Raw genomic sequence first — 47,706 nt, forward strand, 5'->3', positions numbered from 1 at the left:
TGAGAGCGTCACCGAGGGCACGGTCACCCGCTGGCTCAAGAATGTCGGTGACCGCGTCGAGGTCGACGAGCCGCTGCTCGAGGTCTCGACCGACAAGGTCGACACCGAGATCCCGTCGCCCGTGGCCGGTGTGATCGAAGAGATCCTCGTGCCGGAAGACGAGACCGTCGAGGTCGGCACGGCACTCGTCCGCATCGGCGACGGCTCGTCCGACGCACCGGCCGAGGACGCCGGCGAGTCGAGCGACGACGCCGAGCAGTCCGACGAGCCCGAAGCCGCCGCCGAAGATGGCGACGACGCCGGGGACGCCGAGCTGCCCTCGTCCGCTGCTCCGGCACCCGGCGAGGAGGCCGAGGCTTCGGCCCCCGAGCCCGCTCCCGCCGTCGACCCGGCCCCGGCGGCTCCTCAGGCTGCGGCACCGCAGGCCGCTCCGGCCGTCCCCGCCGCAGCGCCGTCGGCTCCCGCCGCGCCGGCCGCAGCCGCGCCGGCCGCTGCTGCTCCCGCTGCCGCGGCACCCGCCGCCGCCCCGTCGTCGGACTCCGGTTCGACCGCGGGCTACGTCACGCCTCTGGTCCGCAAGCTCGCGAACGAGAAGGGCGTCGACCTGTCGTCCCTCTCGGGCAGCGGTGTCGGCGGGCGCATCCGCAAGGAGGACGTCCTCTCAGCCGCTGAGGCCGCGTCCGCGAAGACCGCCGAGTCGAGCACGGCGTCGACGAGCGCAGCGCCGGCGCCCCTCGAGATCTCGCCCCTCCGTGGAACGACCGTCCCGATGACGCGACTCCGCAAGGTCGTCGCCGAGCGCGCCGTGCAGTCGATGCAGGCCATGGCCCAGCTGACCAGCGTCGTCGAGGTCGACGTCACCAAGGTGGCGTCGTTCCGCGACGCGAACAAGGCCGCCTTCCTGGAGAAGACCGGCAACAAGCTGTCCTTCCTGCCGTTCTTCACCCTCGCGGCGGCGGAGGCCCTCCAGGCTCACCCGAAGCTCAACGCGACGGTGGACGGTGACTCGATCGTCTACCCCGACCACGAGAACATCAGCATGGCGGTCGACACCGAACGGGGTCTCCTGACTCCGGTCATCAAGAACGCCGCCGATCTCGACCTGGCCGGCATCGCCGCCCAGATCGCCGATCTCGCGCAGCGGACCCGCGACAACAAGCTGAAGCCCGACGAGCTGGCCGGTGGCACCTTCACCGTGACGAACACGGGTTCGCGGGGCGCGCTGTTCGACACGCCGGTGGTGTTCCTGCCTCAGGTCGCCATCCTCGGTACAGGCATCGTCGTCAAGCGCCCCGTGGTCGTCAAGACCGACGGTGGCGAGGCGATCGCCGTCCGCTCGATGGTGTACCTGGCCCTGTCGTACGACCACCGCATCGTCGACGGTGCCGACGCTGCGCGATTCCTGGTCGCCGTCAAGGACCGCCTCGAGGCCGGCGACTTCACCGCGAAGCTCGGCATCTGATCCGCAGCCCGTCACTGACGGGCGATGATCTCGCGAAGCCGCCAACCGGCCTCGGTCCTCACCACGAGGACCGAGGCCGGTTCGTCGTCCGCGGTGTGAGCTTCGAACAGCACGCTCTCGCCGAGACGCTGGGTCTCCGGGCCCAGGCGGGTCGGCAGGAGCGCCTGGGCGGTGGCGGCGGGGTCGTCGACCAGTGCCGAATCCGACCGGGCGAGGGGTGACCCGTGGTGGTCGAACGCGGCGATGCAGGAGGGGGTGGGGTCTCTCAGGCACTCGACCCGCGCCTCCAGCAGGACGGCCGTCGCGGCTGCTGCGTCGTCACCTCGCAGCACGGCCTCCTCGGCGGAGGGGGTGGTGACGGTCGGCGACATGCCCGGCGGCAGCCCTCCCGACGCATCCGCCCGCAGCGGGGACGTCGACGGGCGGGGAAGCCCGTCGGCATCCGTCGCGGCATCCTCCCTCGGAGAGAGGAGGGACGCCCCCACGAGAGACAGGACGAGCACGCCGGCCACGACCCAGAAGCGGGGACGGACGACTCGGAGTCGATCCCGCAGCGGAGCCCGCGGTCGATCGTGCCACCAGGCGAGGGCCCGGTCGATCAGGGCGCTCTCGGGCAGCACGGCCAGCCAGGCGGGTGTCTCGCGGGGCGCCGTCCGCAGGGTCGCCGTCGACTGCTCCCCCACGGCACCGACCGCTGGGGTGAGGAAGACCGTCGGCAACGGCCGGGGCTCGCCGAGGTCATGAGCCCACTCGAGCAGCTCGTCGGGGGTGGTCGGCGGCACGCCCCGGCACGACTCGTCGTCGAGGCGGTCGACGACCAGCGACCAGAGATCGACCACCCCGGGGTGGCCGGCGAGAGCCGCTGTCGAGAGCGTGCCGGAGAGGGCATCCGGCGGCGCGGTCGAGACCGCGACGTCGCCGGAGCTCAGACCGATGATGACCGGTGCACCGCGATCGTCGATCCCGATGCAGTGAGGCGGCAGCACCGCGGGGACCACGCCCCGAGCGGCCAGGTGCCCGAGTGCGGAGGCCAGGGGCACGACGAGGGTGACGGCCTCGCCGCGCGCGAGCGCCCCGCGGCCCGCGAGCCAGGCGTCGAGCCGGATCGACGGGACACCCCGGGTCACCACGACCGGTCGACCGTCGAAGTGGAAGACATCGAGCACCTCGACCACATGGGGGTGGTCGGCGCAGCACAGGGCCGCTGCCTCGACGAGGGCCTCACGGGTCGAGGAGGGGGAGGCGCGGAGCAGCACGGGCTCGCCCGACGACCGCGTCGAGGTCCACCACCGGAACGGCGGAGGCCCGTCGACGGGCTCGGCCTCGTAGGGCCCGACACGGGTGCTCGACATGACTCGAGTGTCGTGCACGCCGGCACGGGGACGGCGGAGCCGGCGGCCGTCTGGGGACGCGTTCGCGGACGGCGGTCTCGGGGAGGACTCGTGACGGCGGGCGAACCCGTATCCTGTGAGCATGGCACGTAAGTCTCCGGAGAACACGACCCCGAAACCGCCCAAGGAACCGGGCCGTTTCAAGCAGATGTGGCAGGTCTTCCAGATGACCCGCCGGATCGACAAGACGGCGCTGCCGCTGATGCTGGCGGTGCTGATCGTCCCGATCCTGCTCGGTGTGGCCGCGGGCATCCTGCTCTCCGAGGGGAACGTCCTCGCGCTCGTCCTCTACATCGTGGTCGGCGTCATGCTCGGCATCCTGCTGCTGCTGCTCGTGCTCGGTCGTCGTGCGGAGCGCGCGGCCTACTCGCAGATCGAGGGTCAGCCCGGCGCCGTGGGCGCGGTCATGAAGAGCGGCCTCCGCCGCGCCTGGCGTGCAAACGAGATGCCCGTCGCCGTCCAGGGCCGGAGCCAGGCCGCGGTCTACCGCGCGGTCGGCAAGCCGGGAGTCGTGCTCATCGCCGAGGGCGCGGCCGGCCAGACGAAGCGCCTGGTCGACGAGGAGCGTCGCAAGGTCGCCCGGGTCCTCCCCAACGTCCCGATCACGGTCCTCCACGTGGGCCCCGACTCGGACGCCGTGCCGCTGCACAAGCTGGCCGGTCGGATGAACAAGCTGAAGAAGGCCATCAACCGCAACGAGGTCCTGGCGGTGGGCAACCGCCTGCAGTCGCTCGGTCAGAACGGCCTGCCCATCCCCAAGGGCGTCGACCCGTTCAAGGCCCGCGCCGGTCGACCGCGCTGACCCGCGCCTCCTGCGATCACGAAGCCGCCGCCGCTCCCCCTCGGGAACGGCGGCGGCTTCGTCGTGACCGGACGGTCAGACGCGGACGAGCACGGTGCCGGCGATCCGGTCGTGGAGACCGCGCTGGTCGAGGTCGAAGACCACGGCGGGGATCACCAGGGCGACCAGCAGAGTCCGCACGACGGGGCGCCAGAGGCCGAGGTACCCGCCGGCCATCGGCACCACCCGCATCCGCAGGGCGAGATGACCGATCGTGCCGCCGAGCGTGATCAGGAAGACGATCTGCACGAGGACGAAGACGATCGTGATGGCGATGCCCTCGCCCCCGAAGAACGCGAAGGCCACGATGTAGGCGAGAGCCCAGTCGATCGCGATGGCGGCGACGCGGCGCCCGAGTCTCGCGATCGACCGCGGTCCGCTCTCGGGGAGACCGAGTCGACGACCGGGCCAGGCCTGTTGTCCGCCCGCCGCGCCTCCTGCCCTGTCGGGGCCGCCGGGCGGTGTTCGAGGGGTCTGAGGCATGCCCATGAGCCTACCGATCAGGGCAGCCGTAACATGCCGGAAACATCAGGGACACTGCGGCGAAACGGCCCCTCAATACCCTCGATACAGGCTGCAGCCGTGGCCGATCCGTTCCAGTCAAGCCCATTGGAGAGACATCTCGTATGTTCACTGATTCTTCCGAGGTGCTGAAGTTCATCAAGGACACCGACGTCAAGTTCCTTGACATCCGCTTCACCGATCTTCCCGGTGTCCAGCAGCACTTCAACATCCCCGCCTCCACGGTCGACGAGGAGTTCTTCTCCGTCGGGCAGCTCTTCGACGGATCGTCCATCCGTGGCTTCGCCTCCATCCACGAGTCGGACATGCAGCTCATCCCCGACGTCACGACCGGATACGTCGACCCGTTCCGTGCCGAGCGCACGCTCATCCTCGTCTTCGACATCTTCAACCCGCGCAACGGCGAGCTCTACAGCCGCGACCCGCGTCAGGTGGCCAAGAAGGCCGAGAAGTACCTTGCATCGACGGGCATCGCGGACACGGCGTTCTTCGCCCCCGAAGCCGAGTTCTACATCTTCGACGACGTCCGCTACGAGGTGAAGCAGAACGCCAGCTTCTACAGCGTCGACAGCGAAGAGGGCGCCTGGAACACCGGTCGCGTCGAAGAAGGCGGCAACCTCGCCAACAAGACGGCCTACAAGGGTGGGTACTTCCCGGTCAGCCCGGTCGACAAGACCGCCGACCTCCGCGACGACATCAGCCTGCGGCTGATCGACGCCGGCCTCGAGCTCGAGCGCGCGCACCACGAGGTGGGCACCGGCGGTCAGCAGGAGATCAACTACAAGTTCGACACGATGGTCCACGCGGCCGACGACATCCTGAAGTTCAAGTACATCGTCAAGAACACCGCCGAGATGTGGGGCAAGGTCGCGACCTTCATGCCCAAGCCCCTCTTCGGCGACAACGGCTCGGGCATGCACACGCACCAGTCGCTGTGGAGCGACGGCAAGCCCCTGTTCTACGACGAGAACGGCTACGGCGGTCTCTCCGACCTCGCCCGCTGGTACATCGGCGGCCTGCTCAAGCACGCCCCCGCCGTCCTGGCCTTCACGAACCCGTCGATCAACTCGTACCACCGTCTGATCCCCGGCTTTGAGGCCCCCGTCAACCTCGTGTACTCGGCGGGCAACCGCTCGGCCGCGATCCGCATCCCGATCACCGGCACGAACCCGAAGGCCAAGCGCATCGAGTTCCGCGTCCCCGACGCCGCCTCGAACCCGTACCTGGCGTTCGCCGCTCAGCTGATGGCCGGCCTCGACGGCATCCAGAACCGCATCGAGCCGCACGAGCCGGTCGACAAGGACCTCTACGAGCTGCCCCCGGAGGAGGCGAAGGGCATCCCCCAGGTGCCCGCGTCGCTCGACGGTGCGCTCGACGCGCTCGAGGCCGACCACGAGTTCCTCACCAAGGGCAACGTCTTCACGGAAGACCTCATCGAGACCTGGATCGCCTACAAGCGCGAGAAGGAGATCCTGCCCATGGCGCAGCGTCCCCACCCGTTCGAGTTCGAGCTGTACTTCGGCGTCTGACCTCCGAGCACCGCGCGAGGCCCGCTCCCCTACTCGGGGTGCGGGCCTCGTGCCGTTCCGGGCCGGTCGGAGGACGGCGCACTCGAGCGGGCTCGAGCGGGCTCGCGCAGGGCCGAGCGGGGCAGACAGCCGAGCGGGACTCAGCCGGTGGGCTCGGGAGTCTCGTCGAGACCGTAGAAGCCGCGTTCGAAGACGGCCCGCGACCGCCTGGTCGCCGCCAGGTAGTCCTCTTCGAGCCGGGTCGCGGAGCCCGGCGGGTACTCCATGAGCCGGGCGACCCCCTCGAGGAGGCGCCGGTCGGTCGGCAGGACGTCGGACGTCCGTGACGTCCACAGCACGACGGCGGAGCGAGCCCGGGAGGCGATGGTCCAGGCGTCCCGCAGCTTCTGAGCGTCGTCGCTCGACAGCAGACCCGCCTCGGCGGCCGCTGCCAGCGCTTCCAGCGTCGACGGCGACCGCAGACCCGGGGTGTCGTGCGCATGCTGCAGCTGGAGGAGCTGCACGTACCACTCGACGTCGCTGAGCGATCCGCGCCCGAGCTTGAGGTGACGGGACGGCTCGGCGCCCTTCGGGAGCCGCTCCGCCTCGACACGGGCCTTGATGCGCTTGACCTCGCGCACCTCCTGGTCGGATATGGCCTCCGGGTACCGGACACCGTCGGCGACGGCCATGAACTCGGCCGCCAGACCCTTGTCGCCGGCGACCGGGCGCGCACGCAGCAGCGACTGGGCCTCCCAGGTGAGCGACCAGCGCGCGTAGTAGGCGCGATACGACGACAACGAGCGCGCGACGGTGCCGTTCTTGCCCTCGGGGCGGAGCCCGGTGTCGAGGTCGAGCGGGACGAGGGCGTCGGAGGTCAGACGGTTCAGCTCGGCGACCACGGCCAGGGCACGCCGGTGCGCGGTGCCGTCGTCTCCCTCGGCCCGGTAGACGTAGAGGACATCGGCGTCCGAGCCGAAGCCCAGCTCTTCACCGCCGTAGCGACCCATCGCGATGACGGCGAACTCGAGGTCGCCGGCGTCGCGGCGAGCGAGGGCGAGCGTGCCCGAGATGGCGGCCGTCGTCACCGCCGAGAGTCCGCGAGCGAGCTCGTCGATGCTCAGCAGGCCGAGGATGCCGCCCATGGCGAGACGGAGGATCTCGCGCCGACGGGACTGCCGCAGCACGGCCGCCGCGGCGTCGACGGAGGAGTGCCGGGCGACGGTCGCCCGCGCCTCGTCGAGCAGGCTGGCGAGGGGTCGGGGCCGCAGCTCGTGGTCGTTCTCGAACCAGGCCGCCGCCTCGGGGATCCGGTCGAGCAGATCGGCGACGAAGCGGGAGCTCGAGAGCACGGTGGTGAGCCGGTGGGCCGCGCCGGAGGAGTCGCGGAGCATGCGGAGGAACCAGTACGACTCGCCCAGGCCGTCGCTCAACCGCCGGAAGGCCAGCAGACCGAGGTCGGGGTCGGTGCCGTCGGCGAACCACTGCAGCATCGCCGGCAGCAGGTGGCGCTGGATGCTCGCCCGTCGCGACACCCCCGCCGTCAGGGCGGCGATGTGTCCGAGCGCACCCCGGGGGTCGACGAAGCCGATCACCGCGAGCCGCGCCGCCGCCTGATCGCTGCTGAGCGCGAGCTCCTCTTCGGGACGCGCCGCGACGGCCGAGAGCAGCGGCCGGTAGAAGAGCCGCTCGTGCAGGGTGCGGACGCGACGACGCACATCGTGCCAGGTCGTCACCAGCTCCGCCGCCGTGGCGCCCAGCCTCGACGAGCGGGCGAGCACGCGCAGCGCCCCCTCGTCGACCGGCATGAGGTGGGTGCGCCGGAGACGGGACAGCTGGATGCGGTGCTCGAGGAGGCGCAGGAGGCGGTAGTCGCGGTCGAACTCGGCGGCCTCGGCGCGCCCGACGTACCCCCGGCGGGCCAGCGCCCCGAGCGCGTCGAGAGTCGCGCGCTGACGCACCCCGTCGTCGGCCTGACCGTGCACGAGCTGGAGGAGCTGGATGGTGAACTCGATGTCGCGGAGCCCCCCGGGGCCCAGCTTCAGCTGCCGGTCGACCTCGTCGGCGGGGATCAGGTCGGTCACGCGCTCGCGCATCCTCTGCACCGACTCGACGAAGTTCTCCCGCGACGCGGCGGCCCAGACGAAGGGCGCGACGCGTTCGACGTACCGGTCGCCCAGCTCGGTGTCGCCGGCGAGGGGCCGGGCCTTGAGCAGCGCCTGGAACTCCCACCCCTTCGCCCACCGCTCGTAGTAGGCGACGTGCGACTCGAGGGTGCGCACCAGGGCCCCGGCCTGGCCCTCCGGTCGGAGGTTCGCGTCGACCTCCCAGAGCTCGGTCTCGAGGGACAGCTCGGAGACGACACGGACGGTGTGCACGGCCAGGCGGGTGGCGATCTCGACCGCGCGGCCGTTCTCGAGGCCGTCGGCGCCTTCGGCCACGTAGACGACGTCCACGTCGCTCAGGTAGTTGAGCTCGCGCGCCCCCGCCTTGCCCATCCCGATGATGGCCAGTCGGGTGCGGTCGACGTCCTCCGCGGGGAACGCCACCTCGCGACGGGCGACGGCGAGACCCGCGTCGAGCGCCGCACCCGCGAGATCGGCGAGGGCGGTGGCGACGACCGGCAGGACCGCCAGCGGGTCGGGCGAGTCGAGGTCGAACGACGCGAGTCGCAGCAGGTGCCGTCGATAGCGGACCCTGAGGGCCACACGCGCCTCGTCGCCGACCCGCTCGCCGACGGACTCGAGCAGGTCGGCGGTGTACTCGCCCACCGACGGCGGCTGCACGAGCGGATCGCGGAGCGCCTCGAGCTCGGCGGGGCGACGCACGACGAAGTCGCCGAGCCCCGAGGAGGCGCCCAGCACGACGACGAGACGGGGCCCGTAGCCGTCGGTCAGCAGCGACTCGACCGCCGACCTGTCACGGTCGACCAGACGTTCGAGCTGCAGCAGGGCGGAGTCGGGGTCGGCGCTGCTCGCGAAGGCGGGCAGCAGCTCGGCCACCGCGGGGACCCGCGACGAGAGCTCGGCGAGGCGGTCACGCGCCTCGCCGAGCTCGGCGAAGCCCAGTCGGGCCAGCTCGGAGAGAGCTGCGGCGGGACGGGGCATCTGTCGTGGGCTCAGAGGATCTCGAGGTTCGAGCTGAGCTCGAACGGCGTCACCTGTGCCCGGTAGGCCTTCCACTCCTGACGCTTGTTGAGCAGGACGTAGTTGAAGACCTGCTCGCCCAGGGTCTCGGCGACGAGCTCGCTGTCCTCCATGATCGACAGCGCGTGGTCGAGGCTGGCGGGGAGCTGCTTGTAGCCGAGGGCGCGACGCTCGGCGTCGCTCATGCCCCAGACGTTGTCCTCCGCCTCGGCGGGCAGCTCGTAGCCCTCTTCGATGCCCTTGAGACCGGCGGCCAGCATGAGCGAGAAGGCGAGGTACGGATTCGCCGCCGAGTCGATCGCACGGTACTCGACCCGGCTCGAGTTGCCCTTGTTGGGCTTGTAGAGCGGGACGCGCACCAGAGCGGAGCGGTTGTTGTGCCCCCAGGTGACGAAGCTCGGGGCCTCGTCGCCACCCCAGAGACGCTTGTAGCTGTTGACGAACTGGTTCGTCACGGCCGTGATCTCGGGAGCGTGCTTGAGCAGACCGGCGATGAACTGACGCCCGATGGTCGAGAGCTGGTACTCGGCACCCGCCTCGTAGAAGGCGTTCGAGTCGCCCTCGAAGAGCGACATGTGGGTGTGCATTCCCGAACCGGGGTGCTGGCTGAAGGGCTTCGGCATGAACGTCGCGTAGACGCCCTGCTCGATGGCGACCTCTTTGATGACCGTGCGGAAGGTCATGATGTTGTCCGCCGTCGTCAGGGCGTCGGCGTAACGGAGGTCGATCTCGTTCTGACCGGGGCCCGCCTCGTGGTGGCTGAACTCGACCGAGATGCCGAGGTCTTCGAGCATGCGGACCGAGCGACGCCTGAAGTCGTGCGCCGTGCCCCCGGGGACGTTGTCGAAGTAGCCGGCCGAGTCGACGGGCTGCGGCCCCTGCTCGCCGATCTGGGCGCTCTTCAGGAGGTAGAACTCGACCTCGGGGTGCGTGTAGAACGTGAAGCCGCGGTCTCCTGCGCGGGCCAGCGTGCGCTTCAGGACGTTGCGGGGGTCGGCGACGGCGGGCTGGCCGTCGGGGGTCGTGATGTCGCAGAACATCCGCGCCGTGGGGTCGATCTCGCCCCGCCAGGGCAGGATCTGGAACGTGGTCGGATCGGGCTGCGCGAGCACGTCGGCCTCGTACGACCGGGTGAGACCCTCGATGGCGGAGCCGTCGAACCCGATGCCCTCGGCGAAGGCGCCCTCGACCTCTGCCGGGGCGATGGCCACCGACTTGAGGGTGCCGATCACGTCGGTGAACCAGAGGCGGATGAACTTGATGCCGCGCTCTTCGATCGTTCGAAGAACGAAGTCTCTCTGCTTGTCCATTCACGGCCTTTCTGCTCGGCGTCCAGGCTACTGGACGAGCCGGGTGTCGCGAGGGGCGCCGGGCCGACGGCGATCAGTCGTCTGCGGCCTCTTCGGCGTCGAGTCGGGCGTTGCGGGCCTTGATGGTCTCGATCGCCTTCGCCGCCTCCTCGCGGGTAGCGTAGGGGCCAGCGCGGTCGATCGCGGGCGAGACCTTGCCCTCTTCGACCTCGTGCGTCTTCGTGTTGAACCAGAACTCTGACATGCGTGGAGGCTACCGCCCGCCGACCGACCGCGGTCGGACCTGCGGCCGCGGCCCGGCCGCCGACCCCGCACGTCGGGCGAGGAGCGCCGAGACGACCGGCGACAGCAGCATCACGAGGATGCCGGCGATGATGACGAGTGAGCCCACGACCATGAGGGCGATGACGATGGCGACCATGCCGTCGATTCTCGCGCGTCGGGCGCGGCACGGCAAGGAGGCGCCCCGTCGTCGGACACTCCCCCTAAGCTTGACCCCATGCCCCGGGACAGCAACGGAACCCTGACTCCGGGCCGGGTCTTAGCGCAGCGTCCGGTCCCCGCATCCATCCCCCGCCCCGAGTACGTGGGCAAGAAGGGGCCGACCCCCTACACGGGCGGCGACGTCTACGACGCCGAGACGGTCGAGCTGATCCGCGCGAGCGGTCGCATCGCGTCGCAGGCCATCGACGCCGTCGAGGCGGCCCTCCGCCCCGGCGTCACCACCGACGAGCTCGACCGCATCGCGCACGAGTTCGTCGTCTCGCACGACGCCTACCCGTCGACGCTCGGCTACCGGGGGTTCCCCAAGTCGGTCTGCACCTCGGTGAACGAGGTCGTCTGCCACGGCATCCCCGACGACACCGAGCTGGTCGAGGGCGATCTGATCAACATCGACATCACCGCCTTCGCGAACGGGGTGCACGGCGATCTCAACCGCACGTTCATCGTCGGCGAGGGCGCACCCGAGACGGTCGACCTCGTCGAGCGCACCCGCGAGGCCCTCCGCCGGGGCATGAAGGCGGTGGCCCCCGGCCGCGAGGTCAATGTGATCGGCCGCGCCATCGAGTCGTACGCCAAGCGCTTCGGCTACGGCGTCGTCCGCGACTACACGGGGCACGGCGTCGGGCGCGCGTTCCACTCGGGCCTGATCATCCCCCACTACGACGCGCCCCAGTTCGACGACGTCATGGAGGTCGGCATGGTCTTCACGATCGAGCCGATGCTCACCCTCGGCGGCATCGAGGCCGACGTCTGGTCGGACGACTGGACGGTCACCACGCGCGACAAGAGCCTCACGGCCCAGTTCGAGCACACCCTGGTCGTCACCGAACGCGGTGCCGACATCCTCACCCTGAGCTGACGCTCACCTCTCGACCCCTCTAGGAAGGACCCACCCGTGGCACAGAAGGCAGTGGGCATCGACATCGGCGGCACCGGCATCAAGGGGGCGATCGTCGATCTCGAGTCGGGAGAGCTGCTCACCGACCGGATCAAGAAGCCGACCCCCGAGGGCGGCGAGCCCGACGACATCGTCGCGGTCGTCAAGCAGATCGTCGACGAGCTCGGGGTCGACGACGACTCGATGCCCGTCGGCGTGTGCTTCCCCGCCGCGATCATGGACGGCACGACCCTCTCGGCCGCGAACGTCTCGAAGAGGTGGATCGGCTTCGAGGCCGAGAAGCTCTTCGAGGAGACCCTCGGCCGCGACATCCACTTCGTCAACGACGCCGACGCCGCCGGCTACGCCGAGACGCGCTTCGGTGCGGCCCGCGACGTCAAGGGGCTGGTCATCATGACGACCCTCGGCACCGGCATCGGCACGGCGCTCATCAACGACGGCGTCCTGATCGTCAACGCCGAACTGGGCCACCTCGAGATCGGCGGCAAGGACTACGAGACGAAGGCCTCGTTCGCCGCCAAGGAGCGCGACGACCTCACCTGGAAGCACTGGGCGAAGCGCCTGCAGAAGTACTACTCGCACCTCGAGGCGCTGCTCTACCCGCGCCTGATCATCGTCGGCGGCGGCGTCTCGAAGCACCACGCCGAGTTCCTGCCGCTGCTCGACCTCCGCGCCGAGATCGTGCCGGCGACGCTCCGCAACAACGCGGGCATCATGGGCGCCGCGGCCCTCGCCGCGTCGTCCCACCCCGCGGCCTGAGCCGGGGCGCGCCTCGCGACCCGCGCCTCCCGGGGCGCGCCTTCCGCCCGGCGCCTCCCGACCCGCCCTCCCCGGGTGTGCAATTCGCGACCAGGGGAGGTCGGCACGCCGCTCACGTTCGCGTGCAGACGGCGTGTCGCGGGCCTCAGGTCGGGTTCGGCACACGGAGCACCGGCTGAGCGGTCGGGTTCGGCACACGAAGCACCGGCTGACCGGTCGCGATCTGCACACACGTCGGGTCGCGGCCAGCACCGACAGTCAGGGCGGTGCGGGCAGCCGGGCCGGACGCGACGATGCCCTGCTGCAGGAGGCGCGCCTCCTGAAGCAGGGCATGTCACGTGGTGCGAATGGGCCGGCTGCTACGCCGGGTTCTGTCTCGATGCTCTCGCACCGTGGACGGCCATCTCTCTCGGGACTACGTTGCCGCAGCCCTCCAGCGGTCTACCCGAGGACTCGGCGAGCAACCTCGACGCCCTCTGTCTGACCTTGCTCCGGGCGAGGTTTACCTAGCCGGTCGGTCACCCGAACCGCTGGTGGTCTCTTACACCACCGTTTCACCCTTACCCCGGTCGCGCCTTGCGGCGACGACCGTGGCGGTCTGCTCTCTGTTGCACTGTCTCGCGGGTCACCCCGGGTGGGTGTTACCCACCGCCCTGCTCTGTGGAGCCCGGACGTTCCTCGGCGGCACGGGCGGACCCGTGCCGACGCGACCGTCTTGCCGACCCATTCGCGCACCCAGCCTAGCGGCGACCGCGGCCGTCGTGGCCCTCGGGTCAGATGCCGGACTCCTGCGTGCGCACCAGCACGGCGTCGCTGTCGGGGCAGAGCAGCACGTCGTACGCCGACGCGGCCCGGACGGCGGCGAGGTCGCTGCCGGTGAGAGTGACCCCGCTGGCGCTCGACACGCCACCGCGCAGCAGCGACGCCCCGACGCCGTAGCGCTCGCGCTGGCGCTCGTAGAGGGCCAGGAGGTCGGCGGGCACGCGCGCGGCGATGGTGTCGCGGTCGGCGGCCACCTGAACGCGCTCGCGCTCGAGACCGGCCAGCGACTCGTCGCGCGACGTGGTCGCCTCGTCGCGCCGACCGTCGATCTGGTCGAGCTCGCTCTGGGTCAGTCGGGCGACGGCGCCGAGGCTCTCGACGCGCTCCATGACGTCCATCTGCAGGTCTTCGAGGTCGGAGGTCCGCTTCGAGAGCGCCGCCAGCTCGCCCTCGAGCGCCTGGACGTCTTTGACCGACGACGTCGACGCGAGACGCTGCTGGTCACGCGCGACCCGTGCCTGCACCACGGCGACGTCGGACTCGATGCGCTTCAGCTCGACTTCGGCGTCTTCGAGGGCGCCCTGCTCGGAGGCGAGTCGGCTGCGCAGTCGCGAGGCGTCGCCGTCGATCGTGGCGAGGACGGCGGTCTCGGGGAGGTTGCGCGCCCGGTGGGCGAGCTGCTGCAGGGTCGTGTCGAGCTTCTGGAGATCGAGCAGCAGGGCCTGGTCGTCGGGGCTGGCGGTCAACGGCATGCGTGGCCTTCTTCGTGTCGGTGCAGATGGTCTGGGATGGAGGTGCCGAGGAGGCGCGGTGCCGGCGGGCGGGTCGGCGTCACTGGACGACGGCGAAGTCCCACGGGTCGGTCCGCAGATCGCTCAGCGTGACCTCGACGTCGTCGAGGGCCTCACGGAGCTGGGCGGCGGCCGTGTCGAGCCACAGCCATTCGGCCGCCCAATGCGAGATGTCGACCAGCGCCGGGCCGCGACCGAGGAGCATGAGCTCGCGGGCGTCGGAGGTGGGGTGGTGCCGCAGATCGCTGGTGATGAAGACGTCGGCCCCGCGGACGGCCGGGTCGTCGAGCAGCGAATCGCCCGCACCGGCGCAGAGCGCGACGGTCTGGACGAGATGCTCGGCGTGACCGGCGACCCGGATGCCGGAGGCGGTCGGCGGCAGCACGTCGCGGAGTCGCGTCGCGAGGGCCACCAGCGGGATCGGCTCGGACAGCCGGCCGACGACGCCGAGCCCGGTCGTCTCGCTGCCGCCCGCCGTGATCGGCCGCTGGTCGAGGAGACCGATCTGGTGGGCGAGCACCCTCGAGGTGCCGGTCTCGACCACGTCGGCGTTCGTGTGGGCGGCGACCAGAGCGCAGTCGGCTCGGATCAGCCGAGCGATCACCGCGCCCTTCGTCGTGTCTTCGGACACCGTGCGCGCACCTCGGAAGAGCAGCGGGTGATGGACGAGCAGGAGGTCCGCGCCCAGGGCGATCGCCTCGTCGGCGGTGTCGAGCACGGCGTCGACGGCCAGGTGGATGTGCGTCACCGGCCGGTCGGGATCGCCGACGGCGAGACCCGGGGAGTCCCACGACTCGGCGCCGCTGAGGGGCCAGAGACGTTCGATGACGGCGGAGACGGACGCGAGGGTGGACACCCCGTCAGCCTAGTCGCGAGCGGAGCGGCGGACCCCGGTGAGCAGCACGGCGACCACGAGCGCCGACACTGCGGCGACGAGCAGCGCCAGCACCACGGCGACCCCGGCGGCGGGGCCGGATGCGCCGACGCCGGAGACGAGGTAGCCCTGCCAGCCGAGCGCGGCGGCCACGGGCGACAGGATGCCGAAGCCGAGCACCGCGGCGATCACGACGGCCGCGACGACGGCGATGGGGCCGCGGCGGTCGACGAGCCCGGCGTCGCCGGCGCGGCGCGAGACCGCGACGACTCCGACGAAGGCTGTGAGGGCGCCGATCAGCGGGACGGCCAGGGTGGCGACGACGGCCGTGCCGAGCGACTCCCCCGCGACCAGAGCGAGCACGAGGGTGAGCGCGATCACGACGACGACGGCACCGGCCGAGATCGTCAGCACGGGGTTGGCCCGGGTGATCGACGCCCGGAGGGTCGCCAGACGGCCTTCGCCCGCGGCGGACGGGGCGACGGCGGGGGTGTCGGAGGAGGGGGCTGTATCGGAGGTGGAGGCCACGGCACCAGTCGAGGCGACGGCGTCGGTCGAAGCGACGGCGCCGGTGGGGGCGACATCGGAGGAGGCGACGTCGGAGGTGCCGACGACGGGCGACGACGGCACGACGGCCGGAGCGGAGCCGGTCGAGGTGGTGGCAGCGGCAGCGGCCGCCGTCTCCCCCGTCGACCCGGCGGCCAGCCGCTCGCGCTCGGCGATGCGGGCGGTCTCCTGGCGGGCGGCCAGATCGGCCGCGACCTCCTCCGGGGTGACGATCGGGATCAGGTTGGTGTCGCTGTCGTCGAGATCGGGGGCGACCGGTGCGGCGGCACCCGGCGCACCTGCTGAACCCGCGCCTCCTCCGATGACGTCGATGACGCCGGTGAAACGCAGACGGGTGCGCTCGAGCACGAGTGCCGCCTCGTCCGTTCCGACTCGGCTGATCTCGTTCTCCCAGCGGGCGAAACGGGCAGCCTCGGCACGTCGCGCGAGCATCTGGGCCTGGACCACGGCCATCAGGTCGACGGTGGCGGTGTCGTCGAACCGCCTGGTGACCAGCCGGGCGAGCACGTCGTCGTCGAGCGTCACACGCTCGGGCGGCTGGGGCAGGTCGGGGCCGACGGGCACGGCGAAGACGGGGATGGTGATCGCCGAGGTGGCGACGGAGTGCCGGGGCGCGCTGGCCGGACGGGAGTCGGCCACGTCGTTCTCGACGACGGTCGGCGCGGGCACGTCGGCACGGTGGGTGGGGATCGAGGCGGGGCGCGGGGCGATGCTCTCGCGCGCCTCCGGGAGGACTGTCTGGGACACGGGGTGGAGCTCCTGCGGGGTCGGCGTCGTGAACGGCGCCGGGGTGGGGGTGGGCTCGACGAACGACGAGCGGAACCGATGCGGATCGCCCTCGGGAGGCGCGTCGGCGGCCGTCCACAGCAGGTTCGCATTCTCGGTCATGCGTGGATGGTACGTCCGCGGGGGCGTGATATCCGGGCGGCTCGCCGGGCCGACCGGGACAAAAGCGTTCCGCAGGAGGCGCGGCGCGGCCCCCGCGGGCGACGAAGCGGTCAGCGCCCGGCGATCGCCTCGGCGAGGTAGGGGGCGGTGCGGCTCTCCGACGAGGCGGCGACCTCCTCCGGGGTGCCGACCGCGACGACCCGGCCGCCGGCGTCGCCGCCCGCCGGACCCATGTCGACCACGTGGTCGGAGGCCGCCACGACGCCCATGTGATGCTCGACGACCACCACCGTGTTGCCCGCGTCGACCAGCCCCTGCAGCTGCGCCACGAGCAGTTCGACGTCGGCGGGGTGCAGACCCGTGGTCGGCTCGTCGAGCAGATACAGGGTGTGACCCGTGCGGGCGCGCTGCAGCTCGGTCGCCAGCTTGATGCGCTGCGCCTCGCCGCCGGAGAGCTCGGTCGCCGGCTGCCCGAGGCGCAGGTAGCCGAGCCCCACCTGCAGCAGGGTCTCGAGGGCGCGGGAGGCGGCCGGCACCTCGCCGAGGAACGCGGCGGCCTCCGTGACGGTCATCGCGAGGACGTCGGCGATGCTGCGACCGTTCCAGGTCACCTCGAGGGTCTCCGCGTTGTACCGGGCGCCGTGGCACTCGGGGCACGGCGCGTAGCTGCCGGGCAGGAAGAGCAGCTCGACCGAGACCGCCCCCTCGCCCTGGCAGACCTCGCACCGGCCGCCCACCACGTTGAACGAGAAGCGACCCGCCGTGTAGCCGCGGGCCCGCGCCTCGTCGGTCGCCGCGAAGACCGAGCGCACCGCGTCGAACAGCCCGGTGTACGTCGCCAGGTTCGAGCGCGGCGTGCGACCGATCGGACGCTGATCCACCTGCACCACGCGATCCACGCCCTCGTGGTCGACCGCCGTCTCGGCGAGGACGCCGCCGACCAGCGTCGACTTGCCGGAGCCGGACACGCCGGTCACCGCCGTGAGGACGCCGTGCGGCACGTCGACGTCGACGCCCTGCAGGTTGTGCCGCGACACGCCTCGCAGCGCCAGGACCCCGGTGGGCTCACGGCGCGGGCGCGCCCTGGACGCGGGATCGGGCGCCGGGTCGAGGAACCTCCGCGTCACCGAGCGGTCGACCCCGGCGAGGCCGGCGACCGGGCCGCTGTAGAGCACCGCGCCTCCTTCGCTGCCGGCACCCGGTCCGACGTCGACGACCCAGTCGGCGCGACGGACGATGCTCATGTCGTGCTCGACGACGAAGACCGAGTTGCCGCTCTCGCGCAGCTCCTCGAGCACGGCGACCAGCGGTTCGGCGTCGGCCGGATGCAGACCCGCGCTCGGCTCGTCGAGCACGTAGACCACGCCGAAGAGACCGGAGCGGAGCTGCGTGGCGATGCGCAGGCGCTGCATCTCGCCGGGCGAGAGCGTCGGAGTGGCGCGCCCGAGGCTGAGATAGCCGAGCCCCAGACCGTCGAGGACGGCCGTTCGGGCCAGGAGGTCGGCGGCCAGGGTCACCGCGACCTCGGTGACCTCGCCGGAGGACGCGTTCGACACGGCCGCCGTCGCCGACGTCAGGGTCGCGGTCGGGCGCAGCACCTCGCCCAGCTCGGCCAGGGGCAGCGCGTTCAGATCGGCGATCGTGCGACCGGCGAACGTGACGGCGAGAGCCGCGCGCGTGAGACCGCTGCCGCCGCAGAGCGTGCAGGGCCCGCTCTCGACGAAGCGCAGCACCTTGGTCCGCTGGGTCTCGCTCTGCGAGTCGGCGAGGGTGTGCAGCACGAACGCCCGTGCGCTCCAGAACCGGCCCTTGTAGGGCTTGGCGACGCGATCGCGCTGCGGGACGACCTCGACGACGGGCTGCTCGTCGGTGTAGAGCAGCCAGTCGCGGTCGGCCTGCGGCAGCTCGCGCCACGGGCGGTCGATGTCGTATCCGAGCCCGGCCGTCACGTCGCGGAGGTTCTTGCCCTGCCAGGCCCCCGGCCAGGCGGTGATGGCCCCGTCGCGGATGCTCAGACCGGGATCGTGCACCGCGGAGGCCTCGGTGACCTCGTGGGCGACGCCCAGCCCGTGGCAGCGCGGGCAGGCCCCGGCGGCCGTGTTGGGCGAGAACGAGTCCGACTCGAGGCGCGCCGCGCCCGCGGGGTAGGTGCCCGCCCGCGAGAACAGCATGCGCATCGAGTTCGAGAGGGTGGTGACGGTGCCGACGGTGGACCTCGAGCTCGGGGCCCCGCGGCGCTGCTGCAGGGCGACGGCCGGGGGCAGGCCGGTGATCTCGTCGACGTGGGGCGACCCGCCCTGCGCGATCAGTCGACGCGCATAAGGGGCGACGGACTCGAAGAACCTGCGCTGCGCCTCGGCGTAGATCGTGCCGAACGCGAGCGACGACTTGCCCGAGCCGGAGACGCCCGTGAAGGCCACGATGCTGTCGCGCGGCACGTCGACGTCGACCGCCCGCAGGTTGTTCTCGCGGGCGCCGCGGACCCTGACGAAGCCCCGCGCGTGCACGTCGATCTCGGAGCGGGGCAGGTCGGGAGGCGCGGTGTCGGGCATCCGGTCGATGGTAGAGGTGCACGGCGGCGGGGGGCCACCGGCGTGCCCTCGGATGTCGGTGGTCGCTTCTAGCGTGGCAGCGTGCCTGAGCCGATGGACAGCTGGTGGGCGCGACGGCGGACGTCGCGCGGGCTCGCCGTGCCCTACGCGGTGGGGGCGTACCGCGAGGCGTGGGCGTCGTTCCCGGTGCTCGTGCGGCAGTACCGACCCGAGCACAACGGCGGCATCGTGCTCAGTCAGATCCCGCCCGCCGCCGACGTGTACCTCTGCTGGCTGTGCGACGCCGGGCACCTGTTCGTGGCCACTCCCGACGAGCAGCGGAACCGACCGGGGCGCGAACGGCGCCGCTCGTCGTGGTGCCCCGACTGCAGCGAGCAGGCGAAGCCGCGGGCTCTGCCGATGCGACCGCCGATGGCACCGGCAGCCGCCGTACGGGAGCAGGCGGCGAGCCTGGGAGGCGCGGCGCCGGTGGTCGGGTCGCCTCGCGTCGCGCAGACGGCGGGGCCGCCGCCGGCCGAGCTCGCGCCCGTGCGCCCCGCTCCCCCCGTGCGTCCGGATCCGCCCGTGCGTTCGGATCCGCCGGTGCGCGCCGATCCGCCGGTGCGCCCGACCGCGGTTCGACGGGCGAAGCCCACCCGCGCCTCCCAGCCGATCTGCGACAAGACCCCCGCCGTGCCGACCGGCACCCCGTTCGTCAGCGTCTGCGCGCCGAGACCGGCCTCGGCGGTGGAGGCCGAGCTGCGGGCCGAGCTGACCGCCCGGCTCGAGTTCGAACCGGGACTGAACGCCGTGCGCGTGGGTCGGCCGTTCTTCGACCACGTCGAGGTGTGGCCCGACATCGTCCTCTCCGAGCTGCGGGTCGCGATCGAGTACGACTCCACCGGCCGGCACGGACTCGAGCACGTCGGCCGGCGCGAGGTCGCCGACCGCCGCAAGGACGCGGCGCTGCGGGCGGCGGGCTGGCAGGTCGTCCGGCTGAGGACGGGCAGGTTGCCGATGCTCGGCCCCCACGATCTGCAGCTGTCGGGGTTCACCCGCCAGACGGTGCCGAGACTGCTCGACGAGCTGCGGGTCATCCGCGGGTCGCTGTTCGTCGACGCCTACCTGAGGGGGTGACTCCTGCGCGCCTCAGCCCTGCGCGTCTCAGCCCTGCAGCGTCTCAGCCCTGCAGCGCGAGCGCCTCGCTCGTCCAGCGGGCGTGTCGACTCCACGGGTCGTCCGTGCCGGCGGCGAGGGTCGCCACGTGCACGTCGAGCACCTCGTTGACAGCGAACCACTCGGTGCGTCCGAACCGCCAGGCACCGAACTGCTCGTGGCGACGGCGCTCGACACCCCGGTCGCCGCGCTCGAACGCGAGGACCTCGTGATGCCAGAGGCGCCCGAGACGCTGCCGGGGGTTGGCCGTCGTGCCGATCTTGATCCGGTCGTCGAAGCGGATGTAGTAGACGACGTCGACCCGAGGAGGCGCGAGGTCGCGGTCGGGCACGTCACCCTGCCGCCACTCGCACACGGCGCAGAGCCACCCCGACGGCCAGTGCACGCCGAGCCGCGACCCGCAGGCCGCGCAGGGCGAGGGCAGGAGGTCGGTCGCGCCGTCGACGACGGCGGCGCGGGCAGCCGCCCACTCGGTCGCGACGACCAGATGGCATTCACAGAGGGCGACGGGGCTGCCGGCGACCACGGGGTGATCGCAGCGTGCTTCGGCGGGTCGACCCGCGCCTCCTCGGCAGGTGTCGACGGGTCCGAGCTCGGAGGTGTCCATGTCGGCACGATAGGCGGGGCCACCGACAGTCGGCCGCCGAGGCCGCGGGTCGATCGGGGTCGTGGTCGCGGTCGCGCTGCCGGTCGAGCTGCCGACCGAGCCGTCAGTCGAGCTGCCGGTCGAGCTCGCGGTCGAGCTGCCGGTCGAGCTCGCGGTCGAGCGGTCAGTCGAGCTCTCGGTCGACGCGGAGTCCGAGCGGGTGCGGCCCGAGCAGCAGCCAGACGGCCCCGGCGCCGATCGGGAACAGCACGACGGCGATGGTCCAGATGGTCTGCTCGAGCGCTGTCGTGTCGGCTCGTCGCCGGACGGCCCGCACGATGCTCAGCACGATCGCCGCGTAGACGGCCACGGCCACCACCGCGAGCACCACTGTGCCCCATTCGCCCCATCCGCTCATGCCGACAGACTACGGGTGCCGCCCGGTGGGCGTGCCGATCCGTGCACACCGCTCCGCGCACACCGCTCAGTGCGTGCCGCTCAGTGCACGCCGCTCAGTGCGTGCCGCTCAGCAACGCGAGCACATCGGCGTAGCGCCCCTCGGCCTCGGCATGACGGAGGAACCCGACCCGCTCGACGAGGATCTCGTGGGCGTCGGGCTGCGACTCGAGCAGCATCATCGTCTCGTCGAGGTACTCGTCGAGCGGCATGGCCGAGGGGTCGTCCTGCTGACCGAGCAGGGTGGTCTGCACCGCCGGTGGTACGAGCTCGACGATCTGCACGGACGTGTCGGCGAACTGGACGCGGATGCCCTCGCTCAGCGAGTGGATCGCCGCCTTGGTCGCGTTGTAGGTCGGCGTCATCGGCAGGGGCACGCTCGCGAGCCCCGACGACACCGTGACGAACGCCGCCGCGGGTCGCGCCTGCAGATGCTCGGTCCAGGCGGCGAGCAGTCGGATGGGCCCGAGCAGATTGGTCGTGACCGTCGCCTCGGCCGTCTCGACGAACGCGGCGGTCGTGACGTCCTCCGGCAGCATGATGCCGGCCATCGCGACGACGACGTTCGTCTCGGGCCAGCGCCGCTGCGCCTCGCGCGAGACCGCGACCACGGCCTCCGGGTCGGTGGTGTCGAGCACGATCGACTCGATGCCGGGGTGGTCGCGCACGATCTCGTCGAGCAGCGCGGCACGGCGGCCCGCCACGACGACGGTGTTGCCCGCCGCCTGCAGCCGGAGCGCCAGCCCCAGACCGATGCCCGACGTGCCGCCGGGGATGAACACGGTGTTGCCGCTGATCTTCATGAGGTGCTCCTACTCGTAATGGATGTGACACCACCCTCGCCCGAGGAGGCGCGGCGCGGCAGAGCGCGCCTGTCCAGGGATCGACGCTCCCTGGTCGGGCGCCACCGGGGCTGACAGCATGGCGGCATGGACCGTGCCGAGCTCGCCGACTTCCTGCGTCACCGACGCGAGTCGCTCCGCCCCTCCGACGTCGGTCTGCCCGACGGAGAGCGTCGGCGCACCGCCGGTCTCCGCCGGGAGGAGGTCGCCGCGCTGGTCGGCATGTCGACCGACTACTACGCCCGGTTGGAGCAGCAGCGCGGGCCCCAGCCCTCCGAGCAGATGCTGATCGCCCTGACCCGCGGACTGCGCCTCGGTCTGGACGAGCGCGACCACCTCTACCGGCTGACCGGGCACCATCCGCCGCGTCGCACCAGGGGCGGGGAGCACGTCAGCCCGGCCCTGCTGCGGGTGCTCGACCGGCTCGACGACACCCCGGCGCTCGTGCTGAGCGACCTCGCCGAGACGTTGGCGCAGAACCCGCTCGCGGTGGCCCTGCTCGGTGATCAGCGTCGGCACGAGGGGCTGGCCCGCAGCGCGTTCTACCGGTGGTTCACCGATCCGGCCGAGCGCGCCTCCTACCCCGCCGACGACCATGAGCACCAGCTCGCGCTGCAGGCGTCGGGTCTGCGTGCCGCCCTGAGCATGGCGGGCGGCGGCGGCCGACCCCGCGAGCTCGTGGAGGCGCTGCTGGACGCGAGCGACGAGTTCGCCGCGCTGTGGCGGCGGCACGAGGTGCACCAGCGCTTCGACGACCGCAAGACCCTCGTGCACCCCGAGCTCGGGCTCATCGAGGTCGACTGCCAGGCGCTCTTCACGGAGGATCAGTCGCAGACCCTGCTCGTGCTGACCGCCCGCCCCGGGTCGCCGGACGCCGAGAAGCTGCGACTGCTCGGGGTGATCGGCAGCCAGCGCTTCGTGGAGTGAGGAGGCGGGGCGTCCGCCGGCGACGGCGCGGGGCACGGCATGATGGGCGCACGACGACGTGAGCCCGAGGAGCAGCCATGCCCGCACCAGCATTCCCCACTGCGACGCACACGCCCCTTCGCGGGGGGCCGACTCTGCGCTGGGGGGTCATCGGCCCCGGCGAGATCGCCGGCGACTTCACCGACGCCCTGCATGCGCACACCGATCAGCGGGTGGTGGCCGTCGCGTCGCGCAGCCTCGAGCGGGCCGAGGCGTTCGCCCGAGCACACGGCGTCGGGTCCGCCTTCGACAGCGCGGAGGCGATGGCGGCCTCCCCCGACGTCGACGTCGTCTACGTCGCGACTCCTCACACCCGGCACCTGCCCGACGCGCTGATCGCCATCGCCGCCGGCAAGCACGTGCTGATCGAGAAGCCGCTCGCGACGACTCCGGCGGAGGCCGACCTCATCGGGGCCGCCGCGAGCGACGCCGGGGTGCTCGCCATGGAGGCGCTCTGGACGCGCTACCTGCCCCACACGACGGTGATGGCGCGCCTCCTCGCCGACGGCGCGATCGGCGACGTGCGTCTCGCGACGGCCGACGTCGCGTGGGCGAACGACCTCTCGGCGCCCGGCCGCATGACCGACCCCGCCCTCGGCGGCGGGGCGCTGCTCGACATCGGCGTGTACGCGTTCTGGTTCACCCAGTTCGCCACCGGCCACCCCGTCGAACGGCGGGCCTCGGGGTCGACCCGAGCCGACGGCGTCGACCTCGACGCGGCCGTCGTCACGCGCACGGCCGACGGGGTGCTCGCGACGGCGGCCACGAGCCTGCGGGCCACATCGCCGGGCATCGGAGCCGTGCTGGGGTCGGGCGGGTCGCTCCGCACCCTGCGGAACCTCGTCTTCCCGACCTCGTTCGAGCTCACCACGGCGAGCGGCACGGCGATCTGGGACGACCCGTCCGTGCCGACCGGACGCCAGGGGCTCGCCTACCAGGCCGCGGCACTCGCCTCGTTCGTCGACGCCGGACTCCGCGACTCGCCCCTGCACTCGCTGGCCGACTCGAGGTCGATCCTGTCGACGATCGAGGCGGCCCGCGCCTCCTTGACCGTCGTCGACGACGTCTGAGCGGGAGCGGCGGGGCGCGCCTGCTCGACGGCATCGGCGGCTCGTGGCCGAGAGCGGCTACCGGAGCACCGCTCAGTAGGCTGTCGCCATGACGCGCGCCCGGCTGATGGTCCCCTTCCGACTCGTCCTCGCCGTGCTCGGCCTCGCGGCCGTCGGCACGCAGTTCGGCGTCACCCTGACGAACGACTACGGCATCGTCAACTTCTTCTCGTACTACACGAACCTCAGCAATCTGTTCGCCGTGGTCGTCTTCACCGTCGGGGCGGTGCGCACCCTGCGACGGAGACCCGGCAGTCGCGCCTGGGACACCGTGCGACTCGTCAACGTCGTCAACATGGTGTTCGTCGGTCTCGTCTTCAACCTGCTGCTCGCCGGCGTCGGGGGCGGAGTCATCCCGTGGGTGAACGTGGTCGTGCACATGCTCGTGCCCGTGGCCGCGCTGATCGACTGGCTCGTGCTGCCGGCCGGTCGACGACTCCCCTGGTCGGCCGCCCTGGTCGGCCTCGTGACCCCGGTGGTCTACAGCGTCTACACGATCGTGCGCGGGGCCCTCATCGGCTTCTACCCGTACCCGTTCTACGACCCGGCGGCCCAGGGCGGCGCGGGTGGCGTGGCGATCTACGTCGGGGTGCTTCTGCTCGCCCTCATCGCGCTGTCGTTCGCCCTCGTCGCGGTGGGGCGCCTGGCCGGCCGTCTCTGGAAGTCGACGCGGCGCGGCTGAGTCGACCCGCGCCTCCTCGGGGCCCATGAGGGGTCGATGAGTCGGAACACGCCGCGGGTCCGTCTGCGGGCGCGGCGTGTTGCGACTCATGGAGGGTGGGGGCTGGGGGCTGGGCGCTCGCAGTCCGGTCGATGAGTCGAGACACGCCGCAGGACTCACGGAGCCGCGGCGTGTCATGACTCATCGACCCCGCGCTCGGTTATCAGGCGCCTGACGCGAGCTACGAAGGCGTCGGCGAGAGGTCCCAGATCGTCGTCCGTCGCCTGGACCTGCCGCCAGCCGGCGTCCTCGAACGCCTCGCGGCGCCGTATGTCGTCGCGGTACGTGAAGCGATCGGTGCGGTGGTGGTCTCCCTGGTATTCGAGCGCGACCTTGGCCCCGAGATGAGCGACGTCGACGTACCCGATGAGCCGCCCGTCGGAGTCGTGGACGGGCTCATTGACCGACAAGCCGGTGATCCCCGCACGCACGAGGAGCAGTCGCAGGTCGGTCTCGCGAGGCGACCAGACATTCGGCACCGCCAACTCGAGCGCCGAACGCGCCGTCGTCGCCCCGCGCCGTCTACCGCCTGCCCTGATCGCGGACGAGAGCACCTCCCGGTCCAGCTCTCTCGCCTGCGGATGCGTCGACCACCTCCCCATCAGGGCGTCGGCGATCGTGACCACGTCGTCCAGCGTCATCGAGGCCGCGGACTGCGACCACGCCGTGACGGGATCGACGATCGGCAGCCCCCTGAGATCGACCGAGGGTCCGAGGCGTGCCGCCGTCGCCGTGTGCCCGACGACTCCTGGTCGCCGAACACGTCTGCCTCGCGGGGACACGACATGCAGCGGGCCCCGCGCGGGATCGTGCCCTCGCGGGAGAGGCAGCCCCCAGAGGGCCAAGGCGGTCAGGTGGCTGAACGCGGTGCCGTGGCCCAGGGCGGGGGCGAGCGCGCGACACCGGTCGTCGAGTGCGACGCCGCCGGACCAGGCGCGCACGCCCCAGTGCGGAGTCACGAGGTCGCTCCGCCGAAGTCGAGCGAGGCCGATCCCGAGCGCCCGGCCTTCCGTGACTGAGAACGGGCGGCCGACGAGGGCGGCGGGCAGGGGCTCGGGTGGAGGCATGCGGACAGGGTCGCGCTACTGGCACCGCGCCTGGGGGTTGCTCGGGGCGACCTGTGCAGAGGACAGGATGCGCGGCATCTGTGCAGGGGTGAGCAGGGGCGAGCTTTGGCGACGAGGAGTCACGACACGCCGTGGGGGCGTCCGGGGGCGCGGCGTGTTGTGACTCATCAACCCCATAGCCAGTGGGGCGGAGCGGGGCGGGGTCAGGCGCCGAGGAGGAGGCGCAGACCGAGCACGGTCATCACCACCGCGATGATGGCGTCGAGCACCCGCCAGGCCCCGGGCCTCGCGAAGACGGGACGCAGGAGGCGCGAGCCGAATCCGAGGGCCGAGAACCAGACGAGACTGCCCACCACCGCACCCGCCGCGAACCACCAGCGGAGCTCCCCCGGCTGCTGATTCGCCACCGAACCGAGGAAGACGATCGTGTCGAGATAGGTGTGGGGGTTCAACCAGGTGAAGGCGAGGGCCGTCAGCACGGCCGTCGAGACGCGGACCGTCTGTACCGGCTGGCGACCGTCAGCACCGCCCGGGGCGGCGACGGGGACCAGCGCACCCACCGGCCGCAGCGCGCGGACCGCCGCGAACGCCGCGTACACCAGGAGGAACCCGGCACCCACGAGTCGCACCACGACGACGACCTCGGGCACGGCCGTGATGAGGGCGCCGACGCCGGCCACTCCGGCGCTGATCAGCACGGCGTCGCTGACCGCGCAGACCACCACGACGGGCACGACCACGCGGGTCACCCCGGTCAGACCGACCCGCAGCACGTACGCGTTCTGCGCACCGATGGCGACGATGAGGGCGAGGCTGGTGCCGAAGCCGAGGAGGGCGATCGGAAGGCTGGTCTCTAGGTGCACGACGTCGACGGTACGGGCCCCTTCGGCATCTCTCCAGCTCATGTTCTCGATGGCGCATAAGCTCAGCTCATGGCCCGGTTCACCCTCGATCAGCTCGACACCCTGCGGACGATCGTCGACGAGGGCACGTTCGAGGCGGCGGCTCAGCGACTGCACATGACCCAGTCGGCGGTCTCGCAGCGCATCAAGCTGCTCGAGACGACGGCCGGCGCGGTGCTCCTCCGACGGACGAGCCCGGTCGCGACGACCCCGGCGGGGGACGTCGTGCTCCGCCTCGCCCGGCAGATCGACCTGCTGTCCGCCGACGTCGCCTCCGAGCTGGGAGGCGCGGGCACCGACCACGGACCGTCCACCCTGCCGATCGCCGTCAACGCCGATTCGTCGGCGACGTGGTTCCTCGACGCGCTGGCGGACGTGGCGGCGAGTCATCCGGTGGTGTTCGACCTCCGCCGCGCCGACCAGGAGCACACCTCGGCGCTGCTCCGGTCGGGCGACGTGCTGGCCGCGGTCACTGCGACCCGGGCGCCCGTGCAGGGCTGCGTCGTCGAACCGCTCGGCGTCATGCGCTACCGCGCCGTGGCGAGCCCCGCCTTCGTCGAGCGCCGGTTCGACGGCCGAGTCGACCTGGATATCGTCGACCGGGTGCCGATGGTCGTCTTCGATCGGACGGACACGCTGCAGCACGAGTTCGTCCGACGCGTCACCGGGCGAGACGCCCGCGCGCCTCGCCACCATGTGCCCGCCTCGGCCGACTTCGCGAGGGCGACCGTGCTCGGACTCGGATGGAGCATGCTGCCCGAGGAGCAGGCGCGGCCCGAGATCGAGGCGGGCCGTCTAGTCGAGCTCGCCCCCGACTCCCCCGTCGACGTCACGCTGTTCTGGCAGCGCTGGACGCTCGGGTCGCCCCTGCTCGACGCCGTGACGGAGGCGGTCCTGCGGACGGCGGGGCGCAGACTGCACCCGATGTCGGGCGGTCCGCGCCCCGCCGGACGCAGCGGCGCCTAGTCGCCGCGGGGCTCCCGAGGAGGCGCGGTGTCGGCATCCGCATCGGCCGGCGGCACCACGGGCGCACCCGACGCAACCGCGGCGGCCGTGGCCGACTCGCCGGCGGCGGAGGTCGCGGCAGACGTCGCGGCCGACGGCGCAGGTGTCGAGCGACCGCGGCTCGCCGCCTCCAGCTCCTCCGCTTCGTCCCCCGAGACGGCCTCGCCCCGCGCGACCATCCCGGCCACGTCGCTCAGCGCGATCTGCGGCAGGAACAGCGCCAGGATCAGCGCCACCGCGATGAACGGCACCAGGTACGCGAACACCGGCGCGAGCGAGTCGGCGTAGGCCTCGACGACGAGGCGGCGGATGGCCTCGGGCAGCTCGTTGAGCGCGGCCGGGTCGAGGGTCGCCGTCGCGGACGATGCATCGCTCGGCGACGCCCCCGCGTCGGTGAAGACCGTCGTCAGGTTCGAGGTCAGGCGGCTGGTGAACATGGCGCCGAAGACCGCGACGCCGAGCGCCGCCCCGACCTCGCGGAAGTAGTTGTTCGTGCTGGTCGCGGTGCCGACGTTCGCGGCGTCGACCGAGTTCTGCACGACGAGCACCACGACCTGCATGATGAGGCCGAGCCCCGCGCCGAAGACGAACAGGAACACGCAGATCAGCGGCAGCGGGGTGTCGGCCGTCAGAGTCGTGAAGAGCAGCATGGCGATGCCCGTGAGGATCGTGCCGACGATCGGGAAGATGCGGTATCGGCCGGTCTTGGAGATCAGGTTGCCCGAGAGGATCGACGTGCCGATCAGACCCGCCATCATCGGCAGCAGCAGGAGTCCCGACACCGCCGCGGAGGCGCCGGACGACATCTGCAGGAACGTCGGGACGAAGGCGATCGCCGAGAACATGCCGATGCCGAGCACGAAGCCGATGCCCGTGGCGAGCACGAACACCTTGTTGCGGAAGAACGACAGCGGGATGATCGGGTCGTCGGCACGCGACTCGACGAACACGAACAGCCCGACGGCGACGAGCACGCCCGCGCCCCAGAGCCAGGTCTCGCCGGCGCCCCAGCCGTGGTCGGCCTGACCGCCGAACTCGGTGAAGAAGATGAGGCACGTGGTCGCCGCCGACAGCAGCACGACGCCGAGCACGTCGATCCGCTTGGTGGCCTTCTTCCCGGGCAGGGTGAGCGCCATCCACGCGATGATGAACGCGGCGACGCCGACCGGGATGTTGATGTAGAACGCCCACTGCCACGTGAGGTGGTCGACGAAGAAGCCGCCGAGCAGCGGGCCGCCGATGGCCGAGAGGCCGAAGACGGCACCGAGCGGGCCGAGGTACCTGCCGCGCTCGGAGGCGGGCACGATGTCGGCGATGATGGCCTGCGACAGGATCATCAGCCCGCCGCCGCCGAGCCCCTGGATGGCGCGGAAGACCACGAACATCCAGAAGTCGTCGGCGAAGGCGCAGCCGATGCTGGCGAGCGTGAAGATCGCGATGGCCGCCAGGAACAGATTGCGTCGACCGAGCACGTCGCCGAACTTGCCGTAGATCGGCATGACGATCGTCGTGGCGAGCAGGTAGGCGGTGGTGATCCAGGCCTGGTGCTCGACGCCGCCGAGCTCGCCGACGATGGTCGGCATGGCGGTCGACACGATGGTCTGGTCGAGGCTCGAGAGCAGCATGCCCGAGATGAGGGCGCCGAAGATGATCCAGATCCGCCTCTTGGTGAGGAGGAACGGCGCGTCGCCCTTCGTGGCGGTGGCGGTGGTGGGCGTGGTCATGGTCGACTCAACGGGCCTCTCGGTCGGACGGTTCGGTGATGGCGGGGGTCGTGATGGGGGTCGCGGCGGGGCTCGCGGCGGCCGTCGCGCTCGAGACGGCGAGCAGATCGCGGGCGAGGTCGAACCAGCTCGCGAGGACGTCGTCGAACCGGCGCGACGGGGCGTCGAGCTCGAAGAAGAACTGCTCGACGGCGCGCTGGGTCAGCGCGGTGGCGAGCGTGAACGCGGCGTCGACGCGCGGGTCGTCGACCGGGAGCCCCTCGTGGCGGGCGATGGCGGCGATCACCCGGCGCTTCTGCTCGTCGCCCTGGCGCATGATCGCGGCGAAGAGCCTGGGCTCGCGCTCGAGCACGGCGCGGAAGGCCGCGGCGCGCTCGCGTGTCAGCCCGACCTGCTCGATCCGGGCCACGATCAGGCGCGACAGGTCGTCGAACACGGTCTCGAGCGGCAGGAGGCGCGGGTCGCGTGACGAGGCGGCGTACGCCTCGAGGGCGTGGTCGTCGTCGTCGATGGCCGTGCCCACGACGACGTCGTCCTTCGAGGCGAAGTGGTTGAAGAACGTGCGACGCGAGATGCCCACGGTGGCGCACAGCTCGTCGAGGGTGAAGCCGGCCAGCCCGTCGGCCGCCGTCCGTCGGCGGGCCTCGGCGATCAGCTCGGCCCGGACGCGGACCCGCCGGAGGGCCGTCTTGCCGATCGTCTCGGGGGCGGCCCCGGTGCTCGTGTCGGTCATCGCGCCTCCTGCTCGATCGTCGTCCCGATGGTGCGGCGACGGTGCCGAGGGCGGAATGCCCGAGATGCACTATTGCACTCTGGGCGCCAGAGTGCAACAGCCGAAGTCGGCCAGGCAGACGCGCCGGACCTCCGGGCCTGCGAGGATCGACGCATGACCTGGCGCAGAGTCCTCAAGGCCTTCCCGACCGTCGTGCTCGTCGTCGACATCGTCATCCGCGTGGTGGCCGTGGTGCTCGTCCCCCGCAATCGGCGCCCGAGCTCGGCGATGGCGTGGCTGATGGCGATCTTCGTCGCGCCCATCCCCGGCAGCGTCCTCTTCGGGCTGATCGGCTCGACGAAGCTGCCACAGGACCGCCGCGACAAGCAGCGCGAGATCAACAGCCTCATCCTCGAGAACACGCAGGGTCTCGACTCGCGGGTGCCCACGGTCACCCAGCCGCCGTGGTTCGGCACCGTCGTGCAGCTGAACCGCACGCTCGGCGCCATGCCGCTCATCCCGGGCAACACCGCGACGCTGCTGCCCGACTACGCCGACTCGGTGGCCGCGATGACCGCGGCGGTCGACGACGCCGAGCGCTACGTGCACGTCGAGTTCTACATCCTCACCCGCGACGAGACGACCTACCTCTTCTTCGACGCGCTGAAGCGCGCCCACGACCGCGGGGTCAAGGTGCGGGTGCTCTACGACCACTGGGCGACCATCCGCAACCCCCAGGGCCGAGTCACCCGCCGCTGGCTGCGCGACGCCGGCATCCGCTTCGAGGAGATGCTGCCGTTCCACCCGACGAAGGGCATGTGGCGGCGTCCCGACCTCCGCAACCACCGCAAGATCGTCGTGGTCGACGGTCACGTGGCTTTCACCGGGTCGCAGAACATGATCGACCCGAGCTACAACAAGCGGGGCAACATGCGCCGGGGCCTGCAGTGGAAGGACCTCATGGTGCGACTCGACGGGCCCGCCGCCATCGGCCTCAACGCCCTCTTCATCACCGACTGGTACAGCGAGACCGACGAGCTGCCGACCGACGCGGAGGCCGAGCCGATCGTCGAGCAGCGCACGGGCCCGGACACCATCGAGTGCCAGGTCGTGCCGAGCGGCCCCGGGTTCGACGGCGAGAACAACCTGCGCCTCTTCAACGCGCTCGTCTACGGCGCCCAGGAGCGCCTGATCATCGCCAGCCCGTACTTCGTGCCCGACGAGTCGATGCTCTACGCGATCACCACGGCGGCCGAGCGGGGCGTCGACGTGCAGCTGTTCGCCTGCGAGGTGGCCGACCAGTTCATGGTCTACCACGCGCAGCGCTCGTACTACGAGACGCTGCTTCGTGCGGGCGTCCGCATCTTCCTCTACGAGAAGCCGACCGTGCTGCACTCGAAGCACTTCACGGTCGACGACGACGTGGCCGTCATCGGGTCGAGCAACATGGACATGCGCTCGTTCAGCCTCAACTTCGAGGTCTCGCTGATGGTGCGCGGGTCGGGCTTCGTCGACGAGGTGCGTCTCATCGAGGACGACTACCGTTCGCGGTCGCACGAGCTCACCCTCGCCGCCTGGCTGTCACGACCCGCCGGGCTGCAGGTGCTGGACAACGTCGCCCGGCTCACGGCCGCCGTCCAGTAGGCCGCGGCTCACCCGGCGAGGGTCTCCCGGAGCGTCCGCACGATCTCGACCCGCGCCTCCCTGCCGGCCCGTGTCGGCAGCAGCGGGTACGCGTGGATCCGCCCCCGACCCTCGTGCCAGTCGAGGTCGACCCCCGCGGTGCGAGCACGGTCGCGCAGGAGGTGCGCGTCGGGATTCAGGACGTCGCGCGTCCCCGAGAACACGGTCAGCGCACCCAGCCCGGCGAGATCGCCGAACAGCGGGCTGACCGTGGGGTCGCGCAGGTCGAGACCGCCCCGCCAGTGCTCGGACAGCACCCGACCGCCCGGGGTGCCGAGCCACGGGTCGCTCGGCTGGACCACGGGGATCCGCGGGTTGCTCCAGGTGAGGTCGAGCGCGGGGGCGATCAGCACCGTCCGAGGCACGACGACGCCCTCGTCGCGCAGCGACAACGCCGCCGAGAGGACGATCTGACCGCCGGCGGAGTCCCCCGCGAGAGCCACGGGACCATCCGCCGTGGTGACGAGGTCGACGATGCCGACCCGCGCCTCCTCGGCGGTCCCGAACGGGACGAGGGGGTAGATCGGGAGCACGACCGTGGTGCTCGCGTCGGCCGCGATCTGCGCGGCGAGATGCCAGTGCTGCGACACGATCTCGCCGACCCAGCCGCCGCCGTGGGCGTAGACCACGGTGCCGCGCGACGCGCCGTCGCGGCGTGAGACGCGGTACACCGGCCAGCCGGAGCGCTGCTCGACGTCGACGCGGACGTCCGACCGCAGGGCGCTCGGCGGGCCGAACGGCGCAGGACGCAGCGACCGCGCACGGATGCGACGACGGGCGCCCGCCGCGCTGACGAAGGTCCGGTTCGCCGCCGTGAGACGCAGGAACCCCACCACCACCGACTGCGGAACGACGAGACTCGCCGCCGTCGGCACCGTCGCACGGAGGTCGGACGAGGGGGCTGGGCGACGGCCGCGGGTGCTCATGCGCCGACCGTACCCCGCGCACCCCGGCCGTGACGCGGGCACGGAGGGGCCACGGAGGAGGCGCGCGTACCGTCGGGACGACACGCACCACCAGAGAGGACCGCACGATGACCACTCCCATCCGCACCGTCATGAGCCCCGCCCGCTACGTCCAGGGCAAGGACGCCATCACCCGGCTCGGCGAGTTCGTCGCCCCGATCGGCTCGAAGCCGCTGATCGTGTCGGACGACGTCGTCTGGGGTCTCGTCGAGCAGTCGGTCACCACCAGCTTCGAGTCGGCCGACCTGCGCATCGAGCGCGTCGGATTCGGTCGCTTCGCGACACCCGCCTCGATCGACGAGCTCGTCGAGACCATCCGAGGGACGTCCGCCGACGTCGTCGTCGCGATCGGCGGCGGCAGCGCCATCGACGCCGCCAAGGCCGCCGGGCACCTCGCCGGCATCCGCTGGGTCAGCGTGCCCACGGTCGCCTCCACCGACGCGCCGACCTCGGCGCTCGCCGTCGTCTACACCGACGAGGGCGAGTTCATCGAGTACCGGTTCTTCCCGCGGAACCCCGACCTCGTGCTGATCGACACGCAGCTCGTCGCGAACGCGCCCGTCAAGTTCCTCGTCGCGGGGATCGGCGACGCCCTCGCCACGTGGCTCGAGGCCCGCGCCTCGGCCCGCTCGCACGCGACCACGATGGCCGGCGGCCTCCCGACGCAGGCCGGCACGGCGCTCGCCGAGCTGTCGTGGCGGATCATCCACGAGAACGCCTTCTCCGCCCTCGCCGCGGCGGAGGACGGCGTCGTCACGCCCGCCCTCGAGGCCCTCGTCGAGGCCAACACGCTGCTGTCGGGTCTGGGGTTCGAGTCGGGCGGACTCGCCGCCGCGCACGCCATCCACAACGGCCTGACCGCGGCGCCGCAGACCCACGGGCTGACGCACGGGCAGAAGGTCAACATCGGCTCGATGGCGCAGCTCGTGCTCGAGGGGGCGCCCCGCGACGAGATCGAGGACTTCGTCGAGTTCACCACCCGCGTCGGTCTGCCGAACACGCTGACCGAGATCGGACTGACGGTGGACGACCTCGACGAGCTGACCGCCGTGGCCGAGGCCGCGACCGTCGAGACGGAGACCATCCACAACATGCCGTTCCCGGTGACGTCCGCCGACGTGGTCGCCGCGCTCGTGTCGATCGAGCGCCTGTCGCGGTCGATCCGCGCGGCGAAGGGGCTGCCCGAGCCCGAGCTGTACGTCGCCGGGCACTGAATCGACGCGGCGTCGGGCCGGCGAGGCACCGACGCGTCACCGGCGTTTGACATCATGACCCCGTGACGAGACGTGACAGCGCAGACCCGGGCGACCGAGGGCACCCCCTCGAGGTCGCCCGGGTCTTCTCTCTGCTCGGGCTGACGTCGTTCGGCGGGCCGGTCGCGCATCTCGGGTACTTCCGCTCCGAGCTGGTCGAGCGGCGGCGCTGGCTCGCCGACGGGCGGTACGGCGAGCTGGTCGCGCTGGCGCAGTTCCTGCCCGGGCCGGCGTCGAGCCAGGTCGGCTTCGGGCTGGGCCTGCTGCGGGCCGGTCCACTCGGCGCGCTGGCGGCGTTCGTCGCGTTCACCCTGCCATCGGCCCTGCTGATGTTCGCGGTGGCGCTCGGCCTCGGGGCGCTCGACGGGCCCGTGGGCTCGGCCGTCGTGAGGGGACTGACCATCGGCGCGGTGGCGGTCGTGGCCCACGCCGTGACGGGGATGGCGCGGTCGCTGGCGCCCGACCCGACCCGCGCCTCCCTCGCCGTCGTCGCCGCGGTCGCCGCCCTCGCGCTGACCGGTCCGGCCGGGCAGCTGGTCGCGATCGCGGTCGGGCTCGCAGGAGGGCTGCTCTTCTGCCGGTCGGACGAGGAGGCGCGGGTCGGGTCCGCGCCGTTCCCGATCGGTCGGCGGGCGGGTGCGGTCTGCCTGAGTCTCTTCGTCGCCCTCCTCGCCGGGCTGCCCGTGCTGGCCGCCGCGACGCGGTCCGAGACGATAGCTCTGATCGACATCTTCTACCGGGCGGGGGCGCTCGTCTTCGGTGGCGGTCACGTCGTGCTGCCGCTGCTGCACGCGGGGCTGGTCGAGCCCGGCTGGGTCGACGACGGCGTCTTCCTGACCGGCTACGGGGTGGCGCAGGCGGTGCCCGGTCCGCTCTTCACCTTCGCGACGTTCCTCGGGGCCGTCGCCGATCTCGGGCCGGGAGGCGCGCTCGGCGCCGTGCTGGCCACGCTCGCGATCTTCGCACCGGGGCTGCTGCTGCTGGCGGGCGTGCTGCCGTTCTGGGACGCGCTGCGGGGTCGTCGGCTCGTCGGCGCGCTCCTCCGCGGGGCGAACGCGGCCGTCGTCGGGCTGCTGGCCGCGGCGCTCTACGACCCGGTGTTCGTCACAGCGGTGACCGACGTCGGCGCCTTCTGCCTGGCCCTGGTCTGCTTCGTGCTGCTGGTCGTCTGGCGGGTGCCGGCGTGGGCCGTCGTGATGATCGCCGCCGTGGGCGGTGTGCTGCTGACCGGGCTCGCATCGACACCCGGCGCCGGCTGACTTCGATGCGCCGTGCGCCCGGGCGGAGATCGTGTGGTGCTCGGTGCGGACCTGTCGGCCTGCGAGCCGCTCGCGAACGACTGCCCCGAGAGTAGTGTGATGATTTGCTATATTATAGCAAATCAGCTCAGGAGGCTCCGTGACCCTCAACCCCTACACGCCCGGCGCCGGCACCCGACCGCCCACACTGATAGGTCGGGAGTCTCAGCTGGCGGTGGTCGGCTCTCTCGGCGAGCTCATCGAGGCGGGCCGCTCGTCGAACCCCGTCGTGTTCACCGGCCTCCGAGGGGTGGGCAAGACGTCGCTCCTCCAGGAGGTCGGCGCCGTGCTCCGCTCGAGAGGCTGGCTCGCCGGCTACTACGAGGTGCGGCGCGACGTCGAACCGGGTGTCGCCGTGAGATCCATCGTCCGCGACAGCGCCGACCTCACGCAGGGCCGGCTCCGGAAGGCGCTGTCCTCGGGGGCGCACTCGATCGGGGGCATGAAGCTGTCGCTGGGGCCGACCGGCTTCACCTTCGCCGTCGACGCTGCGGCACCTCGACGCGAGGACTCCGACCCGTTCCCCGAACTGGTCCGGTTCCTCCGACTGCTCGGTCGGGACGCCAGTCAGAACGGGGTCGGCGTGGCCCTGCTGATCGACGAGCTGCAGGTCTTCCGTAAACGGGACATCGCCGTCCTCGTCCAGGCCCTGTCGGCGCTCAAGGACGAACCGATCGTGCTCATCGGGGCCGGGCTGCCGTATCTCGCCGCCGAGCTGTCGAAGGCGAACACCTACGCCGAGCGGTTCCGCTTCGAGGTGATCGACAGGTTGGGCGAGTCCGACGCACGCGCGGCCGTCACCGATCCCGCCTTCGACCTCGGCACCATCTGGGACGACGATGCGCTCGAGCGGGTCCTCGAGCTCGCCGATCGGTACCCCTACTTCCTCCAGCTCTACGCGAGCGAGTCGTGGACGTCCGCCGCCGGCGCCGCTCGGATCGAGTCGACTCACGTCGACGCGGCCATCCCGGCCGTGCAGCGGCAGCTCGACGCGGGGCTGTACTCCGCGCGCTACGACCGGCTCTCCGAGCGCGAACGCGAGTACGTCGACACCATGGTCGCCGTGGCCGACGCGTCGCCCGACGGTGGGCACGACGCCCGTCCCCGGCCGAGCGTCTCGCCTCGGGTCCAGTCCGGAGCGGTGGCGGCCGAGCTCGGCAAGTCGCTGACGCAGGTCGCGACCACCCGCGATCGCATCATCCGCAAGGGCATCATCCACGCGCCCGTCTACGGCGAGCTCGAGTTCTCCGTGCCCGGCTTCGCGGACTACGTCCGCCGACGAACGGGCCGCGCCCGCTGACCGACCTCGTCCAGTCAGCGTCGACTGTATAGTCAGCGCATGCTGACCCTTTCGTCGCGTGTCGATGTCATGAACCGCCTCGGGCGCGCCATGGCCGATCCGACCCGAGCGCGCATCCTGCTCCACCTCCTCGACGAGCCCGGCTATCCCGGTGCGCTGGCCGACCGACTCGGCCTCACGCGCTCGAACGTCTCCAACCATCTGTCCTGCCTCCGCGGCTGCGGAATCGTGGTCGCCGTCCCCGAGGGGCGATCCACCCGCTACGAGATCGCCGACTCTCACCTCACGAGGTCGCTGACCGCTCTGGTCGACGTCGTGCTCGCCGTCGACGACGGTGAGCCCTGCACGGACGACGCCTGCGACGTCCCTCTCTGCTGCGGGACGGGCGCATGAGCATGACGGCCGACCCGCGCCTCCTCGTTCCGGCCCGCCGCCTCCTGCTGCAGCGCCGGATCAGACTCATCGTCGCCGTCACGATCACGTACAACGTGATCGAGGCCATCGTCGCGATCACCGCCGGCACCGTCGCCTCCTCGACCGCCCTGATCGGGTTCGGCCTCGATTCGATCGTGGAGGTGCTGTCGGCCGCCGCGATCGCGTGGCAGTTCGCCGCCCCCGAACCGGAGAAGCGGGAACGGCTCGCGCTGCGCGTCATCGCCGTGTCGTTCTTCGGCCTGGCCGCCTACGTGTCCGTCGACGCCATGCTGGCCCTCACCGGCATCCGAGAGCCCGACCACTCCCCCGTGGGCATCGTGCTGGCTGCGGTGAGCCTGGCGGTCATGCCGTTCCTGAGCCTGATCGAGCGCCGCACCGGCACCGAGCTCGGCTCCGCATCGGCGGTGGCCGACTCGAAGCAGACCCTCATCTGCTCGTACCTGTCCGCCGCCGTCCTCGTCGGCCTCGTGCTCAATCTCGCGTTCGGGTGGACCTGGGCAGACCCCGTGGCGGGGCTCGTCATCGTCGTGTTCGCCGTGCGCGAAGGACTCGAGGCCTGGCGCGGCGACGCCTGCAAGACGCCCGTCTCGGCCCTGACGGGCGAGCGCCAGGTCGAGGCGTGCGACTGCTGCTGACCTGACGACGCGTCTCGTCACGGCGAGCGAGGTCGGCACGGTCCCGACGCACACTCGACGGGCCGAATCGGCCGCCTCGACACACCCGGATGAGAGCGCGCCACTCGGCCGGCGATCGTCTACCGGGCGGGCGGGAAACGCTCGGCGAGCAGCGCCGCGAGCTGGTCGAGGTCTCGGCGGACCGCGTCGGCATCGGCCTTGAACTGCGCCTCCGACATGCCGTCACGGCGGAAGAGGGTGAAGACGGCCTCGCTGCCCTCGTCGTTGGCGACGATGCGGAAGGGGTTCCGCACCACCGATCCGTCGGGCAGGGTCACGTCATGGTCGAGGATCCCCAGCTCCACCGGCCCGGTGAAGGTCACCTCGACGACGCCCAGGGGCGAGTCCGTGATCCACCGCCCGTCCTCCTGACGGATCCCGGTGCTGAGACCGGCCGCCCACGCAGGGAGGTTCGCAGGGTCCCCGGCGACGCGGGACACGGTCGCGACGTCGTGGTCGAGCGAGCGCGAGATGTGGACGGCGGGCCAGGTCATGCCCGGAAGCTAGCAGCGAATCGCACCGGCCGGACACCCGTCACCGTCGGGACCTCGGGTGGCGAGCGCCCCTCCCCTGCATCTAACGGACGCTCGCTCCGCGCAGCGACAGGGTCGTGCCTCCTGCGGCGACGAGCACCAGCGCGACACCCATCCGCCTCGAGACGGCGGACTCCGCCTACCGGGCGGTCGGATCGCCCTTGAGGACACGCGCGTTGAGATGGATCGTGATGAGTGCGCCGACCAATGTGAAGTACATGCTCGTGCGAGAGGGATCGATCACGAGCAGTGTCACTGCAGCTATGGCCACGAGCGACGCGACGATCAGCAGGAACAGGGCCACGGACCGCTTCGTGCTCTGGCCGCCGTCGGTATCCATGGTTCTACGGTCTCTCGCCGGAGGGCCGACGTCAAGAGACCTCCGGCGTCGACGCCGAGCGACCTCTCGGGACACGCTCGACGATTCGCGTCAGGTCGTGTCGGTGGAGACTGGAAGGAGCAGCTCGAGCGTCGTACCCGCGGGAGAAGTCGAAGCGACCCGAACGCTGCCTCCGTGGCGGACGGCGATCTCCCTCACGAGGGCGAGACCGATTCCGAAGCTCGGTCGGGTGCCGCCGCTGGCACGCCGCGAGTCTCCGTCTGCCGGCTCAGACCGGGCGAACCGGTCGAAGACACGCGCGGGCTCGATGCCTGTGATCCCTGGTCCCTCGTCGCTGATCGCGAACACGGCCGAGCCGCGCTCCTGCCGGGTCGACAGAGTGACGATCGAGCCGGGAGGCGCGTGGCCGATCGCGTTGTCGAGCAGGGACAGCACCGCCCGTCGGAGGCTCGCGCGCGGCACTCGGACCCACGAGGCGGTCCTGCTGTCGTGCCGCAAGACCACGTCGCGCTCGTCGGCGAGCACGGACATCGACCGCAGGACGTCCGCGACCACGTCGTCGAGGAGTACCGCGTCGGGCACGACAGCCGGGCCGGCAGGGTCGCCACCCGCTGCCTCGAGCAGGTCGCCGACGATGTCGACCAGGGCCCGCGAGTCGTCGCGGAGCCTGGCCAGGTTGGAGGTGACGTGCTCGTCGGCGGTTGCCGCTCCTCCGGCGATCTTGCGCTGCAGGGCCTGCAGTCGGGCGTCGAGCACGGCGAGGGGCGTGCGCAGCTCGTGGCTCGCGTCGGCGACGAACTGGCGCTGCAGCCGGAGGGCCTCGCCGAGCGGCCGGACGGCACGGCGGGCGATCACGACCGTGACGAGCCCGGCGAAGACGACGCCTGCGACGCCGAGGACGACGAGGCCGGCCACGACGTCCGTGGCCGAGACGAGGACCTCGCCCTGGCCCGCCGCGGCGACCTGCTCGAGTCGCTCCTGCGGGACGGTCTGGTGAAGCACCCACGCGATGGTCAGAGCGAGGGCGCCAACCACGACGAGGCCCGACACGAGCACGATCTGTCGGCCGATCGACCGGGCGGCGGCCTGCAGGGCCGCGGCCTCGGGATCCGCCCGACCACGGGCCGGCCCTCGACGTCCGGTCACAGGGCACCCACCCGGTACCCGTGCCCGCGCACGGTGAGCACGACGTCGCGGTCGATCTTGCGGCGCAGGTAGCTGACGTAGGTGTCGACGGTGCCGAGCTGCTCCCCGTGCGGGAACACCCGCGCGAGCAGGTCGGCCCTGTCGAAGGTGTGGTCCGGGCGTCGCGCGAGCTCGGCGAGCAAGGCGCTCTCCCGCTCGCTCAGCACCACGCGGCTGGACCAGGGAGTGACGACGATGCGGCTCTCGGGATACAGGCGTGCCTCCCCCACGTCGAGCCAGCGCTCCTCGACGGCGAACGACCGCGTCAGGGCGCGCAGCCGGGCGAACAGCTCGTCGAACTCGAACGGCTTGACGAGGTAGTCGTCGGCGCCGCCGTCGAGCCCCGCGACCCGGTCGGCGGTCGTGCCGAGCGCCGTCAGCATCAGCACGGGGGTCGTCACGTGCTCCCGACGGAGGGTCGCGACGAGCTCGGTGCCCTGGAGCCCGGGGAGGCGGCGGTCGACGACGAGGACCGCGTGCCCTCCTGCCCGAGCGGCCTCGAGCCCGCGTCGGCCGTCGGTCACGAGGTCGACCTGCCAGGCCTCGCCGAGCACGTCGGCCACGATGGGCCCGAGCGCCGGGTCGTCCTCGACCAGCAGGAGGCGCGGGCGCGTGTCAGGACCGGTCACCCACCGCCTCCTCGTCTCTCGTCGTGGTCGCCGCGACCCTCTGCTCGGCCCGGGCGGCGTGCGATCGCCGCAGGGCGGTGACCACGATCGGCAGCACCGACACGACGACGAGCCCGACGGCGAGCAGGTCGATGTGGTCTGCCACGAACGGTAGGCCACCGAGCAGCGATCCGAGCACCGTCATGCCGACGGCCCACAGGAACGCGCCCGTGAGGTTCCACACGATGAACTTCCGGTACGGGTAGCCGCTCGTGCCGGCGGCGAGGGGCACGAAGGTGCGGACGACCGGCACGAACCGGCCGAGGACGAGCGCCTTGCCGCCGTGCCGCTCGAAGAACGCCTCGGCCTGCTCCAGGTGCGCTGTCTTGAGCACGCGGGCGTCGGGGCGGAACCAGCGGCGTCCGAACCTGTGCCCGAGGAAGAAGCCGACCTGGTCGCCGGCCGCCGCGGCGAGGAACGCGCAGAGCGCGATGATCGCGACGCTCAGACCGAGGCTCTGGTGCAGCAGCCCTGCCGTGACGAGCAGCGAGTCGCCCGGAAGGAACGGGAACAGCAGGCCCGACTCGACGAAGATCATCAGCGACAGGCCGGCGAGGGCCCACGGGCCCATGCCGGCGAGGAGGGTCTGGGGGTCGAGGATGCTCATGAGCGGGTCCGTCCTGGGTCGGTGGTCGCGGAGGGGTTCGGTGCCGACGGCCCGACGGGGTGGGCAGACCCCGAGCGCTGTTCGATCCGGTCGAGGAGGCGCAGCCACGGCGGCAGTGCCAGCGCCACCACCGAGCAGCCGAGCACGACCGAGGCGAGTGTGTCGCTCGGGTAGTGCACGCCCACCCAGACGCGCGACAGCGCGACGACCACCACCGCCGCCCCGCACAGGGCGATGACGACTCGTGCGCGGCGACGCCCCCAGGCGATCAGGACCAGTGCGAGTGCGAGCCCTGTCGCGAGGGCCGTGTGGCCACTCGGGAACGAGAATGAGTGCGGCTCGATGATCAGCGGGTCGACGAGGAGCCCTGGGTCGGGTCGGTCGCGCTGCACGACGAGCTTGACCAGCTCGGCCGCGGCCCATGGCCCGACAGCGACGCCGAGCACCGTGAGGGCGGCAGCCGCGCGACGGCTCACGACCCACACCGCCACGACCAGCAGCAGCACGAGGGCTGCGCCCAGCTGCGGCGCGAGCAGGCGATCCACGAGCAAGGAGGCCTCGTCGAGCACCGGCACGTGCGCCCGGCTCGCGCGCTGCACGAGGTCGAGGTCGACCTCGCTCACGCCGCTCGCGCCCGAGGTGATCAGCAGCCCGGCGACGACGACGCCGGCGATGCCGGTCGCGCCCCACGCCGCCCACGCCCCGTCGCGGACGACGGCGCGGACGGCCGGGAACAGAGGAGGCGCGGTGCGGTCGCGAGGGAGCGCCGACGAGGTCGGACTGTGCAGGACGGTCATGCGCCGAGCCTCCGCCCGGCCGTCCCAGAAACCGCCCAGTTGCCCTGGCGGGCCGACCCGCGCCTCCTCGTCTCGGGCTCTGGGCGATTTCTGGGAGGCGACACGCGACCGTCTTCGCATGACGACACGCGCTGTTCCGACCGGGGCCACGGCCTCCGACCGCCGGGCCCGGCTCAACAAGGTCCCCGAGATCACCGTCGCCTTCTGGGTGATCAAGGTGCTCTGCACCACCGTCGGCGAGACCTTCGCCGACTTCCTCGCCGACGGCCTCGGACTCGGGCTGACCGTGACGAGTGTGGTAATGGCTGCCCTGCTCGTCGTTGCGCTGGTCGTGCAGTTCAGGACTCGGGCCTACGTGCCCGTCGTGTACTGGCTCGCGGTCGTGCTGGTCAGCGTCGTCGGCACCCTCCTCACCGACACGCTGACCGACTCGCTCGGCGTCAGCCTGTGGGTGTCGACGGCCGTCTTCGCGGTGGCGCTGGCCGTCGTGTTCGTCGCCTGGCACCGCGTCGAGGGCACCCTGTCGATCCACGAGGTCACGACCCCGCGTCGCGAGGCCTTCTACTGGGCCGCCGTGTTGATGACCTTCGCCCTCGGCACCGCGGTCGGCGACCTGCTCGGCGAGCAGCTCGCGCTCGGCTACCTGCCCTCGGCGCTGCTGTTCGCGGCGGCCATCGCCGTCGTCGCCCTGGCCCACCGGTTCGCCGGCGTCGGGTCGGTGCTCGCCTTCTGGGCCGCGTACGTCCTCACCCGGCCGTTCGGCGCCTCCGTCGGAGATTTCCTGTCGCAGCCGGTCGCGGACGACGGGCTCGGCCTCGGGTCGACCGTCACGAGCGTGGTGTTCCTGGCCGCGATCGCGGCCCTCGTCGTCGTGCTCACGGTGCGACGACCGGCGAGCACGGCGCTGCGTACATAAGCGTGGAGGGATGCGCCGCTGAGCCCAGAAACATCCTGGGCCGCCTCGTCTCCGCCCCGCTCGTGGGACGTTCCGGGCGCTTTCTCGCCAGCACCCGGGTCATCGCTGCCCAGCGTGGTTCTGGGGGGATTCTGGGAGCCGAGGCGCGAGAGTCACTCCGGGGTTCCTCCTCAACCCCACCCCGGGCATCGATCGCGACTCGGTCGCTGTGAACTGCGAGAAAGAGAAGCACATCCATGGACTGGCAGCTCGACGGCCTCCCCTTGCACCCGCTCATCGTCCACCTGGTGACCGTCGCGTTCCCGACGGCGTCCCTGCTCGTCCTGGTCGGGGCGTTCTGGCCCGCACTGCGTCGACGACTCGGCATCATCACTCCACTGATCGCCCTGGTCTCGCTGATCGCCGTTCCACTCGCGACATCGTCCGGCGAGTCGCTGGAGGAGCGGGTCGGCGGGAGCGCCCTTCTCGAGACCCACACGGAACTGGGCGACACCCTTCTTCCCTGGGCGATCGCGGTGTTCGTGGTCGCTGTGGCGCAGTGGGCCTGGCAACACTGGGTGCTCACCCCTGAAGAGCAGCGGCCTCGTCCTGCGGTCCGTGGCAGCGCACGACTGATCGTGGGCGCCCTGTTGATCGTCCTGGCCATGGGGACGAGCATCGGCGGGATCGTCACGACGGTCCGGATCGGCCACTCCGGCGCGGAGGCCGTCTGGTCGGACTCGAGCGACGGATGACACCCGGACTGGCGAGGGCAGGCTCCTCTGCGTGGCAGCCTGACGCCTCGGGTGCTGTCATGGCGTCATGACCGACGCGTCACCTCTCCCGACCGATCCCGACGAGCCCCGCGCCGGGAGCCTTGCCGGTCGCCTCAATTGGCTCCGTGCCGGCGTCCTCGGCGCGAACGGCGGAATCGTCTCCTCGGGAATGTCGCTCGACAGGTGCACCCTGATCAGATAAGTGCTTCACTGAGGATGGCGGAAACGCCACGGCGGTGGGGCTCGCCGTCACCAACCTCGACTCAGGTCGACAACAGTCCCTATCTCAACCACTGGCGTGCCCAGACACCGAGATAGGAGACCCCATGACCGCCGATACGACCCGGATCACCCTCGTGCGGCACGGCCAGAGCCAGGCCAACACCGACGGGCTCTTCACCGGCATCACCGACTCACCCCTCACGACCAGGGGCCGGGAAGAAGCCCGCCGTGCTGCACACCTGCTCGACGAGGCGGGTTTCCGCCCGGCGTCGATCCTGTGCTCGCCGCTGGCCCGTGCGACCGAGACCGCCCGCATCATGGTCGCCGAGAACCGGTGGTCCGAGCCCCTCACCGTCGACGTGCGACTCCGGGAACGCGACTACGGCGACCTGACCGGGCGGACCAAGGCGGATGTTCGCCGCTCAGCCGGCGAGGAGGACTTCACCCTGTGGCGGCGCTCACTGGACACCCCGCCCCCGCCGTCCTCTGACGCGCTGTTCGCGAAGCTGTGGGCTCAGGACGCCCTTCGCCATGTGGAACCCTCGAACCGCACCCGGGCCGAGAGCCTGCTCGACGTCATCGCCCGGGTCCGGCCCATCGCCGAGGCGGCCGGGGCCGGTGCCGCCGGCGGCACCGTGCTCGTGATGGGCCACGGTAACAGCCTCCGCGCACTCTGCCTGTTGCTCGACGCGCTCACCCCACTCGAGGTCGCCGCGCTCAACATCCCGACCGGCCACCCCCTGATCTACGACCTCGCCTCCGATGGGCGTCCGCTGACGCGGGGCGGCACGTATCTCGACCCGGCCGCAGCAGCCCTCGCCGCTGCGGTCATCACCCACGAAGGAGGAACCTGACATGAACGACTACATCAGCAACCGCACCATCCACACCCACGACGTCGGCACCTACGTCACCCACGGTGGAGCCCACCCCATCTCGATCGTGTCGGTTCTCGGACGGTCGATCCTGGACTCCCGAGGATTTCCTACCGTCCAGGTCGACCTCGAACTCGCCGACGGCACCCTCGTCTCGGGCGCCGCCCCCGCAGGAGCCTCGACCGGTGCCCACGAGGCCGTGGAGCTCCGAGACGGAGGTGCAGCGTTCGGTGGCAAGGGCGTCCGGAGAGCGGCAGAGATGGTCACCACCGAGATCAGCGACCTCCTCACCTCACGTCCCTGGGCCGGCGGCCGCGTGCAGCTCGTCGGCGACGACCTCTACGTGACCGACCCCGAAAGGATCGCCGAAGGTGCCGAGAAGGGCTGGTCGGACGCCGTCCTCATCAAGCCGAACCAGATCGGCTCTGTCAGCCAGACCCTCGACGCGATCGCCACCGCCCGGTCGTACGGCATGGCCTGCATGGTGTCGCACCGCTCCGGGGAGACCACCGACACGTTCATCGCCGACCTCGTCGTCGGCACCGGGGTCGGCCAGATCAAATCCGGTGCCCCCGCACGCGGGGAGCGGGTCTGCAAGTACAACCGCCTCACCGACATCGAAGCCGATCAGCCCGGACTCCCCTACGGCCTCAGCATGAAGGACGATGCATGACCACCCCCTCACCCGACTCACCGTTTCCGCCGCTGCCTTCGAGGCGAGGCGACGAGTTCGAAGGGCTGGGCCAGAACCCGGACCTCGATGTCGACGACTCCACGGGCACCGAACGACCCGTGCACCTGCGGTGGCGGTTCATCGGACTCGTCACCCTCGGTGGCACGATCGGCACGGGCCTGCGCGAAGCCCTGTCGTTGAGCTTCCCCGCACCACCGGGCAGCATCCCCGTGACGATCCTGCTGATCAATGTCGTCGGTGCGTTCGCGCTCGGCCTCCTGCTCGAGTCGTTGGTGCGACGTGGGCCGGACGCGGGTCGCCGACGCGACCTGCGCCTCCTCATCGGGACAGGCGTTCTCGGCGGGTTCACCACCTACAGCGCCCTCGCGGTCGACACCGCGACCCTGCTCGGTGACGCGCTGCCGATCTCCATCGCCTACGGTGTGGGATCGGTCGTGCTCGGCGCCGTGGCTTCCTGGGCCGGCATCACCGTCGGTGCCGTCCTCCACCGTCGTTCTGAGGTGGCGTCGTGATCGCCCCATGGCTCTTCGTCGCGATCGCGGTCGCCGGTGGTGCGGGTGCGGCCCTGCGCCTCGTCGTCGACGGCGTCGTCCGCAGCACGTGGTCGGCCCCCATTCCGCTGGCGACCATGGTCATCAATGTCAGCGGGTCGTTCGTGCTCGGCTTGCTCACCGGTCTCGCCGACCACGCGGGGATGCCCCGAGAGTGGCTGCTCGTCGCGGGCGGCGGACTCATGGGCGGCTACACCACGTTCAGCACCGCCAGCGTCGAGACCGTGCGCCTCGTAGCCGAGAGGAGATGGGTCGCCGGAATCGCCAACGGCGCGGGCATGCTGCTTCTCGCCGTCGCTGCCGGGCTCGTCGGCCTCACCATCGGCACGGCATGATCGGTCATCGGGCGCCACGCCATGTCGGGATCGCCTTGCCGACGAATCGCAGGGAGAGCAACATGAGCAACATGAGCAAGATGAGCGACACCGTCATCCATGACCTGGTTTCCGAGATGCTGAATCGGCTTCCCTCCGATGGAGGCATCGTGGCCGTGGATGGCGATGCTGGCGAGCATCTCTCGGACATGGGCGGTCAGTTGGCTCGGGAGATCAGGGCGAGAGGCCTCACGTCGTCCGTTCGAGCATTCACGGACACGGACTTCGAGTCCCCGCCCGCCGGCGCGGACGTGGTGCTGGTCGTCGGCGAGGGCGCGTTGCAGCCTGGCGTCCGGACGCGGTGGAACTGGACTCTGTGGGTGGAAGCCTCCGGGGTGCGTGATCCGGCGAGCAACGACCGCAGTGCGGTGGCGTTCGAGAGCTACCGGTCGCGTGACGAGCCCAAGGGCGCCGCCTCGGCCATCGTCGACGTCAGTGACCCCGAGGCCTATCGCCGTGACTGGAACGACGCCTGTTCGATCTGAGCCGCTCCCCCACGCACCCTCGTCGTCCGCGGTCAGGGCAGGGGACGGGGAGGCGCGAGGAGCGTTCCGCGTATGACGCTGCCGTGGAAGGTGCGCACGGCGACCGTGATCCAGGCCCCGACGAGCCCGATGTAGAACACGACCGCCAGTACCTGCAGCGCGACGAGTCCCGTGTGCAGGGCCAGACCGTTCAGGCCCGTCACGCAGGTGCCGACGGGGAAGGTGAACGACCACCAGGTGAGTGAGAACGGGAGCCCCTGGCGGATGGTGCGGATGGTGATGGCCGATGCCAGTGCCGCCCACATCAGGGCGAATCCCAGAGTGGGCACACCGTAGACGAGCCCGAAAACGAACAGGGCGTGCGAGGTTCCCTCGTCGACGGCGAGGTGGGCGTTGCCACCGAGCAGGTTGGCCGCGGTGATCGACTGCCCCAGGGGGCCGAGGACGATCCAGAGGGTCGGGACCATGCCGGCCGGGCCGATCTTGTGCTGGGCCAGGCGTGACCAGATCAGCGTGATGATCACGATCGACGCCAGCAACGACAACCCGAACATCGCGTAGCACCCCCAGAGCATGTTCTGCCTCGCCTGCCCCGCGGGCAGGAAGGGCAGCAGCAGCGCGCCGGTCGAGGCAGACACCATCGGGGGCACCACGGGCATGAGCCAGCCGCCGAACGCACTGTCGGGGGCCGTGTCGTGCCGGGTGAACGTCAGGTACGGGACCGCGATCGCGCTGACGAGGCCGAGCACCGTACCGATGGTCCACAGCACCCAGTCGATGCCGACCGCCAGGGGCGTCCCGAGGACGTCTTCACCCAACAGCAGGGTGCCGGCGCCGACGGTCAGCAGCGCCATGGGCGGTGCCCCGTAGAAGTGCGCCATCACCGGATTGAGTCGATGCCCCCGCGCGGTGGCTCGGTAACGCACCCAGTGCATGACGGTCGCCGCGCTGAGAGCGACCAACAACACGCTGGCCAGTGCCCAGACGATGGTCGCGGCGGGGCGCAGCCCCGGGAACTGCAACGGCAGGGTCGCCGCGGCGTTGGCGACGATGCCGGTCCCCATGATCGACGCGAA

48 protein-coding genes, 1 other RNA gene and 1 pseudogene (1 of these 50 cut by a window edge) are annotated in these 47,706 nt (G+C 71.5%); 24 read left to right on the forward strand and 26 right to left on the reverse strand.

What is annotated here, in order from left to right; genetic code table 11:
• Positions 1–1,462, forward strand: partial view of a 2-oxoglutarate dehydrogenase, E2 component, dihydrolipoamide succinyltransferase gene (gene sucB / locus ACZ6JE_RS04230; protein WP_192060257.1) — the 3' portion only. It extends 32 nt beyond the left edge of the window; 1,462 of the gene's 1,494 nt are visible here — the last part of the coding sequence; its start codon lies beyond the left edge, outside the window; the stop codon is at positions 1,460–1,462.
• An 11-nt stretch (positions 1,463–1,473) separates the two neighbouring features.
• On the opposite strand, the gene ACZ6JE_RS04235 is transcribed toward sucB, so the two are convergent.
• Positions 1,474–2,814, reverse strand: coding sequence for a protein kinase family protein (locus tag ACZ6JE_RS04235; RefSeq protein WP_464318274.1), 1,341 nt, complete (start codon positions 2,812–2,814; stop codon positions 1,474–1,476).
• A 121-nt stretch (positions 2,815–2,935) separates the two neighbouring features.
• On the opposite strand from ACZ6JE_RS04235, the gene ACZ6JE_RS04240 reads away from it, so the two are divergent.
• Complete coding sequence (locus ACZ6JE_RS04240; RefSeq protein ID WP_192060255.1) at positions 2,936–3,655, forward strand: DUF4191 domain-containing protein; 720 nt, start codon at positions 2,936–2,938, stop codon at positions 3,653–3,655.
• Positions 3,656–3,730: 75 nt separating this feature from the next.
• On the opposite strand, the gene ACZ6JE_RS04245 is transcribed toward ACZ6JE_RS04240, so the two are convergent.
• Entirely contained in the window at positions 3,731–4,177 is a 447-nt protein-coding gene (locus ACZ6JE_RS04245) for an RDD family protein (protein WP_192060254.1), read from the reverse strand.
• A gap of 143 nt (positions 4,178–4,320) precedes the next feature.
• Between ACZ6JE_RS04245 and glnA the strand changes: the two genes are divergently transcribed.
• Entirely contained in the window at positions 4,321–5,745 is a 1,425-nt protein-coding gene (gene glnA, locus ACZ6JE_RS04250) for a type I glutamate--ammonia ligase (RefSeq protein ID WP_192060253.1), read from the forward strand.
• A gap of 140 nt (positions 5,746–5,885) precedes the next feature.
• On the opposite strand, the gene ACZ6JE_RS04255 is transcribed toward glnA, so the two are convergent.
• The 4 genes from ACZ6JE_RS04255 to ACZ6JE_RS04270 all read right to left on the reverse strand — a co-directional run bounded on the left by ACZ6JE_RS04255 (position 5,886) and on the right by ACZ6JE_RS04270 (position 10,601).
• Entirely contained in the window at positions 5,886–8,831 is a 2,946-nt protein-coding gene (locus ACZ6JE_RS04255; protein ID WP_464318275.1) for a bifunctional [glutamine synthetase] adenylyltransferase/[glutamine synthetase]-adenylyl-L-tyrosine phosphorylase, read from the reverse strand.
• 11 nt (positions 8,832–8,842) lie between these two features.
• Positions 8,843–10,180, reverse strand: coding sequence for a glutamine synthetase family protein (locus tag ACZ6JE_RS04260; RefSeq protein WP_192060251.1), 1,338 nt, complete (start codon positions 10,178–10,180; stop codon positions 8,843–8,845).
• Positions 10,181–10,253: 73 nt separating this feature from the next.
• Entirely contained in the window at positions 10,254–10,424 is a 171-nt protein-coding gene (locus ACZ6JE_RS04265) for an SPOR domain-containing protein (RefSeq protein ID WP_192060250.1), read from the reverse strand.
• Positions 10,425–10,433: 9 nt separating this feature from the next.
• Positions 10,434–10,601 carry a hypothetical protein gene (locus ACZ6JE_RS04270; RefSeq protein WP_192060249.1) on the reverse strand — a complete coding sequence of 56 codons (168 nt, stop codon included), beginning with the start codon at positions 10,599–10,601 and terminating at the stop codon, positions 10,434–10,436.
• Positions 10,602–10,679: 78 nt separating this feature from the next.
• Between ACZ6JE_RS04270 and map the strand changes: the two genes are divergently transcribed.
• The gene (map, locus tag ACZ6JE_RS04275; protein WP_464318276.1) at positions 10,680–11,543 is read left to right on the forward strand and encodes a type I methionyl aminopeptidase; all 864 of its coding nucleotides are present in this window, start codon (positions 10,680–10,682) and stop codon (positions 11,541–11,543) included.
• A gap of 36 nt (positions 11,544–11,579) precedes the next feature.
• The gene (ppgK, locus tag ACZ6JE_RS04280) at positions 11,580–12,341 is read left to right on the forward strand and encodes a polyphosphate--glucose phosphotransferase (RefSeq protein WP_192060247.1); all 762 of its coding nucleotides are present in this window, start codon (positions 11,580–11,582) and stop codon (positions 12,339–12,341) included.
• A 344-nt stretch (positions 12,342–12,685) separates the two neighbouring features.
• Here ppgK and rnpB read toward each other — a convergent pair.
• The 5 genes from rnpB to ACZ6JE_RS04305 form a co-directional block, all read right to left on the reverse strand.
• Positions 12,686–13,067, reverse strand: an RNA gene (rnpB, locus tag ACZ6JE_RS04285) — RNase P RNA component class A.
• Between the two features lie 47 nt (positions 13,068–13,114).
• A complete protein-coding gene (locus tag ACZ6JE_RS04290) occupies positions 13,115–13,855 on the reverse strand; it encodes a zinc ribbon domain-containing protein (RefSeq protein ID WP_243215311.1) in 741 nt (246 codons plus the stop codon).
• 79 nt (positions 13,856–13,934) lie between these two features.
• Positions 13,935–14,750, reverse strand: coding sequence for a Nif3-like dinuclear metal center hexameric protein (locus ACZ6JE_RS04295; protein ID WP_464318277.1), 816 nt, complete (start codon positions 14,748–14,750; stop codon positions 13,935–13,937).
• 9 nt (positions 14,751–14,759) lie between these two features.
• Positions 14,760–16,223, reverse strand: a complete 1,464-nt coding sequence (locus ACZ6JE_RS04300) for a hypothetical protein (protein ID WP_464318278.1) — start codon at positions 16,221–16,223, stop codon at positions 14,760–14,762.
• Between the two features lie 110 nt (positions 16,224–16,333).
• On the reverse strand, positions 16,334–18,775 hold the full coding sequence (locus ACZ6JE_RS04305; RefSeq protein ID WP_464318279.1) for an ATP-binding cassette domain-containing protein: 2,442 nt from the start codon (positions 18,773–18,775) through the stop codon (positions 16,334–16,336).
• A gap of 81 nt (positions 18,776–18,856) precedes the next feature.
• Here ACZ6JE_RS04305 and ACZ6JE_RS04310 point away from each other — a divergent pair, with 81 nt between their 5' ends.
• Positions 18,857–19,891, forward strand: a complete 1,035-nt coding sequence (locus ACZ6JE_RS04310; protein ID WP_464318280.1) for a zinc-ribbon domain-containing protein — start codon at positions 18,857–18,859, stop codon at positions 19,889–19,891.
• A 43-nt stretch (positions 19,892–19,934) separates the two neighbouring features.
• On the opposite strand, the gene ACZ6JE_RS04315 is transcribed toward ACZ6JE_RS04310, so the two are convergent.
• The 3 genes from ACZ6JE_RS04315 to ACZ6JE_RS04325 form a co-directional block, all read right to left on the reverse strand.
• A complete protein-coding gene (locus tag ACZ6JE_RS04315; protein ID WP_464318281.1) occupies positions 19,935–20,537 on the reverse strand; it encodes a GIY-YIG nuclease family protein in 603 nt (200 codons plus the stop codon).
• 163 nt (positions 20,538–20,700) lie between these two features.
• The gene (locus tag ACZ6JE_RS04320) at positions 20,701–20,934 is read right to left on the reverse strand and encodes a hypothetical protein (RefSeq protein ID WP_320479992.1); all 234 of its coding nucleotides are present in this window, start codon (positions 20,932–20,934) and stop codon (positions 20,701–20,703) included.
• A gap of 94 nt (positions 20,935–21,028) precedes the next feature.
• A complete protein-coding gene (locus tag ACZ6JE_RS04325) occupies positions 21,029–21,775 on the reverse strand; it encodes an SDR family oxidoreductase (RefSeq protein ID WP_464318282.1) in 747 nt (248 codons plus the stop codon).
• Between the two features lie 126 nt (positions 21,776–21,901).
• Here ACZ6JE_RS04325 and ACZ6JE_RS04330 point away from each other — a divergent pair, with 126 nt between their 5' ends.
• The 3 genes from ACZ6JE_RS04330 (at position 21,902) to ACZ6JE_RS04340 (ending at position 24,571) form a co-directional block, all read left to right on the forward strand.
• A complete protein-coding gene (locus tag ACZ6JE_RS04330) occupies positions 21,902–22,741 on the forward strand; it encodes a helix-turn-helix transcriptional regulator (RefSeq protein WP_243214054.1) in 840 nt (279 codons plus the stop codon).
• 77 nt (positions 22,742–22,818) lie between these two features.
• Positions 22,819–23,850 carry a Gfo/Idh/MocA family protein gene (locus ACZ6JE_RS04335; protein WP_243214055.1) on the forward strand — a complete coding sequence of 344 codons (1,032 nt, stop codon included), beginning with the start codon at positions 22,819–22,821 and terminating at the stop codon, positions 23,848–23,850.
• Between the two features lie 88 nt (positions 23,851–23,938).
• Positions 23,939–24,571: a Pr6Pr family membrane protein gene (locus ACZ6JE_RS04340; protein ID WP_192060238.1), complete on the forward strand. Its 633-nt coding sequence runs from the start codon at positions 23,939–23,941 to the stop codon at positions 24,569–24,571.
• Between the two features lie 173 nt (positions 24,572–24,744).
• Here ACZ6JE_RS04340 and ACZ6JE_RS04345 read toward each other — a convergent pair whose 3' ends face one another.
• Both ACZ6JE_RS04345 and ACZ6JE_RS04350 read right to left on the reverse strand, forming a co-directional pair.
• On the reverse strand, positions 24,745–25,251 hold the full coding sequence (locus tag ACZ6JE_RS04345; RefSeq protein WP_464318283.1) for a hypothetical protein: 507 nt from the start codon (positions 25,249–25,251) through the stop codon (positions 24,745–24,747).
• Between the two features lie 629 nt (positions 25,252–25,880).
• A complete protein-coding gene (locus tag ACZ6JE_RS04350) occupies positions 25,881–26,582 on the reverse strand; it encodes a LysE/ArgO family amino acid transporter (RefSeq protein WP_464318284.1) in 702 nt (233 codons plus the stop codon).
• A 27-nt stretch (positions 26,583–26,609) separates the two neighbouring features.
• Here ACZ6JE_RS04350 and ACZ6JE_RS04355 point away from each other — a divergent pair, with 27 nt between their 5' ends.
• Entirely contained in the window at positions 26,610–27,545 is a 936-nt protein-coding gene (locus ACZ6JE_RS04355; RefSeq protein ID WP_464318285.1) for a LysR family transcriptional regulator ArgP, read from the forward strand.
• Here the strand turns inward: ACZ6JE_RS04355 and ACZ6JE_RS04360 are convergent.
• Positions 27,542–29,308, reverse strand: coding sequence for an MDR family MFS transporter (locus ACZ6JE_RS04360; RefSeq protein ID WP_464318286.1), 1,767 nt, complete (start codon positions 29,306–29,308; stop codon positions 27,542–27,544). The genes ACZ6JE_RS04355 and ACZ6JE_RS04360 overlap by 4 nt on opposite strands.
• Positions 29,309–29,315: 7 nt before the next feature.
• On the reverse strand, positions 29,316–30,041 hold the full coding sequence (locus tag ACZ6JE_RS04365; protein WP_464318287.1) for a TetR/AcrR family transcriptional regulator: 726 nt from the start codon (positions 30,039–30,041) through the stop codon (positions 29,316–29,318).
• 153 nt (positions 30,042–30,194) lie between these two features.
• Between ACZ6JE_RS04365 and cls the strand changes: the two genes are divergently transcribed.
• A complete protein-coding gene (cls, locus tag ACZ6JE_RS04370) occupies positions 30,195–31,664 on the forward strand; it encodes a cardiolipin synthase (RefSeq protein ID WP_192060233.1) in 1,470 nt (489 codons plus the stop codon).
• Positions 31,665–31,672: 8 nt separating this feature from the next.
• Here the strand turns inward: cls and ACZ6JE_RS04375 are convergent, their stop codons facing one another.
• Positions 31,673–32,629, reverse strand: a complete 957-nt coding sequence (locus tag ACZ6JE_RS04375) for an alpha/beta hydrolase fold domain-containing protein (RefSeq protein WP_464318288.1) — start codon at positions 32,627–32,629, stop codon at positions 31,673–31,675.
• 107 nt (positions 32,630–32,736) lie between these two features.
• Between ACZ6JE_RS04375 and ACZ6JE_RS04380 the strand changes: the two genes are divergently transcribed.
• The 5 genes from ACZ6JE_RS04380 (at position 32,737) to ACZ6JE_RS04400 (ending at position 37,589) form a co-directional block, all read left to right on the forward strand.
• The gene (locus ACZ6JE_RS04380; protein WP_464318289.1) at positions 32,737–33,882 is read left to right on the forward strand and encodes a glycerol dehydrogenase; all 1,146 of its coding nucleotides are present in this window, start codon (positions 32,737–32,739) and stop codon (positions 33,880–33,882) included.
• 62 nt (positions 33,883–33,944) lie between these two features.
• Positions 33,945–35,180 (forward strand): chromate efflux transporter, encoded by a 1,236-nt coding sequence (chrA, locus tag ACZ6JE_RS04385; RefSeq protein WP_464318290.1) that lies wholly within the window; start codon positions 33,945–33,947, stop codon positions 35,178–35,180.
• Between the two features lie 139 nt (positions 35,181–35,319).
• Entirely contained in the window at positions 35,320–36,519 is a 1,200-nt protein-coding gene (locus ACZ6JE_RS04390) for an AAA family ATPase (RefSeq protein WP_464318291.1), read from the forward strand.
• A 39-nt stretch (positions 36,520–36,558) separates the two neighbouring features.
• Entirely contained in the window at positions 36,559–36,912 is a 354-nt protein-coding gene (gene cmtR / locus ACZ6JE_RS04395) for a Cd(II)/Pb(II)-sensing metalloregulatory transcriptional regulator CmtR (RefSeq protein ID WP_464318292.1), read from the forward strand.
• Positions 36,909–37,589 carry a cation efflux transmembrane domain-containing protein gene (locus tag ACZ6JE_RS04400; RefSeq protein WP_463462803.1) on the forward strand — a complete coding sequence of 227 codons (681 nt, stop codon included), beginning with the start codon at positions 36,909–36,911 and terminating at the stop codon, positions 37,587–37,589. Before cmtR ends, ACZ6JE_RS04400 begins: the two co-directional genes overlap by 4 nt.
• A 119-nt stretch (positions 37,590–37,708) precedes the next feature.
• Here ACZ6JE_RS04400 and ACZ6JE_RS04405 read toward each other — a convergent pair whose 3' ends face one another.
• The 6 genes from ACZ6JE_RS04405 to ACZ6JE_RS04430 form a co-directional block, all read right to left on the reverse strand.
• On the reverse strand, positions 37,709–38,122 hold the full coding sequence (locus ACZ6JE_RS04405; RefSeq protein WP_464318293.1) for an SRPBCC family protein: 414 nt from the start codon (positions 38,120–38,122) through the stop codon (positions 37,709–37,711).
• Positions 38,123–38,300: 178 nt separating this feature from the next.
• Positions 38,301–38,501, reverse strand: coding sequence for a hypothetical protein (locus tag ACZ6JE_RS04410; RefSeq protein WP_464318294.1), 201 nt, complete (start codon positions 38,499–38,501; stop codon positions 38,301–38,303).
• Positions 38,502–38,591: 90 nt separating this feature from the next.
• Positions 38,592–39,647: a sensor histidine kinase gene (locus ACZ6JE_RS04415; RefSeq protein ID WP_464318295.1), complete on the reverse strand. Its 1,056-nt coding sequence runs from the start codon at positions 39,645–39,647 to the stop codon at positions 38,592–38,594.
• Positions 39,644–40,315: a response regulator transcription factor gene (locus ACZ6JE_RS04420; RefSeq protein ID WP_463462807.1), complete on the reverse strand. Its 672-nt coding sequence runs from the start codon at positions 40,313–40,315 to the stop codon at positions 39,644–39,646. The genes ACZ6JE_RS04415 and ACZ6JE_RS04420 overlap by 4 nt, the downstream gene beginning before the upstream one ends.
• Positions 40,302–40,961, reverse strand: coding sequence for a DedA family protein (locus ACZ6JE_RS04425; RefSeq protein WP_464318296.1), 660 nt, complete (start codon positions 40,959–40,961; stop codon positions 40,302–40,304). Before ACZ6JE_RS04425 ends, ACZ6JE_RS04420 begins: the two co-directional genes overlap by 14 nt.
• Complete coding sequence (locus ACZ6JE_RS04430; protein ID WP_464318297.1) at positions 40,958–41,758, reverse strand: phosphatase PAP2 family protein; 801 nt, start codon at positions 41,756–41,758, stop codon at positions 40,958–40,960. Before ACZ6JE_RS04430 ends, ACZ6JE_RS04425 begins: the two co-directional genes overlap by 4 nt.
• Before the next feature lie 118 nt (positions 41,759–41,876).
• Between ACZ6JE_RS04430 and ACZ6JE_RS04435 the strand changes: the two genes are divergently transcribed.
• From ACZ6JE_RS04435 to ACZ6JE_RS04470, 8 genes and pseudogenes are all read left to right on the forward strand, one after another.
• Positions 41,877–42,674: a COG4705 family protein gene (locus tag ACZ6JE_RS04435; protein WP_464318298.1), complete on the forward strand. Its 798-nt coding sequence runs from the start codon at positions 41,877–41,879 to the stop codon at positions 42,672–42,674.
• Between the two features lie 236 nt (positions 42,675–42,910).
• On the forward strand, positions 42,911–43,408 hold the full coding sequence (locus tag ACZ6JE_RS04440; protein ID WP_464318299.1) for a DUF2231 domain-containing protein: 498 nt from the start codon (positions 42,911–42,913) through the stop codon (positions 43,406–43,408).
• Between the two features lie 67 nt (positions 43,409–43,475).
• A pseudogene (locus tag ACZ6JE_RS04445) lies at positions 43,476–43,592 on the forward strand (VIT1/CCC1 transporter family protein); the annotation flags it as partial.
• Positions 43,593–43,755: 163 nt separating this feature from the next.
• Positions 43,756–44,505, forward strand: coding sequence for a 2,3-bisphosphoglycerate-dependent phosphoglycerate mutase (locus ACZ6JE_RS04450; RefSeq protein WP_464318300.1), 750 nt, complete (start codon positions 43,756–43,758; stop codon positions 44,503–44,505).
• A gap of 1 nt (position 44,506) precedes the next feature.
• Positions 44,507–45,199 (forward strand): hypothetical protein, encoded by a 693-nt coding sequence (locus tag ACZ6JE_RS04455; RefSeq protein ID WP_464318301.1) that lies wholly within the window; start codon positions 44,507–44,509, stop codon positions 45,197–45,199.
• Positions 45,196–45,732, forward strand: a complete 537-nt coding sequence (locus ACZ6JE_RS04460; RefSeq protein WP_464318302.1) for a fluoride efflux transporter FluC — start codon at positions 45,196–45,198, stop codon at positions 45,730–45,732. Before ACZ6JE_RS04455 ends, ACZ6JE_RS04460 begins: the two co-directional genes overlap by 4 nt.
• A complete protein-coding gene (locus ACZ6JE_RS04465; RefSeq protein ID WP_464318310.1) occupies positions 45,732–46,106 on the forward strand; it encodes a fluoride efflux transporter FluC in 375 nt (124 codons plus the stop codon). The genes ACZ6JE_RS04460 and ACZ6JE_RS04465 overlap by 1 nt, the downstream gene beginning before the upstream one ends.
• Positions 46,107–46,168: 62 nt before the next feature.
• Entirely contained in the window at positions 46,169–46,630 is a 462-nt protein-coding gene (locus tag ACZ6JE_RS04470) for a hypothetical protein (RefSeq protein ID WP_464318303.1), read from the forward strand.
• Between the two features lie 32 nt (positions 46,631–46,662).
• On the opposite strand, the gene ACZ6JE_RS04475 is transcribed toward ACZ6JE_RS04470, so the two are convergent.
• On the reverse strand, positions 46,663–47,706 hold a 1,044-nt coding region (locus ACZ6JE_RS04475; RefSeq protein ID WP_464318304.1), incomplete at its 5' end, for a TDT family transporter.

The organism is Frigoribacterium sp. AC759, assembly GCF_979256015.1.

Bases quoted from the DNA above. Each gene is read 5' to 3' on its own strand.
- ACZ6JE_RS04245 (WP_192060254.1), bottom strand. From the start codon at position 4,177: ATGCCTCAGACCCCTCGAACACCGCCCGGCGGCCCCGACAGGGCAGGA.
- ACZ6JE_RS04455 (WP_464318301.1), top strand. From the start codon at position 44,507: ATGAACGACTACATCAGCAACCGCACCATCCACACCCACGACGTCGGC.
- ACZ6JE_RS04345 (WP_464318283.1), bottom strand. From the start codon at position 25,251: ATGACGCTGGACGACGTGGTCACGATCGCCGACGCCCTGATGGGGAGG.
- ACZ6JE_RS04355 (WP_464318285.1), top strand. From the start codon at position 26,610: ATGGCCCGGTTCACCCTCGATCAGCTCGACACCCTGCGGACGATCGTC.
- ACZ6JE_RS04470 (WP_464318303.1), top strand. From the start codon at position 46,169: ATGAGCAACATGAGCAAGATGAGCGACACCGTCATCCATGACCTGGTT.
- ACZ6JE_RS04315 (WP_464318281.1), bottom strand. From the start codon at position 20,537: ATGGACACCTCCGAGCTCGGACCCGTCGACACCTGCCGAGGAGGCGCG.
- ACZ6JE_RS04380 (WP_464318289.1), top strand. From the start codon at position 32,737: ATGACCACTCCCATCCGCACCGTCATGAGCCCCGCCCGCTACGTCCAG.
- ACZ6JE_RS04405 (WP_464318293.1), bottom strand. From the start codon at position 38,122: ATGACCTGGCCCGCCGTCCACATCTCGCGCTCGCTCGACCACGACGTC.
- cls (WP_192060233.1), top strand. From the start codon at position 30,195: ATGACCTGGCGCAGAGTCCTCAAGGCCTTCCCGACCGTCGTGCTCGTC.
- ACZ6JE_RS04255 (WP_464318275.1), bottom strand. From the start codon at position 8,831: ATGCCCCGTCCCGCCGCAGCTCTCTCCGAGCTGGCCCGACTGGGCTTC.
- ACZ6JE_RS04305 (WP_464318279.1), bottom strand. From the start codon at position 18,775: ATGCCCGACACCGCGCCTCCCGACCTGCCCCGCTCCGAGATCGACGTG.
- ACZ6JE_RS04365 (WP_464318287.1), bottom strand. From the start codon at position 30,041: ATGACCGACACGAGCACCGGGGCCGCCCCCGAGACGATCGGCAAGACG.
- ACZ6JE_RS04425 (WP_464318296.1), bottom strand. From the start codon at position 40,961: ATGAGCATCCTCGACCCCCAGACCCTCCTCGCCGGCATGGGCCCGTGG.
- ACZ6JE_RS04320 (WP_320479992.1), bottom strand. From the start codon at position 20,934: ATGAGCGGATGGGGCGAATGGGGCACAGTGGTGCTCGCGGTGGTGGCC.
- ACZ6JE_RS04300 (WP_464318278.1), bottom strand. From the start codon at position 16,223: ATGACCGAGAATGCGAACCTGCTGTGGACGGCCGCCGACGCGCCTCCC.
- ACZ6JE_RS04290 (WP_243215311.1), bottom strand. From the start codon at position 13,855: ATGCCGTTGACCGCCAGCCCCGACGACCAGGCCCTGCTGCTCGATCTC.
- ACZ6JE_RS04335 (WP_243214055.1), top strand. From the start codon at position 22,819: ATGCCCGCACCAGCATTCCCCACTGCGACGCACACGCCCCTTCGCGGG.
- ACZ6JE_RS04260 (WP_192060251.1), bottom strand. From the start codon at position 10,180: ATGGACAAGCAGAGAGACTTCGTTCTTCGAACGATCGAAGAGCGCGGC.
- ACZ6JE_RS04440 (WP_464318299.1), top strand. From the start codon at position 42,911: ATGGACTGGCAGCTCGACGGCCTCCCCTTGCACCCGCTCATCGTCCAC.
- ACZ6JE_RS04270 (WP_192060249.1), bottom strand. From the start codon at position 10,601: ATGGTCGCCATCGTCATCGCCCTCATGGTCGTGGGCTCACTCGTCATC.
- ACZ6JE_RS04240 (WP_192060255.1), top strand. From the start codon at position 2,936: ATGGCACGTAAGTCTCCGGAGAACACGACCCCGAAACCGCCCAAGGAA.
- ACZ6JE_RS04375 (WP_464318288.1), bottom strand. From the start codon at position 32,629: ATGAGCACCCGCGGCCGTCGCCCAGCCCCCTCGTCCGACCTCCGTGCG.
- cmtR (WP_464318292.1), top strand. From the start codon at position 36,559: ATGCTGACCCTTTCGTCGCGTGTCGATGTCATGAACCGCCTCGGGCGC.
- ACZ6JE_RS04350 (WP_464318284.1), bottom strand. From the start codon at position 26,582: ATGAGCTGGAGAGATGCCGAAGGGGCCCGTACCGTCGACGTCGTGCAC.
- ACZ6JE_RS04450 (WP_464318300.1), top strand. From the start codon at position 43,756: ATGACCGCCGATACGACCCGGATCACCCTCGTGCGGCACGGCCAGAGC.
- ACZ6JE_RS04460 (WP_464318302.1), top strand. From the start codon at position 45,196: ATGACCACCCCCTCACCCGACTCACCGTTTCCGCCGCTGCCTTCGAGG.
- ACZ6JE_RS04435 (WP_464318298.1), top strand. From the start codon at position 41,877: ATGACGACACGCGCTGTTCCGACCGGGGCCACGGCCTCCGACCGCCGG.
- glnA (WP_192060253.1), top strand. From the start codon at position 4,321: ATGTTCACTGATTCTTCCGAGGTGCTGAAGTTCATCAAGGACACCGAC.
- ACZ6JE_RS04340 (WP_192060238.1), top strand. From the start codon at position 23,939: ATGACGCGCGCCCGGCTGATGGTCCCCTTCCGACTCGTCCTCGCCGTG.
- ACZ6JE_RS04410 (WP_464318294.1), bottom strand. From the start codon at position 38,501: ATGGATACCGACGGCGGCCAGAGCACGAAGCGGTCCGTGGCCCTGTTC.
- ACZ6JE_RS04265 (WP_192060250.1), bottom strand. From the start codon at position 10,424: ATGTCAGAGTTCTGGTTCAACACGAAGACGCACGAGGTCGAAGAGGGC.
- map (WP_464318276.1), top strand. From the start codon at position 10,680: ATGCCCCGGGACAGCAACGGAACCCTGACTCCGGGCCGGGTCTTAGCG.
- ACZ6JE_RS04325 (WP_464318282.1), bottom strand. From the start codon at position 21,775: ATGAAGATCAGCGGCAACACCGTGTTCATCCCCGGCGGCACGTCGGGC.
- ACZ6JE_RS04330 (WP_243214054.1), top strand. From the start codon at position 21,902: ATGGACCGTGCCGAGCTCGCCGACTTCCTGCGTCACCGACGCGAGTCG.
- ACZ6JE_RS04360 (WP_464318286.1), bottom strand. From the start codon at position 29,308: ATGACCACGCCCACCACCGCCACCGCCACGAAGGGCGACGCGCCGTTC.
- ACZ6JE_RS04400 (WP_463462803.1), top strand. From the start codon at position 36,909: ATGAGCATGACGGCCGACCCGCGCCTCCTCGTTCCGGCCCGCCGCCTC.
- ACZ6JE_RS04235 (WP_464318274.1), bottom strand. From the start codon at position 2,814: ATGTCGAGCACCCGTGTCGGGCCCTACGAGGCCGAGCCCGTCGACGGG.
- ACZ6JE_RS04430 (WP_464318297.1), bottom strand. From the start codon at position 41,758: ATGACCGTCCTGCACAGTCCGACCTCGTCGGCGCTCCCTCGCGACCGC.